Genomic DNA, 44,816 nt, shown 5'->3' with positions numbered 1-44,816 from the left:
CGATAGGAGCACCCATTTTCATTGCTAAACGTTGTACTTTAACGATTTTAGCAGCGTGCATTTCACCAAGAGAACCACCTTCTACAGTGAAGTCTTGTGCGAATGCATATACCAAACGACCATCGATAGTACCATAACCAGTTACTACACCTTCGCCTGGTAATTCTTTTTTGTCTTGACCAAAGTTAACACAACGATGTTTAACGAATTGATCAAGTTCAACAAAAGAGTTGTCATCGAATAATTTAGCCAAACGTTCACGAGCAGTCATTTTACCTTGAGAATGTTGTTTCTCAACGCGTTTTTCACCGCCACCAGCTTTAACTTTTGCTAGTTTTTCGTGCAACAACTCAATTTTTTCTTGCACTGTTTGCATGTCAGCACCTCCATAAAAACTTGTTACAATAATATTTTATTTCATTCGTTGGCAAAGTTCAAGTAATACGCCACCTGTAGCTTTAGGATGAACGAATGCAATAGAGGAACCGCCAGCACCATAACGAGGTTTTTCGTCAATCATACGAATACCTTTCGCCATAAGATCAGCAATAGCATTTTCAATATTATCTACACGCAAAGCAACGTGTTGGATACCATCACGACCGCCATTTTTTTCGATGAATTTACCGATAGGGCCGTCTGGAGTAGTAGTTTCCAAGAATTCTAATTCAGCATCGCCGCATGGGAAGAAGGATACTTTTACTTTTTGTTCTTCTACTACTTCATCTTCAGGAAGATGTTGAATTCCCAAAGCATTTTTGTAAAATTCTTTAGTTGCTGCTAAATCATTAACACCAATACCGATGTGATCCACTTGTAATACTTTAAAAGCCATTTCGATTATCTCCTTTATAAGGCTAAATCTCTAATGCTATGTAGTCGCCGTCTACTTTAGCACGTTTGTCATTACGCCGTTAACAACTGTGTATGGATCGCTTTCGCGTTCATTAACAGCTGCCACTTGGCTATTAAATTCGTCGCTTGTAATGATTTTATCAGCTACATAACGACCAATTTGTTCATTAATCATTGCGATGATTTCATCGCGAGTACGTTCTGCCCGACGAGATTCCAATTCACCGGAATCTTCAAGATACTCAAAATGTTCATCTAAGGCTTCGATAAGTTCATCTACGCCTTGGTCTTTACTAGCAATTGTGCGCTTAATTGGTGGGCGCCATTTTACTTCACGAGAATCTAGGTCAAGCATCATTTCAATTTCAACATTCAAACGATCGCAACCATCTCGGTCAGCTTTATTGATAGCAAATACATCGCCGATTTCAAGAATACCCGCTTTAATAGCTTGGATATCATCACCGAGACCAGGAACAAGAACAACCAATGTAGTATCTGCATTTTTTACGATATCTACTTCGGATTGACCTACGCCTACTGTTTCAATGATAATCAAATCCATGCCAAAGGCATCCATTAATTTTACAACGTCTGCAGTCTTTTTGGATAAACCACCTAGACTACCACGCGTCCCCATGCTTCGAATGAATACATTTTCATTTAATGTCAAATCATTCATTCTAATACGGTCCCCCAAGATAGCACCACCAGAGAATGGGCTTGTTGGGTCGATGGCAACGATGCCGATTTTTTTACCTTGATCTAGATAATGTTTAACAACCTTATCTGTCAAAGTACTTTTACCAGCACCAGGGGCACCAGTTATACCGAGAATACGTGCATTACCCGTTTTAGGGTAAATTGCCTTCATAATATCGATGGCATTTTCATACTCGTTTTCTACAGCAGTGATGGACCGTGCTAAGGCTAGTCTTGAGCCTTCAAAGAGGCCTTTAACTAAATCCATTCGCCTCACCACCTATCTTAGAATATGGGAATAGAGGGGAGCCAACCATTCTAGTTGAGCCCCTCTCTTGCCCAGTTAATTATTTTACGTTTTCCTTGATGAAGTCTACGATATCACCAGTTGGAGTACCAGGTGTGAATACAGCTGCTACGCCAGCTTTTTTCAAGCCAGGGATATCAGCATCAGGAATAACGCCACCGCCGATTACTAATACATCGCCCATGCCTTTTTCTTTCAAAAGTTCAACAATTTTAGGGAACAATGTGTTGTGAGCACCGGAAAGAAGGGATAATGCAACTACATTAACGTCTTCAGAAAGTGCTGCTTCTACGATTTGTTCTGGAGTTTGACGAAGACCTGTGTAGATTACTTCGAAACCAGCATCGCGAAGTGCGCGTGCTACAACTTTTGCACCACGGTCATGACCATCAAGACCTGGTTTTGCTACGATTACTCTAATACGTTTTTCTGCCATGATAATTACCTCCGAAATTAGCCGATATTATAATGTGGAATGAGCTTGGTATTCACCGAATACTTCGCGCAATACATTACAAATTTCACCCAAAGTAGCATATGTTTTAACTGCTGCAAGAATTAATGGCATCAAGTTAACGTTTTCGTCAGCTGCGCCAGCTTTCAAATCAGCTAAAGCTTTGTCAACTGCTGCTTGATCGCGGTTAGCGCGAACTGCTTGAGTTTTCTTAGATTGGTTTACACCTACGGAAGCGTCTACGCGAAGCAAGTCTTTTGGAGCTTCTTCTTCAACTTGGAATTTGTTTACGCCAACGATTGTGCGCAAGCCAGATTCAACTTCCATTTGCCATTTGTAAGCGGATTCTTGGATTTCTTTTTGGATGTAGCCTTTTTCGATTGCTACTACAGCGCCGCCCATTTCATCAATTTTCTTGATGTAAGCCATAGCTTCGTCATAGATAGCGTTAGTCATAGCTTCTACATAGTAGGAACCGCCCAATGGGTCAACTACGTCTGCTAAACCAGATTCGTAAGCCACGATTTGTTGTGTACGAAGAGCTACTTGTACAGATGCTTCTGTAGGAAGAGCCAATGCTTCGTCACGGGAGTTTGTATGTAAGGATTGAGTACCGCCCATTACAGCAGCTGCAGTTTGAAGAGCAACACGAACGATGTTGTTATCAACTTGTTGTGCAGTCAACATGGAACCAGCTGTTTGAGTATGTACACGAAGCATCATGGATTTTGGTTTTTTAGCACCAAAACGTTCTTTCATGATAGTTGCCCATAAACGACGGGATGCGCGGAATTTAGCAACTTCTTCAAGTACATTGTTATGAGCATTCCAGAAGAAGGAAAGACGACCAGCGAATGTATCAACATCAAGACCAGCTTTCAAAGCTGCTTCTACATATGCGATACCATCAGCAATTGTAAATGCGATTTCTTGTGCTGCTGTGGAACCTGCTTCACGGATATGGTAACCGGAAATGGAAATTGTATTCCATTTTGGAACGTATTGAGAGCAATATTCAAAGATATTAGTGATCAAACGCATGGATGGTTTTGGAGGGAAAATGTAAGTACCACGAGCTGCGTATTCTTTCAAAATATCATTTTGAATTGTACCTTTCAATTCTGTGGAAGGTACGCCTTGTTTTTCAGCTACTGCGATATACATTGCCAACAAAACGGATGCTGGAGCGTTGATTGTCATGGAAGTGGATACTTTGCCAAGGTCGATGCCGTTGAACAAGATTTCCATATCTGCCAAGGAGTCAATCGCTACACCTACTTTACCAACTTCGCCTTCAGCCATAACGTCATCAGAGTCATAACCGATTTGTGTAGGTAAGTCGAATGCACAGGAAAGACCAGTTGCACCGGATTCGATAAGGTAACGGTAACGTTTGTTAGATTCTTCAGCTGTCGCGAAACCAGCATACATACGCATAGTCCAGAAACGACCACGGTACATTGTAGGTTGTACGCCACGAGTATATGGATATTCACCAGGCATACCCAAATCACGTTCATAATCAAAGCCTTCAATATCAACTGGTGTATACACGCGGTTGTATTTCAAGTTTTGACGTTCTGGAGTTTTTACACACTTTTCGTCACAAAGTTTATTGTACTCAGCAATTTGGGCTTTAAGGTTTTCGTAAGCCATGTTTTCATCATCCTCCTAAAAAAACAGGTTATTTTTTCATGCTTCCAGTTTCTGTGAAGCGTTTATGCCAAGAAAGAGCTTCGTCGAGCAACATTGGTGTATGGGCATTCTTAGTTGCAGCGAGTGCTTTTTCGAGGTATTCAGTTAACATTGGTTTGTAGTCTGGGTGAGCACATTTTTCAATGATCAAACGAGCTCTTTCCACTGGGCTCAAACCACGGCAGTCAGCAACACCTTGTTCTGTACAGAAAATCATAGTGTCATGTTCTGGGTGATCCACATGAGATACATATGGAACGATAGAACTGATGTCGCCACCTTTTGCAACGGAATTAGTACAGAAAATAGTGAGATATGCACTACGTGCAAAGTCACCAGATCCGCCAATACCGTTCATCATTTTGCTACCCATAATATGAGTAGAGTTTACATTGCCAAAAATATCAAATTCGATAGCGGTATTCATGGCAATGACACCAATACGGCGAGCAATACCAGGGTTGTTAGAAATTTCTTGTGGACGAAGAATAATCTTTTTACGATATTCATCGATGTTATTATAGAAACGTTTCAACCCATCTGGAGAAGGACTTAATGCAGTACCGGAACATACAGTTACTTTACCTGCATCGATTAAGTCAAACATACCATCTTGGATTACTTCTGTATAAATGGACAAATCTTTGAATGGGCCTTGAGCCAATCCGCTGATTACTGCATTTGCTACAGAACCTACGCCAGATTGCAATGGAAGCAAGTTTTCAGGTAAACGACCTTCACCGATTTCTTGTTCAAAGAATTTGATAAGGTGTTGACTCATTGCTTTTGCATCATCATCGATAGGTGCCAAAGGTCTTGTAGTATCAGGAACATCACAAGGAACTACTGCAATTATTTTGTCTGGGTCACAAGGAATTGCATCAGTACCAATACGATCACCAGCATGTTCCAATGGAATTGGTTTGCGATATGGTGGATCAAGTGGTTCGTAGATATCATGCATACCAACCAAAGATAATGGTTGAGATACGTTTACTTCTACGATAACTTTTTTAGCTTGGCTAACAAATGTTGGAGAGTTACCAACAGATGTTGTAGGTACTAAAGAGCCATCTTCATTGATTTGACAAACTTCTACGATAGCTACATCTAAATCACCAAAGAAACCATAGCGTACATTTTGCGCCATTGTACTTAAGTGCATATCAATGTATTTGATGTCGCCGCTATTTAAAGCTTTGCGTGTATCCCCATTTGTTTGATAAGGGAAACGACGGTTAATACCATGTGCACGTGTTAATGCACCGTCGGCTTCATCACCTACGGAAGCACCTGTCCATAAATCAATTTTGAATGGTTCTTTTTCCATTCGTTCAGCCAAAGCCAATGGTACAGCTTTTGCATAACCAGATGGAGTAAAGCCGGAAATACCAACTTTATCATTGTGGTTAATCATTTGAGCTGCTTCATAAGCTGTGACAATTTTGCCTTGGAGGGCCGCATTTTTAACGCGATCTTTGATGTCTGTCATCGTACCATCTCCTTAAAATCACCTTGTTAAACGACAGTTGATCAATCTCTTGGTCTAATACCGTTCCTTAAACCAACTTCATCGTATGCTTTTACAATCGCATTGTCAACTTATATGCATAAAATGTATTTTTTGTCACATATTTATGGGGCATTATGACTAAAAGTCATGGATTTTCCATTTTTAGGATAAATTAAATTCACATCGTTATAACTCTCAGGAATTATAGATATATTTTTATAATTTCATATATATAGTTAAAAAAGAGTGAATCGAAGAATTTCTATACAATATATAGATTCTCTTCAATTCACTCTTATTCTAATTCTTATTATACATAAAACAACAATTTCGATTTTTTTCGATGCGTTTTAATTATGATTGATTTTAGTCTAATTTTGTTGAACTTTCACAAAAGCACCTACCCACCCTAGTAATAACCAGAATGTAATCGTTACTTGGTGACTATATAATTCAAAATCGGACAAACCGCTCACAAGAACACCAACTGCTAAAGCACCGACACCGATGGAGGCAGCCTTACGGAACACATCACCTTTTAGACGTATAGAGGTAACCACATGCCCTATTAATACAGTTATAAAGGAGATAAGTCCTGGTATGCCTATTTCAGCCAACATATTAAGGTATAAATTATGAGCGTGATACATCAATACATTAGGACCTTGAATATAATAATTATATTCTGGATATACTAAGTAAAATGTATTCCACCCAATCCCCCACACAGGATTTTCACGAACAATGTACATCGTGCTATCCCACAAGGCCCATCGTAAATCAGCCGATGTATCATGACCTTGGAATATAGACCAAAGACGAGTAGCAATTTCTCCATCATAAAAATATAGAATAATGGGGATGGCTAACAAGGATAATAATAAACGACGTTCTACAAAAATTCCCCAGTAAATAATCATGGCACCAAAACTGATCCATATGCCACGTGAATACGTTAATAGCATGGTAACAAAAAGTATTAATGCTATGGGAATCATCATGTAGATTTGTTTCTTATATTCTTCCGATAAGATTTTATCGGATAAGCCCTTCCAGTAAACCAATAAATAGCTAATACTAACGCTTAGAATCATCAACAAGTAAGCGCCCAACAGATTGGGATTTGTCAATGTTGACGACATGCGTCGCATTAATTTTGGAAATTGGATGGCATCAACCCATTCCTTTATATGATGATTAGGAATAAAAATATATTCATAAGCACCTATGCAACAAACGAGAATCGCCGTTCCCAATGTACATTGAAGAAAATAACGCCACTGTTTTGGCGTACTAATATAGGTACGTACTAAATAATAAATACCGCCACCGGCCACAATCTGATAAAACCAACTTGTCAAAGCCCATTGCGCATTATCGGAAAGGGCAGCTGATACGCCCGTCCAAAGGACGAAAAACATAACAGTCCAAGACAACCAGCCCGTAGGCAAGCTAAGACTACGACTTCGTATTAAATCGACAATGGCAAGCCCAACGGCCAACCACAAGAGCACATCTCCTACCATCGGTTGTAGTGGCATGGCAATAGCCACACCATAAATGAGTCGTTCAATATAAAACTTCAACTTTGTTTCCGTTGGAAATAATGAGTGTTCCATAACGATTACCTAGTGGCTCATACGGTTCTGTAACCAACCGCGAGCTTCGCCAAGAATATATAACGATCCACACACAACAATGATATCTCCATCTTGTGTCGATTGTAATGCTAAATCAAGAGCACTGCTCACAGAATCTTCTGTCTGTGCCACTACCCCTTTCACACATTGCCGAACGGTTTCTACCAATTTCTCTGGCACCTCTGTACGTGGTGTTGGTGCAGCCACTGCAATGACTATATCTTTTGGTTTTACAACTTCATGAATAATACCCATTTCATCCTTATCTGACAAAATAGCCATCACCATTGTTTTTGGCGTATCTCCAAATAATTCCTGGTAAGTCATACCGAAAGATTCTGCGCCGGCTGCATTGTGGGCACCATCAAATATAAATGTCCGATCCAACGTTTTTTTAATCTCAAAACGACCAGCCCAAGTGGCACGGGCAAAGCCTTCGCGCATTGTTTCTTCACTAATAGCATCATCATGTTCCATAACTAGGCGTACAGCTTGTAATGCACAAGCCAAATTGACAGATTGATGAATCCCAGCCATCGTTGTAAATAACATAGCAGGCGGTGCGCCAATAGCACTGACCGTAATCAATTGCCCACCAGGCACTACACTACGGCTATCGATACCAAACTTTTTGTTAAACACATATAATGGTGCATGTTTTTCTTCAGCTGTCTCTTCAATGACCTTTAATGGTCCTTCTTGAGCCGCCGTTACAACAGGAACACCTTCTTTTATAATGCCCGCCTTATGCTTGGCAATCTCTTCAACCGTATTGCCACAATACGCTTGATGATCAAGGGTAACATTAGTAATAACGGAAACCACTGGTGTCACAACATTCGTTGAATCCAGTAATCCACCCAAGCCAGCTTCTACAACAGCATAGTCTACACCTTGTTCTTTAAAGAATAGGAATGCTGCGGCCGTTAGAATTTCAAATTGCGTAGGTGGCTCTACCCCATCAACAATAATCTTATCTACGCCTTGTCGAACACAATCGATCAAATTGCCAAAAGCGTCTTTGCTAATTTGAACATCATTAATTTCTATACGCTCCGTATAAGATTCAAGGTGAGGCGATGTAAATCGCCCCACCCGTAATCCACTGGTAAATAGAGCATACGAAATATAGGTTGTTACAGAACCTTTACCATTTGTACCCGTAACATGAATGATTTTATAATCTCGTTCAGGATTCCCCAACGCTTGCAATAATGCACGAATACGATCTAATCCCGGTTTTATGCCAAAGGATGAGGTATCTTCTAAATACGTTAAGGCTTCTTCGTATGTCATATAAACCTCCTATAAGGTTTTTAAGAATTCTTCACGTTCTAACAACGCTTGTTGTTTTTGCTTATATTCTTCTAGTTTTTCTTTTTCTTTTGCTACAACTGCTTCTGGTGCTTTTGCAAGGAAACCTTGATTGCTCAATTTACCTTCTAAGCGTGCAATTTCTTTTTGCATTTGACCTTTTTCTTTTTCGATACGTTCTTTTTCTTTATCTGCATCGATAAGGTCCTTCAAAAGAAGATATACTTCCATACCATTTACAACAGTTACGGTTGCATTTTCAGGTTTTGGATCATCCCCACCTAAAATAGTTACCTTTTCAGCCCATGCAAGTGTTACGAAATAATCGCTATGATCTGCAACGGCTTCAGCAATAGACGCATCAGTCGGTGCTACGATAACTTCGGCTTTTTTGCCCAAAGGTACATTCATTTCGGCGCGCATGTTACGAATACCTTTAATAGCATCCATCATGACTTCCATTTGACGTGCGGCTTCTGTAAGATTTGTGAAAGCTAATGCTTCTGGCCATTTAGCAATCACAATGCTTTCACCTTCATGAGGCAAGTGTTGCCAAATATGTTCTGTAACGAATGGCATGAATGGATGCAACAATTCAAGCATATGACGCAAGATTGTTACAAGCAAATATTGTACAGTGCGACGATCGCGTTCATTAGCATCGCTATACAAACGAGGTTTTGCAAGTTCAATGTACCAGTCGCAATATGTATTCCAAATGAAATCATATACGGAGCTAGCCGCTTCACCAAGTTCAAATTTATCAAGATTTGCAGTAATACTTGCTACGGTTTCATTGTATTTTTCTACAATCCATTTGTCAGCTAATGTTAAATCAGCCTCAGTAGGAACGAAACTTTCATCATAATTCGTCAAATTCATGAGAACGAATTTAGAAGCATTCCAAATTTTATTGGCAAAGTTGCGGTTTGCTTCTACACGTTCCATGTAGAAACGCATATCATTGCCCGGTGTATTACCTGTTACAAGTGTAAAGCGCAATGCATCAGCACCATATTCGCCGATTACATCTAATGGATTAATACCATTACCTAAGGATTTACTCATCTTGCGGCCTTGGCTATCGCGTACAAGACCATGGATAAATACATGTTTAAATGGAATTTCATGTTCAAACTCAAGAGCCATGAAAATCATACGAGCAACCCAGAAGAAGATAATATCATAACCAGTTACGAGTACGCTCGTTGGATACCATTGTTTAAGTTCTGCTGTGTCTTTAGGCCAACCCATGGTAGCAAATGGCCATAAACCAGAACTAAACCATGTATCAAGCACGTCTGGATCTTGTGTTACATGACCATGACAATGAGGGCATTCTGTAATGTCTTCACGGCTAACAATAGTTTCACCACAGTCATCACAATACCATGCTGGAATACGGTGGCCCCACCATAATTGACGAGAAATCGTCCAGTCACGGATGTTTTCGAGCCAATTTACATAGGTTTTAGTGAAGCGTTCAGGAACGAATTGAACTTCACCATCTTTTACAACCTTCAATGCTGGCTCTGCAAGAGGTTTCATATCTACGAACCATTGTTTAGAAATCATTGGTTCAATAATCGTTTTACAACGGGAACAATGGCCAACCGCATGGTCATGATCTTCGATTTTTTCTAGCAAGCCTAATTCATCAAGCTCAGCTACCACTTGTTTACGCGCTTCTTCGCGTGTCATGCCGTTAAATTTACCAGCACCTTCATTCATTGTCGCATCGTTATTCATAACAACAATGGATTCTAAATTATGACGTTGACCCATTTCAAAGTCGTTAGGGTCATGAGCTGGTGTAATTTTTACACAACCTGTACCAAAGCTTGCATCTACATAGTCATCAGCGATAACAGGAATTTCACGATTAACAAATGGCAAGATTAATGTTTTACCAATTAAATCTTTATAACGGTCATCTTCAGGGTTAACTGCTACCGCAACGTCGCCGAACATAGTTTCTGGACGTGTTGTGGCAACGATAACAAAGCGACCTTCTTCACCTTTTACAGGGTATTTAATATGCCATAAATGACCGTGTTCATCTTCATGCTCTACCTCTACGTCAGACAACGCTGTTGCACAACGAGGGCACCAATTGATGATACGTTCACCGCGATAGATCAAACCTTTTTCATAAAGGCTTACAAATACTTCACGCACTGCATGATAGTAGCCTTCATCCAATGTAAAACGTTCACGGCTCCAGTCGCAGGATGCACCTAGGCTGCGAATTTGTTTAACAATAGTATCGCCGTATTCTTTCTTCCATTTCCAGACGCGTTCTACGAATTTTTCACGACCTAAATCATAGCGAGATTTGCCCTCTTCTTTGGCGAGCATTTCTTCTACCTTGATTTGTGTAGCAATACCAGCATGGTCTGTACCAGGCATCCATAACACATTGTAACCTTGCATACGTTTAAAACGAATCAAGATATCTTGTAATGTATTATCTAGTGCATGCCCCATATGCAACATACCTGTTACATTTGGAGGTGGCAATACAATGCTAAATGGTTCCTTGTCAGTGTCTACTTCTTCGTGAAAGTAACCTTGGTTTTCCCAATAGGAATACCATTTACTTTCGATTTCACCAGGATTGTAGGTGGTTAAATTTTCGTAGGTTTTCATCGTTCCTCCTGAAAGTAAGTACTTATCGTTTCATCACTTTAGCTAACACAAAGAGGCTAGTTTCATATAATAAGATCATCGGCAATGCAATCATGGTTTGTGAGAACATATCCGGTGTAGGTGAGATTACTGCACCTATAATAAAGGAAAGCAAAATGAATATTTTGCGTTTCTTCTTTAAAAATTGGGATGTAATTAGATTAAAATATCCCATAATGATAATGATCAATGGTAGTTCGAATATAAAGCCGAACGGCAATACAAAGGCCAATACAAAATCCATATATTGACCAATGGAAAACATCGGTTGCAATTCATCGGTGGCAAAGCCCATAAAGAACTTAACCGCAGCAGGCAACACTAGGATATAGGAAAACAAAATACCTGTTACAAACAACAAAAAGGCTACTGGTAAAATCCAGTTTGATAGATGTTTCTCGCGAACTGTCAATGCTGGTTTCACAAAGAGCCATATTTGGTGCAGTATGATAGGCGATGCCAAAATTATGCCGCCTACGATGGATACCTTCATATACGTAAAGAAGGCTTCTGTAGGACGCATGTAATATAACTTGCCTGCAGGGGCCAATAAAATATCTAATAATACGTCTACATAATAATAGGCAATGCCCGTTCCTATGATAATAGCAACAACCATAATTATAATACGTCTACGAAGTTCTGATAGATGGCCTACCAACGATAAATTGGCAGCTTCGTCCATCATCTTTTGTTCCATCTCCGTATATAACGGCTCTGGAGCATCCTCTTCTTGTTCAGTATTTACCACGGCATATTGCTCTTGTTCTGCTTTTTGTGCTTGTTCCCGACGCTTTTGTCGAACTACGCTATCAAATGAAGGTTTCTTTATGGGATATTCGAAATCTTTAGGTTCGAAGGCCTCCATATTATACCTTTCTATCTGCTAAGTTTTGAACAGCTAATACTAAAAACTCTTTGCCATCAAAATCACGTATAGATTGTAATGCAGATAATGCATCATCACAATATTGTTGTGCTACCCGTAATGTATTATCTATACCACCCTGAGCAATAACATAATCGATAATCTCTTGTTCATTACCGCCATGATTAAGGTTCTTAATATCTTGCAGCAACTGATTCTGATTGCTTTCATTAACAATACTAAGCAACGGATAGGTTAACAAGCCCTCTCGAAGGTCATTCCCTACAGGTTTGCCTGTCGTGTCTGAGGTTTCGCGATAATCCATAATATCATCGGTAATTTGGAACGCCATCCCCAACGCATGACCATATCGTTTTAGGTACATAATTTCATCACTAGACCAGCCACCTAGCAGGCCCCCTAGTTCCATGCAGCCTTCCATAAAGTCGGCTGTTTTCTTTTGCGTCTTTGTCATATATCGGTCTATACCTTGGTCAATGCGATACACATCTTCCATTTGCATAAATTCACCTTCCACAAGACAGGTGATGATATGAGAAAAGACCTTCAAATATTCCATATGTGGCATTTCGGATACGATACGGAACGCCTTAGCAAATAAATAGTCTCCACTTAAAATGGCAACCTTATTGCCTTTGTGCTTATGAATTGTCTCTTCACCGCGACGTATTTCCGCCTGATCTAGGACATCATCATGAATCAACGTCGCTAGATGTAACATTTCTACAGCTTCTGCAATTTTAATACGTTCCGCCTCTACCGATGTACCCGCATTGGCAATAAGCAAGCATAATTGTGCGCGCAAACGTTTACCGCCGGCCTCGGATAAAGGTCTAATCAGAGTATTAAAATCTTCAGACCCCGTATTAAAGGATGACGCAAGAGCACGTTCAACACCCTCTAAATCAAGAGCGATGCGTTCCATCATCTCTAACTGGTTTGAATTACTCATGCTTCCTCCCCTACTAGTACTTTATTAATTCGTTGCTGTAATAACTCACGGCCCGTATGTTTCAATGAGCTATACATAATCGGTGGAGAATCAGTTTGATACATCGCTTTAATTTTTGCTAAATTTACTGATTTTTCTTTAGCATTAAGCTTATCTACCTTCGTCACCACGATTTGAAGAGGCACACCGGCCTCAACGAGCCAATCAAATGCTACTTTGTCGATAGGCATCTCTGGATGACGCCCATCGATAAGCAAGCATAATAACATTAATCGTTCAGAATGCAATATATAATCTGATATAAATGATGACCACATATTGCGGTTATCTTTATTCGTTTTTGCAAAACCATATCCAGGCAAATCGACTAAGAACCAGTGGTACCGACGTTCTTCAGTTTCACTAATATCCTCTTTTGATTCAATATCAAAATAGTTTATCGTCTTTGTTTTCCCTGGCTGTCCACTCACAAGAGCAAGACCACGATAATTACACAAAGAATTAATCAACGAGGATTTGCCCACATTAGAGCGTCCTAAAAAGGCTACTTCTACCGTATCCCCTTCAGGATATTGATCTGCTTTTACACAGGATGTATTATATTTTGCTGCTATAATGCGAGGCCCCTTAATTTCTTTTCTTGTATATTGTGGTTTTGGCCCCATATGTTTTGTGGATTTTTTCTTCTTTTGCATTATACAAGTGCCTTTGCTAAAACTTCATCCATTGTCTTAACAGGTGTGATGATAAGCCCTTCTTTTACACTATCTGGTAATTCAGGAATATCTTTTTCATTTCCTTTTGGAATTAAAACCTCTTTCACACCATATAACAATGCTGCCAACAATTTCTCTTTAAGACCGCCAATTGGTAATACGCGGCCACGCAATGTGATTTCACCGGTCATAGCAAGATCAGCGCGCACCTTACGTCCCGTCAAGGCAGATACCATGGCTAATGTCATCGTAATCCCTGCAGAAGGACCATCCTTTGGTGTTGCCCCTTCTGGAAGATGAACGTGAATGTCTAACTTTTTATAGAATTCTTCATCGATTTTCAAGGATTTTGCATTATGGCGAATATAGCTCATAGCAGCATGACCGGATTCTTGCATTACTTTACCAAGGCTACCGGTTAGTGCTAATTTGCCAGTCCCCGCCATTGTTGTTGCTTCACAAGGTAATACTACACCACCTACAGAGGTCCAAGCAAGTCCGTTAACATAGCCCACTTGAGGTTTCTTTTCACGCTCTTGATCGATAAAGATAGGCGCGCCTAAGTATTCGTGTAAATTCTTGACGGAAACCTTCGGTGTTTCAATATCTTGTTCTACCACTTGGTAAGCCATTTTTCGGCATACTTTAGCGATAGTTTTTTCCAAGGTACGAACGCCAGCTTCACGAGTATATTCGGATACAATTTTCTTTAACACTGCATCAGATAATTTAATCTTATTATCTTTCAAACCGTTCTTTTCGATTTGTTTAGGTGCTAAATAGCGCTTAGCGATTTCTAATTTTTCATCTTCCATGTAGCTTGAAAGCTCAATGATTTCCATACGGTCTAATAATGGGCCTGGAATATTAGAAGCCACATTCGCCGTAGTAATCCAGAATACATCGGAGAAATCAAATGGAATTTCAATAAAATGATCGCTAAATGTACTATTTTGTTCTGGATCCAATACTTCTAATAATGCAGAAGATGGATCGCCTTTATAATCGGATGCCAATTTATCGATTTCATCAAGTAAGAATACAGGATTACGGGTCCCTGCATTTTTAATACCTTGAATCATACGACCTGGCAATGCGCCAATGTATGTACGACGATGGCCTCGAATTTCAGCTTCATCGCGAACGCCACCTAAGGATGCGCGTACGAATTTACGATTCATCGCTTTAGCAATGGATGAAGCTAATGATGTTTTACCAACACCAGGAGGTCCTACTAAGCAAAGGATAGAACCGCTATTCTTACCAGTCAATTTGCGAACTGCTAAGAATTCTAAGATACGTTTCTTAACCTTTTCTAACCCATAATGATCAGCCTCTAAAATATCTTTTGCTTCATTGATATCTAGACGATCATCGGTAACATCGTTCCATGGTAAGCTTAGCACCCAGTCAAGATAATTTCTAAGAATGGTCGCTTCTGGCATCATTTGTGGCATGCGGCTATAGCGAGAAATTTCTTTATCGATACGATTGTGAACCTCTTCGCTCAAATTAAGAGCTTTTAATTGCTCTCTTAATTCATCCGCTTCTTCCTCAGGATCGCCTTTATCGCCTAATTCATCATGAATAACGCGAATTTTTTCACGCAAGAAATACTCTTTTTGTGTTTTTTCCATAGCTTGACGAACTTGATTATTAATGGAATTTTCCAAATCAGAAATTTGTAATTCCATATTAAGAATGCCAACAATCATGTTCAATCGTCTTGCAACGGATAATTCTTCTAATAACTCTTGGCGTTTTGCATTATTAACAGGCAGCATAAATGCTACTTGATCGGCTAGTTCACAAGGGTCACGCAATTCCATAACGCGTGTAACGCCTTCTTCAGTAATCGTTTTAGCTTCATCAGCCCATTCATTGAATTTAGACTGTACTAAACGACGATACGCCTCAAGTTCTACATCATCTTCAAAAATGGATGCTACACGTTCATAGTCCCCTACATAATAAGGATCCATGCTCGTAATGTTCATAACACGAATACGAGTAATACCTTCAACGAGAACACGAACAATACCACCTGGTAAGCGCAACATTTGTTTAATTTTTACAAGTGTACCCATTTGGGCTAAATCATGAACGGTAGGTGCATCTACAGAGTCATCCTTTTGGGATACCACTGCCATAATGCGATCTTCGTTCATTGCGGCTTCTACCGCTTTGATGGATTTGTCTCGACCGATATCGAGGTGAATCACGATATTCGGATATACAACCATCCCTCTAAGGGGAACGGTAGGAATACCTACTTCGAGTAAATTCATATGTCCTCCAAGGATTTATATTATGAAAAGAAACTCATTCCTACACAGAAATGAGTTTCTTCGAATTACGATTTCAGCTGGATGTCTTTGTCTGCCTCATTTTTGAGTATAGGTTCACCTGTGCCCTTTACGGCTTCTCTGGTAACTATGCATTTTGCCACATCATCCATAGATGGAACTTCATACATAACATACTTCATTACCTTCTCAATAATGGCACGCAAACCACGAGCACCAGTTTTACGCTGTAATGCTTCATCAGCGATTTCTTCTAATGCATCATCTTCAAATGTCAATTCTACACCATCAAGGGATAGAATTTTCTCATATTGCTTAGTCAATGCATTTTTCGGTTTTGTAAGAATTTGGACCAATGCATCCCTGTCTAATAGGTCTAATGTTACCATAACAGGCAAACGACCAATAAATTCAGGAATCAAACCAAATTTCAATAAATCTTCAGGTACAACCTCTTTAAGAATCGCAGATACATCGCGTTCTTCAGCACGTTGTACATCAGCACCAAAACCTAATGTTTTCTTAGCGGTACGTTTTGTAATAACCTTATCCATGCCATCAAATGCGCCACCACAAATAAAGAGAATATTAGTAGTATCGATTTGTAACATTTCTTGATTAGGATGCTTACGACCACCTTGAGGTGGCACCGAAGCAACGGTACCTTCTAAGATTTTTAAAAGTGCTTGTTGCACACCTTCCCCTGACACGTCACGTGTAATGGAAGGATTTTCAGACTTACGGGCAATCTTATCGATTTCATCGATGTAAATAATACCGCGTTCAGCCCGTTCAATATCATAATCGGCGGCTTGAATGAGTTTTAATAGAATATTTTCTACATCTTCCCCTACATAGCCAGCCTCGGTTAAGCTTGTTGCATCTGCAATTGCAAATGGAACCTCTAACATTTTTGCTAATGTTTGAGCCAATAATGTTTTACCACTACCTGTAGGTCCAATAAATAGAACATTGGACTTTTGTAGTTCTACATCATCTACCACATTATCTGTTTGTAGACGTTTGTAGTGATTATATACTGCCACCGCAAGGGAAACTTTAGCATCATCTTGACCAATGACATATTGATCAAGATGAGCTTTAATTTCTTTTGGCGTTGGCAATTCTTTTAATTTAAAGTCTTCTGTACCGATGTCACCAAGTTCATCTTCAATAATGCGTTCACAAACTTCTACGCATTCATCACAGATGTACACATTAGGACCGGCCACTAGTTTTCTTACTTCATCACTTGTGCGTCCGCAAAAGCTACAACGCATAGTATCTTTATCTTTTGCCAATGAGCGCCTCCATTACTTGCTTTCTAGAGTATCGCGAGTTAACACCTCGTCAATCAAACCGTATTCAACGGCATCTTGGGCACTCATGAAGTTATCACGATCCGTATCACGTGCTACCACTTCAATATCTTGGCCACTGCGAGCTGCTAGGATACCATTTAACTCTTCACGCATACGAAGAATTTCACGGGCATGGATTTCGATTTCAGATGCTTGACCTTGTACACCACCCAATGGTTGGTGAATCATAACGCGCGCATGAGGCAATGCAAAGCGTTTTCCCTTTGCACCAGCTGTCAATAATACAGCCCCCATACTTGCAGCGGAGCCTACGCAAATGGTAGACACATCTGGTTTAATATATTGCATCGTGTCATAGATAGCCATACCAGCAGTTACAACACCACCTGGGCTATTAATATATAGATGAATATCTTTATCTGGATCCTCTGCTTCTAGGAAAAGCATTTGGGCAATCACCGCATTTGCAACATTATCATCAATAGGTCCACCTAAAAAGATAATGCGATCCTTTAATAAGCGAGAGTAAATATCATACGAACGTTCACCACGTTCGCCTTGTTCAACTACGATTGGTACATACATATAATCACCTTTTCATGTACCTAGTGAGCAAGCATTATTCTGCTGCTTCTGCACCTTTTGCATTATCGATGATGAATCGAGCTGCTTTTTTGCGAGCTACAGAGCCTGCCAACATAGCTACACGACCTTCTTTTGCAATAATATCCCAAACTTCTTTAGGATCTGCCCCAAAGTTTTGAGCCATAATGAAGATTTCGCGATTCATGTCATCTGGAGTTACTTCGATACCTTCAGCAGTGGCAATAGCGTCCAATACTAAATCAGCGCGTACATTTTCAGCTGCGGAATCTTTGTACTCAGTGCGTAAATCTTCGATAGTTTTATTGGAGAATTTCAAGTAGTCATCAAGTTTCAAGCCACGGCCTTCCATGTTCATAGCCAATTCTTGAATCATTTGTTCTACGCGATCGTTGATCATCACTTCTGGAATGTCTACAGTTGCATTTTTAACAGCTGCTTGAATCAAATCAGCATTGTAAGTGTCGATAGCACGACGGGATGCTTCTTCTTCCATTTTAGCACGAAGATCGTTTTTCAATTCTTCAATAGTTTCGTAAGAGCTTGCTTCTTTTGCGAATTCATCATTCAATTCAGGCAATTCTTTACGTTTAATATCATGGATATGAGTTTTGAATTCTGCTTCTTTACCAGCTAATTCAGCTACGAAGTAGTCTTCTGGGAATGTTACTTTTACAGTTACATCATCACCAGCTTTTGCGCCGATCAATTGATCTTCGAAACCTGGGATGAAGCTACCGGAACCAATTTGTAATGGGTAGGATTTACCTTCGCCACCATCAAATGGTTTACCGTCAACAGAACCAGCGAAGTCGATTACTGCGAAGTCGTCTTTTTGAATTGTAGCGCCTTCTTCAGCAACAACCATTTTAGCTTGTTGTTCACGGATGTTGTTCAATTGTTCTTCGATTTGTTCATCAGTTACAGTAGCGTCTTGTTTTTTAGCTTCTAAGCCTTTGTAATCGCCAAGTTTAACTTCTGGGCGTTTTGTTACAGTTACTTTGAAGATTAAATCTTTACCTTCTTCGAATTGTACGCGTTCTGTTTCTGGATCAGATACAGGAACGATATCGTTTTCACGAAGAGCAGCACTATAGTTTTGGCTAGCCAATACGTCAAATGCTTCTTCCAAGATAGCTTCTTTACCAAAGTTCATTTCCAATACACGACGAGGTGCATGGCCTTTACGGAAGCCAGGAATGTTTACTTGATTTGCAATGCGTTTTACCGCTTGTTTGATACCTTTGTCTACTTCTGCTGCAGGTACTTCGATAGTTAAAGTTACTACGTGTTGATCAACAGGATTTACAGTTGCTTTCATTAAAATATGTCCTCCTTGAAGGGCAAACGCCCAAATTTCTGTAGTATATTATGCACTCCTTATAATATCATAAATGAAAATTCAATGCAATTCTTAGCATTATAAGGAAACAGCCACTCATGTAGAGTGGCTGTTTAGTATTACATATATGTAAATAATTAGTTATCTTTTGCAATCAATTTGATGATATCACGACGAGATAAAATACCTACCAAACGGTACTCTTTATCTACAACAGGAATGTTTTTCAAATGTTGGTCAAGCATAACGGATACGATTTCTTCTACATCTTTATCCGGTGTTGTAGTAATAACTTCGCTTGTCATTAATTCATATACATGGGATGCCAACAATTTTTTGAATTGTGCATTGTATTCGCCAATACCATTGTAATAAATACTAGCACCCAAAACATTTACATAATGAGGTACATGAGGACGAACCTTTTTATATAGTAAGTCACCTTCTGAAATAATACCTAACAATTTATTTTCTTCGTCCACTACAGAAACAGCTGTTAAATTATATTTTACCAATAAGTCCGCTACATCAGAAATTGGAGCATCTTTACCAACTGTAACAGGATATTTATTCATTACGTCTTGGATTTTCATAGGGAATTCCTCCTTCATATAACTTTACTCTTTATTATACTATTCGACCTTAGAGTTGAAAACTCCTTTTTTCAAAATTTGTATATAAATAATATTTACTAAGTATATCACCAGTGGTATGGTTCATTGCGATTTATCTTGGCACTGCGGTAAATCTGTTCTACCAACAACAATCGAACCATTTGATGAGTAAAGGTCATAGGGCTAAAGGATAACTTAAATTTTACAGAACGGCGCAGTTCGTCGCTAACGCCAAAGGCACCGCCTATGATAAAGGCCATATCACTGATGCCGTCCACCTCTAATTTAGACACCATAGAGGCCAAGTTTTCAGAAGACATCGTTTTACCATATACATCTAGCAATACAGTGTATGCCGATTTAGGAACGGCCTTTAACAAGCGTTGCCCCTCTTCTACGACTACTTGTTTACGGTCCGCATCACTGGGCTTATCCCCTATTTTACTTTCATTCAATTCAGTAATTGTAACGCCTCCATAGGGGCGCATACGTTTTACAAATTCGGCCACACCTTCACGAAGGTAAGACTCTTTTAATTTACCAATACAGATTACATGAAACTTCATACAAGATGTACCTCTAATTTTTATGAATGGACTGCATGGATACTATTTCATTAGGTTGTCCATGCTGTAATTTCATTTCTGGGCCAATTTTTACACCCCCATCGACGAGCATTTGTCCAATCGTCTGCGTCACGAGGACAGGGTTATTATTATTTTCAGAGCGATGTGCTAAAATGACCTGCATAAAATTAGGTCGTTTCATCATGAGTAAGGCCTGTGCGGCCATTTCATTACTCAAATGACCTTCATCACTGGCCACGCGTTGCTTTAAAAATGGTTGATACGGTCCGAAGCGCAACATCTGAGGATCATAATTAGCCTCCAAAACAAGCAATGTGCTGTCATCTAATCGATGTAATATAGTATCTGTAATCACACCTGTATCGGTGACAACTGTCGCCTTATCTTTACCGGAAAACACATTGATGCCTATCGGATCTGCCGCATCATGACTAACACTGAATGGTTCCACCGTAAGATTGCCAAGCTCCAAACTGCCCTTGGTCAATTCCACCAGTTGATGTTTTGGAACGATTAACTTATCTTGGATTTCACGCCACGTGCCCTGCTTAGTATATACAGGAATATCAAAACGCTTTAATAGTTGTTGTAGCCCCGCAATATGGTCGGTATGCTCGTGGCTAATAAATATTCCCTCAACCTGGCTCATATCGATATGTAATTCTTTCAGTCCATTAACGATGCGCCGGCAACTAATGCCCACATCATGTAATATAACAGAATTTCCTTTTTTTATAACTGTACAATTACCCTTGCTGCCACTGGCAAGAACATGGACCTCTAAAGGTGAGGTTTCACTCATTAAACTACTCCATATAATTAATTATTTCTATTGGTGAAAGTCTTTCTATCACCGTGCGATTGCGTTAGTGAAAGTCCAACTTTCACAACTATTATTGTTTCAATTGTGATAGTTCTTCTAATCGATTAACAAAATATGCCATATTTGACTCAAGATCTGGCCCACGACGGAACATATCGCCCCCAACGAGGAACATCGTATCATTTCCGTACAACTCGACTAATTCTGTAAGGCGCGCATCAGTCACACCGCCACCAGGGGCAGGACAACCTGCTTTCACCAATCCTACAGGATGTTTAATATACGCAGAAATTTTCTTGCATTGCTCTTGGGTAAATGTAAAACGCCCTCCATAGGACACAAAAACCATCATATCAGCGCCAAATAATCGAGGCAAGAATCCCAATTGTAAATAATCGGCAATGCCGGATACACCAGGACTTACGAAGCCTCCAGAATACGCAGGATGGTGAATAATTGGCAAGCGCAATTTTTCATCGGTAGCCAATTTATGTAACCAACCAGAGCCCACTAAGCCTGTGGCTACCATAAGCGCCGTAGCACCCGCCTCTTTAGCAAAATAAGCACGTTCTAATACGTCTGTACCGTCACCAGACACATTAGCTGCATATAATGCGTGTTTTCCATGCGCTTCATTCATCTCACGCACCGCAGCAGCACATCGTCTTACGCGATCTTTAAACTGCGAAAAGGATTGGTTCGTAATGCCATGATCGTCCTTGATTACATCGACGCCACCGCGCGTATAGGCTGCACACATGCGAGCTAGTTCTTCATTAGGCGTTCCCATAGGTTTAATAACAGCCTGAATCATCGGTCTTGTAGGCGTTTCAACCAATCTACGAATACCGTGCAATCCAAATCGTGGACCTTTGAATACGTCAAATAATGTAGGACATAGTTCTATGTCTACCACCCAAATATGAGGTTGTAACGATGAGTTACCAAATACAACATTTAAAAATTGTGTTGCTTCTAATGCGGTAGTATCTACATGATATGAAATGCGAGCTAGATAATAGCGAGAAGCATCAATCACTACATTAGGCATCACTCCCACAGTTGCATATGCGGAATCTGGTGCCATCGGTTCGAGAGATTCCAATCGACCTGTAATGGTATTTTTAATATATGGATCAGTTACAAATTCATAAGGGAATTCAATCGTTTGTTCTACTTGAACAGCCCAAGCAATAGACTTTGCTTCTTCATATGTGTTGGCTTCAATTCGATAGGTAACTATAAATCGCTCGTCCTTCATAATGCGTCTCCTTTGCAATAACATTATTTAATTATATACCAAAGCAGTACACCTTTCCATAAATAGATACAAAAAAGACTATAGCGATGTCACATCCATCGCTATAGCCTTTATATAATATGAAGTTGTTATGCGTTAGCTAATGTTTTACCCAATTCTTGGCATTGTGCATTGCCGTCATCATCTGGTTCACCCAAGATTGCAACACCGTCAGCTACCAATTCGCCGCCAGCATCTTTAATGCGAGTGCCCCAGTCTTCTAACCAAGTGCCACCCCAACCATAGGAGCCAAAGATTGCTACTTTTTTACCACTCAATTTACCTTCTAATTCAGTGTAGAATGGTTCGAACTCGCCTTCTTCTAATTGTTCAGCACCCATGTCAGCGCAACCAAGAGCTAATTTATCATAAGCTGCTGCTTCATCAACAGATACTTCAGAAACAGATTTTACTTCTACTTCTTGACCTGCAGCTTTGATACCTTCAGCTACTTCATAAGCCATTTTTTCTGTATTGCCTGTACCGGACCAAAAAATTACACCAATCATCTTGTACCTCCTAGGCCGTTCTTGCGACCAATGAACTAAATGTTTTTCCCAACATCAATTGAGTTTGACAAAATTCACGACATGCTTTGTAACATAGGAAAGAGCGTTGTGCATCTACTACATCGTGGTAAACCTTCCATTCACCACACATAGAGTATCCATTACCGCGACGAGAAATAAAATACTTCACATCCATTAACGGATATCCAAGGAACACACCAATTTCATGAGGGAAATCAACGCTTGATTCCATACGATATCGCAAATGTTCAAGCATCTCCATAATGCTCATACTATCTTGATAACCGTAGGCTTTCAAAAATGTCATCACCGCAGGTTGCCGTACATAGTCTCGTAATTGTGTTTCACGGAACACCAATAGTAGTCTACGCGCTTTACAGCGACATAATTCAAAGAAGAATAAACCCTTTTCATTAAACTCTTTATTATATTCAGTCAAAACGAATTGGATTTGTTCATTCATGTCCCGTGGAATAGAAACCAAATTCGAGACCTTAATGCCTCGAATTGCCGGTGCACAATGAAATCCAATGATATTGTCAATTGAATTCATCATAGTCGTACCTGCCTGTTGCATATCTATATAGAATCCGTCTCATTTCTTGAGATTGATTACTATATACACATAGTACTCTTGATGAGAAATATTGTCAAGATAATTGATAATTTATTTCAATAATTATTTATTATTTACCAGTTAGCAAGTTGCTCACGCGAGGAAATACCTTAGCATCACTCTCTTCATCTATAGCGATAAACCGCACACTAGGGCCCTCGTATTTACTTTCAGAAACAGCAACATGAAGAATCTCATTATAAGAATTATTATTATCTTTACTTGTATATTTTAGTGCACCTACATATGCTTTATTATGCTTCGCCAAAGGTGTCACTACTTGGTATTGACCCAGTTCAGCAGCTTTACCTCCATTGATAGATGCCACTAAATTACCGACATCACTAGCATCAGTGCTCACATGCTTGGTGTTAACAAGATTATGTTTACCACCTACGACCACATTTGCAAAGACAGCATAATTCATCTCATTTTCTCGTTTTACGTTAAGCGTATATACCTCTGCACGGCTAGCACCAGCTTTCATTAAAGCTGTTCTTACATCCGTCTTACCACCACCAGCGAATAAAGCTTTGGGTGCATTTGCGTAAATAGTAACCCCTTCATTGAGTTTCATTCCATTATACGTTCCATATGCAGCGGCATATTTACTGGCATTAATATTAGCTGCATCAACAAGTACAGGTGTGCTCATCGCTACAACACCAGCGAGAGCTAAAGCTATCATCGATTTCATAGTTTTCTCCTAAACAAAACCGCCCCTAAAAGGGGCGGTATAATCACAACTATTTCTTTTGTTGTTTTGCCCATGTATCACGTAAACCTACGATGCGATTTACCACAATATGATCGGCAGTGCTATCTTTATCAGTTACGAAATAACCTTGGCGCAAGAATTGGAATCTATCACCAGGAACGGTATTGGCAAGGCTGGCCTCACCTTTACTATGCATAACTTGTAACGATTCATGATTAAAATCAGCTAAGAAGTCCTTGCCATCAGATTCTTCCTTAAGCAAGTAGTCATACAAACGAGTTTCAATATCTACAGCCGTAGAAGCCTCAACCCAATGCAATGTGCCCTTTACCTTACGGGTGCAACCACTGCCGCTCTTCGTTTCAGGGTCATAGGTACAATGGATTTCGGTAATAGTACCATTTTCATCCTTCACAACGGATTGACATGTAATGAAATAAGCACCTTTTAAGCGTACTTCTTTACCAGGAGCCAAGCGGAAGAATTTCTTAACCGGTTCTTCCATAAAATCGGCGCGCTCAATATAAATTTCGCGGCCAAACATAACTTCACGGCTACCGAGTTCTTCATTTTCTGGATTATTTTCTACTACGCAAGGTTCTGTTTGTCCTTCTGGATAATTATCGATAATAACCTTAACAGGATCGATGACAACCATTGGACGTGGTGCTTTTAATTTCAAATCTTCACGAATACAGAATTCGAGTAATGCAATATCTACAGTACTATCCGCCTTAGCAACCCCAATGCGGTCACAGAAATCACGGATGGCCTCTGGCGTATAGCCACGACGGCGCAAGCCAGAAATGGTAGGCATCCGAGGATCATCCCAACCGGATACAAGACCTGCCTCTACAAGAGCGCGCAATTTGCGTTTAGACATAACCATTTTCGTTACGTTTAAACGAGCGAACTCGATTTGGCGAGGTTTTTCAGTGTCTTCCCAGTCTTCTAGAACCCAATTATACAATGGACGATGCACTTCAAACTCCAATGTACATACGGAATGGGTAATGCGTTCAATAGCATCCTCGATAGGATGTGCAAAGTCGTACATTGGATAAATGCTCCATTCAGAGCCTGTACGATGATGAGCCGCATTTACAATACGATACAATACAGGATCGCGCATGACGATATTAGGGTCTGCCATATCAATTTTAGCGCGTAACACCTTTTCGCCATCCTTGTATTTACCCTCTTTCATTTCTTCAAAGAGTTTTAAATTTTCTTCCACAGAACGATCGCGATATGGGCTGTTTGTACCTGGCGTAGAGAAATCGCCACGCGTTTGACGGATTTCTTCTGCTGTTTGATCATCTACATAAGCCTTACCTAATGTAATAAGCTTTTTAGCATAGTCATACATTTTACCAAAGTAATCAGATGCATATCGTACGTCGCCATCCCAATGGAATCCAAGCCATTCCACATCTTCTTTAATGGAATTTACATATTCCACATCTTCCTTTTCAGGGTTTGTGTCATCAAAACGTAAATTTGTTAAGCCCTTATATTCTTCGCCTAAGCCAAAATTAAGGCAAATGGACTTAGCGTGACCAATGTGTAAATAACCATTTGGTTCTGGTGGGAATCGCGTATGTACACGGCCACCGTATACGCCTTCTTCATTATCTTTATTTATTTCAGCTTCGATAAAGTTAATGGATACAACTTCTTCAGGAGCTACAGTTTGTTCAGTATCTTTATGTTCCAACGTTACAACCTCCATACGATAAATATTCTTTTATTTTACCATATTTTATATAGGACCGCACATTTTTTAGATTCTTGTGAAAGTTTAATCAAAATCTGTTACATCAACACCGGCATTTTTAAGTTCTTCCAAAGCAGATTCTACATCTAATTCTGGCTTTTTATAATTTACTTCTTCATTAACGCAAGTCTTTAGAGGTTTCTTATGAACACCAGCAATAATATTATCTGCAGTCAAAATAGACATATCATAACGTGTGCGATCTGTATAAGAACCGATATGAGGAACAATTAAACAATTATCAATGCCCAACAACGGATGATCTGCCGGTAGTGGTTCTGGATCTGTAACATCTAGGGCCGCGTAATCGATTTCACCATTTTTTAGAGCATCGATGAGTGCATCTGTATCGACGATAGCACCACGACCTACATTGACGAACAATGCAGTCTTTTTCATTTTCTTAAAAAACTCGGCATCGCACATATGATACGTCTCATCTGTAAGTGGCGCCATAATACATACCACATCACTCGTAGCGAGTAGCTCATCTAATTCCATGTATGTCGTTCTATATAATTTGTCGTCATTGCGTTGATGTCGATTATGATATACAACGGTCATACCAAAGGCACGAGCGCGTCGAGAAATGGAAACGCCAATAGCACCCATACCAATAATGCCCAATGTACGACGACTCAAATCAAACCCCTTAATATTAGAAGGTCTTTGAGCCCAACGTCCCTCTTTTACAAAGGCTGCATTTTCAATAATGCGCCGACTAGCCGTAGCAATCAATGTAAAGGCCAATTCTGCCACCGTTTCATTGAGAACGCCTGGCGTATTTCCGTAGGGAATTCCAGTAGCTGTAAGTTCATCAATTTTCACATTATCATAGCCTACCGATGCCTGTGCAATGACCTTTAAATTAGGAGCGTCTTTCACAAGGTCCGCATCAACCGATATAGAGTTGATAGACCATAAGCCATCGGCATCGCGCAACCATTCTTTTAAAACCTCTCTAGGCATTTTAGTTTTTTCTTTCCACTGACGTACGTCAACATGTTCTTGTAAATAGGCAATAGCATCACGTCGCACTAAGCCAGGTACCACTACTAATGGTTTACGTTCCATAATCATTTCATCACTTCTCTATATATTCTTAAATGCTGTAACAACATATCATTTACAACGAAAACTATATGTATCTATATTGTATCCTATAATTGGAAATTTACCAAAACTCAGGGCTAAGTTACAACAAAAAAGAGTTCTAAAAGCATTATGCTTCTAGAACTCTTTTTTGTTGTGTTAATTATTTTAAATCAGATGTACAGTTAGGACATTTAACCGCATCAATATTGATTTCTGTTTTACAGAATGGACATTCTTTTGTAGTCGCTGGTGCTTCTTCAGCTTCTTTCTTAGCACTTTGCATTAGCTTCGTCAACGCGCGAATCATTAAGAATACAACGAATGCTAAGATTAAGAATTGAATAAGGTCAGTAATGAATGTACCGTAAGGCAATACAGCACCAGCAGAGCGAGCTGTTGCAATATCAGCACCATTTACAAATGCCTCTTTAGATGCTTCACTTAATGGCAAATATAGATTGCTAAAATCAATACCACCAGTGAACAAACTGATCAATGGCATGAATAAATTGCTAACTACAGAATTCACTAATGCTGTGAAAGCTGCACCAATAATCATACCTACAGCAAGGTCCATCATGTTCCCTTTGAATGCGAACTCTTTAAACTCTTTGATAAATTCCTTCATGTTTAACTCCTACTCACACTTAAAACCGTTCGGAAAAATTAACCTCATTAATCATAAAAGAAAACTGCATCTATGTCAATATTTTTCGATATAGTTTATTGAAAGTTTTTAATATACTTATCATCCTATTTTCATAATAGATGATTCTAGAGATAAGACTTTAGCCCGTTCAATAACCGCAATAAAGGCTGGCGGAATCATATGATCCGGTATATAATAGGCAATTCTGCGCCCTACAATCACACCTTTATTGCTATAAAACCAAGAAAAATAGTACGCCAATAATGTATCTATATCCTTTGCCTTGATATTTTTCAAACATCGTTGTACCACTTGATGATCATCAAGCCCTAACTTAGCAAAACCGCGGCGCGCCATATCCTTTGTTACCATACCACGCCCAGTATCAATAAGATCTTGAATAATGGCATCCAATATATCCCGATGATGATGTTGAATTAAATGGGACACTACATCCATTTCAAAACAGATTTCATTTGTGTAAAAGACATTAACATGAGACTTGCTATGCTTATCCATTACATCTCGGTCATAGAGTGCTACCGTCGGGATGGCAAAGCTTTTAAATAATTTATGAAGTTTACTAATAGAAGATTCCCCACGTGCATTGATAAGACATATACCAAAATAATCAAAATCTACATTTAATTTTTTTGCGATACCTGCAAAACTACCATACTCAGTTTCCCCTTCCACCAAGATGATACAACGTGCATAGAGGGCTTCCTTCGCTTCAGGGAAATGCATGATCAAATGCTTTTCTACTTCTCGAGCAAATTTAAATGTCACCCCGCATGCTGCGCGAACGAGCCCCATCTCATCACGATACATGCGTATAATATGACGATAATCATCTACCAATGCATCTGTACTATGAGTTACCACAAATAATTGCCCCAATAGGCCATCAATTTGAAATAACTGTTTAATTAATGCTAAAAATTCAGCATTTTCATTGGTCGCAATTTGACGATAATAGTTTAATACGGCTCGTTGCAAATAAGGACTCAAATGTAGTTCTGGTTCATCGACGCTGATAAATACCGGTAAATATCGACGGCCCTCATTATCATACACGAGCAATGATTCTAAATTAGTAGATGCACTCTGTACCTTCATATATATTTGTGCCAGAATCTTTAGTGCTACCGCCATGATGAGCCGTACATTATCTATAGAGTACTTACGAATTAAATTTGCCTCTGTAGAGGATGTTAACAATTCCACAAGGCGCTGTATATTAAGAACACATTCGGGATCAAGCCCCATTCTTACATTGACAAAACTATCTAATGCGATGGCATCAGCTGATGTTAATCCAGTCTTAGGTAAATAGGTAACAAGTTTTTTCCCCAGTTCCATATATACCGATGTAGGAATGGAATAGAGTTCCGCTTCCGATGTATCGCGATGACACATATAGATTGTATGGCGCAACATAGACAATGGTACAGGTGTCAATTGCTCCCCATCCACCTTATAGAGTCGTGGATATACCTCTTGTACCACTTGTTCAAGGCGTAGATATATGCCGTCTTCTGAACCAAGTATATCCTGAAATGAGGTAGTCAGTTCAGAAAAAGATAGTTTACACTCAATGCGTATCGGTTTATGTACATCAGCAAAATCACTTTCTTGAAAGCCTCGTACATTCATCATTTGCTCTAAGAGGTCAAGAAAATTGGATTTCCCTACTGCATTTTCGCCTACAAAGTAATTGATATCATTGTGAAAGTGTAGTTCAATATCTACGAGATTACGATAATTCTCAATTTTAATCCACTCCATAAACATAGTCATCACACTCCTACAATATACAAAAAGATGCAACCATCCAATAATATTCCTAATTGATGGTCGCATCTTAATTATGCACCAATACTACTTATATAGTATTCGACATTTATTTTGTTTTTTCCTCTATAATTTTGCCTGCCCGAATCGGTCCATCTTGCTCTTTTAATCGTGCCAACATGACGGATGCCACAAACATGGCAATACCAGCCCCCACAGTTTCAATGGATAGACTTTCACCAAAGAATAAAAATCCGTAGAAGGAGCTAATGAATACGCCTACATATTGCAAAAACTGCGCTACTACAGCATTCGTTGTAACAAAAGCGCCCGTTAAGAAGAACTGAGCCACTACGGTTATACCACCAATAGCAGTAATAATTAACCATTCTTGACCTTGAGGCATGACAAATCCATCTGTCGTCACAAGGCCCGCAATCATTCCTGTAATTAAGAAATAAGCCATGATTTCAAAATTACTATGTTGGCCATGCTTACTAATGGAGCGAATTGTTGTATACGCAGCGGCAGATAACGCTGCACCTAAGATGGCAACTAAGGCATACCAAGTAAATCCGCCATAACTAAATGGATTAACCATAACCATTACGGCTATGAAGATTAAGATAAGCCATTTACCAGCGCCCTTTGGAACGCGTTCCTTAAGGAAAAAGGCGCTAAAGATAAACACGAAAATTCCCGATGTTTGAAACAATATGGTAGCATCAGACATCTTCATATGTACCAAAGCAATAAAGTTACACACCATGCCAAAACCGCCATAGAGGCCTCGCATAACAAGCAATCCCCGGTCCTCCGTTGAAAACCGGATACCCTTCATATACATAACGACAAGGACCGCAACGGTGCCAAATAAGCCACGAAAGAAGGCAATCTCTCCAGATGGAATATTGGATCCTAGCATCTTAACAAACAAATTCATGGTACTCAGCAATAGTGCCGAAAGGAGTGCATAAATCAAACCTTTTTTTGCCATATATCCCCCTATCTCATCAATACAATATATCGATAACCAATACAATAAGAAACCGCCCCTCCAAGGAGAGGCGGCATAGTATTATTTAGAGAATGTATCGACAAAATCTAGAATTTCTTGTTTCATATTTTCTTTGTCGATGGCTTTTGTAAAGCGTAATGATTTAGCCTTTAACGCAGCCAATTGTTTAGGGAATGCTACACCGGTTACAGCAGAGATGTTATCTAAGCTTTCATAAGGCGTAGAACCAACCTTAATATCAAGGGCCTCACAAATAGGTGTTGGGAATTTAAATGGATGTGCAGTAGATGCGATGATTGTATGACGAGCACCATCTTCTGGATGCGCTTCTAATTCTTTCATATACGCGCCCATCGCAACAGCTGTATGAGGATCCATTAAATAGCCATAGGAATTATACACTTGCTCAATAATGGCCTTTGTTTCTTCGTCATTGACATAGGCACCGCTGAAATTAGCTTGTACACGTTTAAATTCTTCTTCATTAACAGATAATTTACCTGAGGATTTCAAATCTTTCATCCATTGAGCTGTTCTTTCACTATCCTCACCGGAGATATAGTACAAGAAACGTTCAAAGTTAGAGGACTCAAGGATATCCATGGATGGAGAAATCGTCGTATAGAATGGACGATTCATATCATATGTACCAGTGTTAAAGAAATCAGTAAGCACATTATTTTGATTAGATGCACAGATCAATTTACCGATAGGAATCCCCATCTTTTTAGCATAGTAAGCAGCCAAGATATTACCAAAATTACCTGTTGGAACCACTACATTAAACGCCTCATCTTCATGGATAGCACCTTGTGCAACAAGCTCAGCATAAGCATTCACATAGTATACTACTTGCGGTGCTAAACGACCGATATTAATGGAGTTCGCACTGGAGAACATAACGCCTTTTGCGGCTACTTCTTTTGCTGTATCTGCATCAACAAATAAACGCTTTAAGAATTGTTGCGCGTCATCAAAGTTACCATGAATAGCAGTTACATTAACATTAGCGCCTTCTTGTTTTTGCATTTGTTCTGCTTGCATAGGGCTAACGCCATCAGTTGGATAGAATACTTGAATATGCGTACCAGGTACATCTTTAAATCCTTCAAGAGCTGCCTTACCTGTATCACCAGATGTAGCCGTCAAGATAAGAACCTCTTTATCTTCACCTTCTGCTTCTTTCGCTGCTACCAATAAATATGGAAATAGTGAAAGCGCCATATCTTTAAATGCTTGTGTACGGCCGTGGAACAATTCCAATACGGATACTTTTTCAAGTAAGGAATGTAAAGGCGCAATATCGCGAGTGCTAAAATTGGCATCGCTGTAAGCGGAGTTAATCATTTCCTTGAGATGTGCTTCGGAGAAACAAGGGAATAATTTAGCTAATACAACAGCGGCTACCTCTTGGTAAGATTTATCTTTAATGTCGTTATATCTTAAGCAATTCGTTGGAAATAAAGCCGGTACGTATAAACCGCCATCTTCCGCCAAACCATGTAATAATGCATATGTTTCATTTACGGCAACAGTGCCACGTGTACTTGTATAATTCATGGGCAACCTCTACAAACTAAAATTCTACAGAATCAATAATATTCTTTAATTATAGCATAAAAGCGCCCCCAAAGGGGCGCTTTCTATAGATTTTATTGCATATTATTTTATCATTACATATATCGTAAAATTATAACGATTATAATTCGCCTTCTGCAATAGCATCCAATGTATCAAGGGATGGAATGAAGAATAGCATACCGGTAATAGGTTTAGAATAATCTAGCAATTTATCGTTTTGAGTAAACATGTTTGTAAGCATTGTTTTCGTTACATCCCAATAACGAGCATAGCCGATGAAATATGTGCCACGCACACCTTGACCAGGTTGTGCAAATGGTACATTCATACGAACGATTTTATGTTCTTCATCGTCACGATTATCTTGAGCTACTACATTGTGAGCTGCTGGATCTTTTTCATCGTCTTCCAATTCAATATCGCTGAATTTACGACGGCCAATGAATTTTTCTTGCATTTCTGTAGGAAGTGCACGCCACGCATCAAGATCGTGTTCATATTTTTGTGCAAAAGCATAAGAACCATTCGTGAATTCAGGGTCTTCATCACCGATAACGCCCCATTCTACCGCTTCTTGGCCTACAGGATTTTCCGTACCATCAACGAAATCGATGATAGCACGGCCTTGTTCATAATGGAATCCATGAGTTTCATCAACTACGGATGTAACAGGACGTAAGAATTCCATGATTTGGTCCACTACTGTATATGTAACAGATTCATCATTGGAACGTACATGCAAGAACAAGTCAGCCGCTACAGCTGGCACATCTTGTTTGTCCCCTTTAATACCTTGAAAGTCTTCTAACTCTTTTGGTACAGGTGCATTAGGGAATAAATAGTCCCATGCTTTACGGCTAAAGCCAAACGCAATACCCAAGCCTTCACCATTAGCACGAATACTAACAGAACGTTTAATGGCTTGAATACGATCTGCCATGTCTTGAATTACTTCTAATTCTGCATCGCGATCTTTACGATTTAATAATAATGTTGTGAAATTGACACTTTGGCCAGCATCTTTATATACATCTTGTGTTCTAGATACATCTACTGCCATTTGGGACCTCCTAATGAGAAATACTACTATATTCCAATCATAAGTGATTAATAACTTATTGTCTATAATATATGTGCCAAGATAAATTTATATATGAGTTATTTTCTCTAGTCTCTATATTAATCAGCCATTCTGTATATTGCATATTTCACCTTGTTGATTTACAATGATGTCGAGAAGGTGGCGGGGCTTTCGCCCACCGGCTTTTTAGTCTTTGCTAACAAGTTTTAAAATTGCTAGTGCTAGTACCAGTAGCGTCAACGAATTTGCTAAACTTGTTAGCTATTTTATTATGTCCACACTTACACTGCTTGACAATACCGTTACACGCTCTAATATGTTTAACAGCAAGATTCTTTTAATAAAAAACTATCGACTTAGGTAAATAGTATATATCTAGAGAAATGGATGCATATCATAATAGGAGGTGAAACTTATATGTTTTTCTTTTTTCTTGAAGAAGATACTAGTACAGGTTCGTATACATCGCCTTTTGATTCGATAAAACAACTTGATGACAAAGGTAATGAATATTGGTATGCTAGGGATTTACAAGGGATACTTGAATACTCCGAATGGCGAAATTTTTATAAAATTATTGAAAAGGCAAAAAACGCTTGTGAAGCCAGTGGTCATGCGGTTCAACCCGAATTTGTTGATGTCAACAAATTGGTAGATGTTGGGGCTAACTTACAACGCAGTATACAAGATATAGTACTCTCTAGATATGCTTGTTACTTAATCGCTATGAATGGCAATCCTCGCAAAGAGGTAATTGCATTAGCTCAAACCTATTTTGCGGTAAAAACTCACGAACAAGAGCAATTAGAATTACAAAAAGAAGATAGCTTGCGTCTACAAATCCGACAAGATATTAAAGAGCATAATATTTCTTTGGCTGAAGCGGCTAACCAAGCTGGCATTAAAGAGCCCAAAGATTATGCTATTTTTCAAAATGAAGGATACAAAGGTTTATATGGTGGTTTGGGAGTAAAACAAATTCATGCCAGAAAAGGTCTTAAAAAATCACAGAAAATCTTAGACCATATGGGCAGTACTGAACTTGCTGCTAATCTCTTCCGTGCTACACAGACTGATGAAAAATTACGCCGCGAAGGAATAAAAGGAAAACCACAAGCTAATAAGGTTCACCATGACGTTGGGGCAAAAGTGCGGCAAACCATCAAGGAATTAGGCGGTACTATGCCAGAAGATTTAGATACACCGACTAAAAGTATCCAACAAATAAAAAAAGAAAGACAAAAGAAGCTTTCAAAATAATACACAAGGGAGAGTGTTGTCTTTGGTCGTAAATATAATTTACTGCGACTTGCCACATGTCAATGCTGTATTAGAAAAATGTGAAGATATAGATACTTATAACCTCTACATAAACAAAAACCTCTCTCATGATCGCATGAGAGAGGAAATTAAACATGAATTAATACATATTATTAATGATGATTTTAATGTAGATTATCACGTTAACATAGTAGAACATAGAGTTAGAATGTCTCAAGTTGAAGATGAGGCGCTTAATGAAATTGACTTTTATCACTACATTATTTAAAACAGGGAGATAAAAATGAAAAAGGGATTAGTATTAGCAACAATATTTGCATTATGTTCAACAATGATGGTTAGTGCCAAGGAATTTAACGATGCACGTTGGCAATGGTTCTATTCAAACTCTGACTACACAGGGAAAGTCGATTTGAATACATTATCTTATGATCCATCAACAGACACTGCCAAAGCGTGGGCTGTATGGGTACAAACTAGAGGATTGCAAGAATTAAGAGAATACGATATTCACTTTGCCAATTCTTCTGTTACCATCAAACATTATTATATTTATAAAAATGGGTCTGATACTGCTATTAATGAAGGTAATGCAAATAATACGCGCACACCTGCACCAGGTAGCGGTGGCGAAGCCCTTATTGCTTCTGTAAAAGGATTAGTTGGCCGTGATACTAAACTAGCAGATTACAAAAAACAACAAGCAGACGAAGCACAGGTTCAGGAACAAAAGCGCATTGAAGAACAGCAAGCAGCCGAAAAGAAAGCTAAGCATGAACGCAATCGAGATATTTTAAGAGGGATATTCGGGATATAAAAGGGTTTAATACAGGGAGGTTAGTATTATGGGATTTTTTAGCAGTGAACCAAAAGTTATCGAAAGCCCTACAAAGGACTTTATGGGACAACATTTATACCACTTAGATGGTATTGGTGCTAATTTATTTGTGTATGATACATGTGTTGTTATCGATCGCACTCAAGGTGGTCTATTCAACTTGGGGAATCGTACCTATAAGATTATTCCAATAAAGAACATCTTAGCCATTCAAGTAAAATCAACAGGTGTTACTTCCGGATTTTTAGAATTTGCCACATATGGCCACGAAAACACATCGATGAAAGGTTTTGACAGAACCAACGATGAAAATAATATCAACTTTAACAGTGAAAATTCAGTTAATACTGCAAGGGAAATTGTTAAATACCTGGTCCCTAAGATTTGTTAGTAACTAAATAAGCCTCCTACCCTACTACTGGGTAAGAGGCTTTATAATAAAGGAGAGAATATGGATACACGTACAATAGATATCCCAGTAATACCTTCTACTAGAAGATATTGGTTAATCAGAACAGAACGAGGTAAATTTTATCGAGATTTTAAAGAAAACGGCTATGTAGCATTAGGGTGGGATCATTTCACTAATCTTGGCGATTTAAAAAGTGCTGCTTTAGCTTCTCAGGTAAAAGAAAAACTAACCGGCATATTCAAAAAAGTCTATCCTAACGAGAAAAGACCCGGCCTTGCTATAAATCAAATGATTAAATTTGTTACTGATATATCTATTGACGATGTTATTATCATCCCTAGCGCTAACAGTAATGAAATCTCTATAGGCGTTGTAACTTCTACGCCATATACTGAATCTCCAAATGTAAATAATACATCCTGCTTTGCTATTGAAAAGCCAGAATACGAAGAGTGCCATTTTATTAAGCGCATCCGAGTCAAATGGTTAACACAAATAAAAAAAGAAAATGTAGACCTACGCTTATCTAAGTTACTTAATGCAAGAAACACTATTACACACGCAGACGACTACTCGCATTTTATTGATAGATCCATATATGCCCTATACTACAAAAATGGTAATGTTCATCTTACGCTTCACGTTGAGAAAAAAGAAGACGTTACAGTTGATGAATTCGCAGAGCTTTTATCAAGTATTAAGGGGCTTGTTAACGCCTATGAGATTCCAGATGAGCACAAAACTTTAGCAATTAAATCACGCGTTGAATCTCCTGGGCCTGTCGAATTCATTGGAGATCCTGTTTCAATAACTTTGATTGCTGCGGGGGTCGTCGGGTATTTTGGATTTGGTGGAGAACTATCTTTTAAAGTTCCTTTTCTCCATATACACTTTTCTTTGAAAACTGACGGAGCACTAGGAATGAAATTAAAAAAGGTTAAGGAAGAGAATCGCCATCAGGAAGCAATGATAGCAGAATCCAATCGACATCAAGAAGAAATGGCTAAACTCGAGATTGAAAAATTAAAAAGGTCTTCAAAGCGACTTAAGATAAAGCCGCCTAAAGACCTAGACAAATAATATCACTTTTTAATAGTAACCGTTAAACAAGTAAATGAAATTATGGATGCAATTACTACGATTATATATTTTGTAATCTCAACACCACCTACGGTGTAATTCCAAACGGAGGGCATCCATATGAATGGTAAGGTAAATAAAGCCGTTAGCAGTGCAATAAACGCAGTGTGCCAAACAAGTTTACCAATTAATTGGTGTAACATTGGATTACCTCCTTCCCTACCTTCATTATAATTCTTCCCCGCTAATCCGTGCAATACCCTGCATAGTAAAAAAATAAGCCCTCACCGCAGTGAGGGCCATTAAAAACTACATACCTTAGAGGTACTTCATTTTTACTCCAATAACATTATACCATAAACCCTCTAAGGCTTATTAACTATGCCAAGGAGGTTATTTTAATGGCTAAAAAACGAACCGATGGACGTTACCAAGTATCCAAGATGATAAATGGTAAGCGTAAATACTTTTATGGTACCACCAAGAAAGCAGCTATTGCCGAACGTGATGCTTACGTTGAATCGTTGGCACAATGTGCTAACTATGATAATACCATTACCATAGAGAAATGGAGTGAGTATTGGATCCGACTTAAGAAAGATACAGTTTCACAGAATACCCTATCTTCTTACCAATATATTATTAAGACCTACATTGTACCTTTCATAGGCTCAATACGATTGGTTGAGCTATCAGCATTAAACGTAAGGGCTTTAATGGATAGCATAAGCCACTTATCCGCCAGGACTACTAGTTACACGTTAACCGTTCTAAGAGCTATTCTGAAGCAAGCAGTCATGGATGAGATTATTTCAAAGAACGTGGCCACATTAGTTAAGAAGCCTAAACAAGAACGTAAACGTGAAATGGTAACACTTTCCAAGGAGGAAGTAGAAACATTTCTTGAGCAAATCGATGATGTCGAATGGCATGCATTGTTTAAGCTAGCATTTACTACAGGTTTACGCCGTAGTGAGATACTCGGATTGACATGGGATGATGTCAATCTTAAACAAAAGACGTTAACGGTCAATCAGACAGTTTTACGTATTAATGAAGTCACGACTATCTCTAAAACAACTAAAAACAGCTCCTCTAGGCGTTCTATTTCTCTTGACGATAAAACTATCGCGGAGCTTCTAAAACTTCGCGTATGCGTCGATAAGCGAAGATTTAAGACATCTAATTGGAGAAATAATAACTTAGTATTCCCTGGTAAATATGGTAATCCACGTGATCCGGCCAAGGTATCACTAAAATGCAAAAAATTCGCCACCGCAATCGGTAGACCTGACTTTACGATGCACGATACTCGTCATACACATGCTACCCTATTATTAGAAGCCGGTGTAAATTTTAAAGTCGTACAAATGAGACTCGGCCATTCTTCATGTCAACAAACGATGGATACCTACTCCCACGTTACTCCAATCATGGAAGCTGACGTGGTAGAAAAGATTTCAAATATATTCTAATTGATGTCAAAATGATGTCAAAGGATACCCTGATAAATATGATGTCAAAAGAAAAACCCGCACAACCGTGCGGGTTTATTTTGGTGGACCACCAGGGGTTCGAACCCTGGACACCCTGATTAAGAGTCAGGTGCTCTGCCAGCTGAGCTAGTGGTCCATGACATGAATTATTATATGCTTATTTTATAGGAATGTAAAGAATATTTATTACATTCCTATAAAATATATCAATTTGATTTATACCATATCTATAGGTATAGGATATTAGAATTCTAACATCCAATTCTTTATCGTTTCACAAGCCTCGGTAGGAATGATATCCGTAGTCCCCACACATGCCTCGCCATGGTAAATTTGAATAACGCTATGGGTACGACTTACTTCTTTCACAATGATGTCTGTTACATCAGCCTTAGGCACGCTAAATTGTAATCCATAACGTCCTATATAGGTAAATATAAGCTTTTGTGTATCGTATTCCATGTGGACTTGCAGCATTTTGCCACCAGGCCAACAGGATTGGACAAACTCTTTATTTCTCGGTTTTAGAAAATCAAAGAATCCCATACTACCCTCCGATGCGCCACATAGGGCGTTCTGGTTGATCCATCGTAACACCATCATGACGTTCTTGCTTACGTTGCAGTGCCCATTCAATATGACTGGCGAGTTCAGTTTCACTTAGACTTCGACGTACAAGAGATACTAAATCGGCCTCATCATCACGTAGAAGGCAGAGTCGCATTTGACCATCCGAAGTAAGGCGAACGCGATTGCATGTATCACAATAACTATGAGACATGGAGAAGATAAAACCAATCTCCTTACCACTCGGTAAATTGTAATACGTAGCAGGTCCAAAACCATACACACCGTAATTTTCGGTGAGGATACCACCGCTGACGCGTTCTAATTGAGCCTTCCATTCATCGAAGGTCGGCCCATGAAACGCATCGCCCTGAAATGGCATATATTCAATAAAGCGCCAAATCACCGGCCAAGTTTCCACATATGTTAGTAAAGCACGAACTTCATCATCAGTCCAATGTCGGGATAATACAGTATTAATTTTAACAGAAGTAAAGCCCGCATCAATAGCACTTTGAATACCACTTAGAACGGAGTCGAGTTGGTTAGCTTTGCCTACACATAGAGCAAAGGCATCACTATCAAGAGAATCAAGACTAATATTGACTCTGTTCAAACCGAGTTCTTTCAATTTCTCGGCCCGCGGCGCCAATAGACTGCCATTGGTTGTCATAGAAATATCTTCAAACCATCCGGTCTGCTTGATACGTGCCAATAACGCTTCTATATGAGGATATAGTAACGGCTCACCACCGGTGAGGCGTACAGCTTTCACCCCTACTTGGTGAAACGCACCTAAAATAGTCATCCATTCATCCACAGATAGTAGTTGATGTTGGCTTTGTGGTGTAATCTCTGCTGGTCTGCAATACGGGCAGCAAAAATTGCACGCATCTGTCAACGACAAACGTACATATTCAATTGTTCGGCCCCATGCATCCTTCATAGCACACCTCTTTACATCCTTATTTAATAATGGATACGTCATCACCTACGTTAATTGTACCATTTTTTAGAACTTTACCAAAAATTCCTTGCGTAGGCATAATACAAGATCCAACTTGTTTCATAATTTCGCAACCATGATGGCATTCTTTACCAATTTGTGTGACCTCTAATAACACCTCAGAACCGAGTTGTAATTTCGTACCAACTGGTAAATCATACAAAACAATGCCTTCGACGGTGATATTTTCAGCAAAATCACCAGGTTTTACATCGGCCCCTTTTTCACGCATATGCTCAATGCTCTTAATGCCGAGTAAACTAATTTGGCGATGCCAATTACCTGCGTGTGCATCGCCTTCCATGCCGTGATCTACGATGAGATTGGCAGATTCAATATTATGTTTCTTTTGCCCTTTTTTCTCGCTAATCGAGATGGCAATAATCTTACCTTCAGCCATAAACTCCTTCCCTTCTTATGGGAACAAATTATCTAAATTTATCAATTTATTATACCATAGTATATAGGTGTAACCCCTGTGAGTTTAGTCACTATTTGGAGATTATTACTTTCAAAAAAAGAACCCTACCCACTACGAGTAGAGTTCTTAGTATTAATAATGGTGAAAGCCGATTAACGACGACCCATTTCTTTGAATTCATCGCCCTTGTTCACGCCATTGAGCAATAGGTTAAGGAGGATAGCCATGATACTACCGAATGTAATACCAGATTTTAATAAAATTTGAGCCCATGCTGGGAAATGTGCATAGAATGTTGGTGCAGCGATAGGAATCATGGAAACACCGATACTAATCGCCACAAGCATCAAGTTTTGATTGCCATCAAAATTAACTTTACCAAGAGAACGGATACCGCTAGCAATAATCATACCAAACATGGCAATACCAGCACCACCGAGCACTGCATTTGGAATGCTTGCTACAACAGCCGCCAATTTAGGGAATAAGCCTAATAGAATTAAGATTACACCAGATGCAGCTACTACAAAACGACTTTTAACGCGTGTTACAGCGATAAGACCAACGTTTTGAGCAAATGCTGTATATGGGAAACTGTTAAGAATACCGCCAATAACAGTGGAAAGACCATCGGCACGGATAATGGATGCCAATTCCTTACGATCGATTTTTTTATCTACGATTTCACCGATTGCAATACTATCACCAGTTGTTTCAACCATAACAACGAGCATAACAACTACCATGGAAAGTACAGATGCCCAATCAAATGTTGGTAATCCAAAGTATAATGGTTCAATAACAGCCAGCCAATGAGCTTTGCCAACTTCAGCAAAATTAGCTACGCCCATTGCAAAAGCAATAGCTGTACCACCAATAAGACCAATTAAAACGGAAAGATTACCAAGAAAACCTTTGGCAAATTTATAAGTAAAGATAACGATTAAGAATGTAAGGAATCCGAGACCGATGTTGGTAAGACTACCAAACTGCGGATTGCCTACACCGCCCCCCATCCAGTTTACAGCTACAGGCATGAGATTAATACCAATGATTGTAATAATGGTGCCTGTTACAACAGGTGGGAAGAGTCGAATTAAACGACTAAAAAATGGTGCTACTAAGAAAGTAAAAATACCGGCTATGATGATGGCACCGTAAATGGCGGTCATACCATGTTGGGCCCCAATCATGGCCATAGGTCCAACAGAGGCAAAGGTTACACCTTGAATCATCGGGATACGACCACCAATATTGCCAAACCCTAATGTTTGGATAAGTGTGGCAATACCGCAAGTAAACAAGTCCGCTGTAATAAGTCGAATTAAATCCTCTACAGGCAAATGCATAGCTTGCGCAATAATGATTGGTACCGCTACAGCACCGGCATACATTGCTAATACGTGTTGTAAACCATAGGCAAACAGCTTAGGTATTGGCAACATAGAGTCAACAGTATTGTTTTGTTCTGACATAATGGTCTCCTGTTTTCTAAACTACAAACATTACACTTATATTTTACGTTATTATTCGGATTTTAACAATAGAAAAAGAGAAACCTTAGAAATTTTATTTTCTAAGGCCCTCTATTTTTATATTTTCCGAACATTAGCCATGCAAAAGTATGTTATCGTCCATTTATTTGTACAAGGCTAAAATGGATGCTTCCTTTTCGTCTAGTTCAGATTCAATTTGATTCATTTGTGCTTTTAAATCAGCCACATAGGATTCATCTTTAATGCCAGATATATTGATACGCACGTTTAAAAACGCCGCCTTTACTGCTGCCCGCGCATTGATGGCCGCAATAATGCCATCAGTAATAAGATTTTGGTTTCCTTTCGTAGCCGCAACATAAGCAAGATCAAAGATTTCATAACTAATCATGCCGATTTCTAATGGTACATTAGCCGCATCTTTATAAGCCTGTTGAATCGCAGCAGTACGCGCCAATTTTTCTTCATCCGTATTTTTAGGCAATGCCAAAGCATCCATAAATAAATTAAATACATTAGCATCTGCTTGTGCTAGTGAAAGTGCTTTCTCACGAATCACCTCTGCTTTTTGTTGTAAAAGATGCATCTCGTCTTGCACATCTTCGTATCCTTTTTTATCAAATGTTAAATTCGCTACCATTTCAGCCAATGCTGCACCTGTAGCTGCCGTCAATGCCGCAATCGCCCCACCACCTGGAGTAGGCTCCTTTGATGCAGTTGCCGCTACAAAATCTTTTACAGAACTCGTCAATAAATCCATATATACTCCTCAATAACAAAGGGGGCTATTGCCCCCTCTGTATACTATGTCAATAAAAATACTATGTCGATTACAATACTATAGTATTAGAACAATCCTTTAATGGTACCGTCCGCATCAATGTCCATGTTAAGCGCAGCAGGACGTTTAGGCAAGCCTGGCATAACCATAACATCACCGGTACGGCATACTAGGAATCCTGCACCATTAGCAACGCGAATATCCGTTACATTGATTGTAAAGCCTGTTGGTGCACCTAATAACGCTGGGTTATCGGATAAAGAATATTGCGTCTTTGCCATACATACTGGCAAATTATCAAGGCCCCATTCTTTTAATTGAGCGATTTGTTTTTTTGCCTTTGCCCCAAATGTAACGCCATCACCACCGTAAATAGTGCGAACGATTTTACCAATTTTATCTTCAATACTATCTGTTAATTCATATACGAATTTAGGTGTTGGTTCGCTGCCTTCCACGAGTTCCACAACGCGTTTAGCCATATCGACACCGCCTTCGCCACCTTTTTCCCAACATTCATTGAGCTCTACAGGCACGCCATAGTCATTGCACAAACGAGTTAACTCCGCAATTTCCGCATCCGTATCGGTAACGAATTTATTGATGGCAACCATAACAGGTACACCGAAGAAGCGCATATTTTCAATAGCTTTACGCAAATTGCTGAAGCCCTTTGTTACAGCCTCTACGTTTTCTGTATTTAATTCTTGTTTTGACACGCCACCATGCATCTTAAGAGCGCGCAATGTAGCGACGATGACTACAGCATTTGGGAAGATATTGCCATAACGGCATTTAATGTCGAGGAACTTTTCTGCCCCTAGATCAGCGCCGAATCCAGCTTCTGTCACCACGATATCACCAAGTTTCATGCCGAGTTTTGTAGCCACCACGGAGTTACAACCATGTGCAATATTGGCAAATGGACCGCCATGAACAATGGCAGGTGTATGTTCCAATGTTTGTACAAGATTTGGTTTAATAGCATCCTTCATAAGAAGTGCCATCGCACCTTCACATCCGAGTTGATGTACATATACCGGTTCACCTTTAAGATTTGGGCCGATGACGATGCGACCAAAACGCGCTTTTAAATCTTCTAAATCCTTAGCTAAACATAAAATAGCCATGATTTCAGAGGCAACGGTAATCATAAAATGATCTTCCCGAGGGAAACCACATACCTTGCCCCCCATTGCGACAGTTACATTGCGCAATGCACGATCATTCATATCGAGAACACGTGTCCAAGAAATTTGACGCAAATCGATTTGGAGCTCATTACTTTGGTGGATGTGATTATCAATCATAGCGGACAACAAATTATTTGCCGCTGTAATGGCATGCATATCACCTGTGAAATGAAGGTTAATATCATCCATTGGTACAACTTGTGCATAACCGCCACCTGCAGCACCGCCCTTGATACCGAACACAGGTCCTAAGGATGGCTCGCGAAGTGCAGCGATAGCCTTCTTACCGATTTTATTTAATGCTTGTACCAAACCAATGGAGGTTGTAGATTTACCTTCCCCTGCTGGCGTTGGGGTAATAGCCGTAACAAGAACTAATTTTCCGTCTTTTTTATTTTCTAAACGCTTAATGGCATCAAAGGAAATTTTTGCCTTATAATGACCATATTGCTCTATATCATCAGGTGTAAGACCACATTTATCAGCAATAACCTGAATTTTTTCCATCTTATTTTGTTGAGCTATTTCAATATCGGTAAGCATAATTCCTCCTCATATCCACCTGTTTTGTCTACTGTGAATGTATATTTGTACACTCGTTACTTTTCTATTATATGTGAAAGTATGGATTATGTCTAATCATTTCTTACTTATATGTATATTCGTTTCTCTAATTAATACATAAATGTAAAAAAGTCAGTATATAGTATGTAGTGACCCCAAAAAGTTAGACTTTTATTTCCGAGTAACCTAAACTGGTTGCT

At 39.3% G+C, this 44,816-nt stretch carries 43 protein-coding genes and 1 tRNA gene; 6 read left to right on the top strand and 38 right to left on the bottom strand.

Going from position 1 to position 44,816, the window contains the following annotated elements; all coding sequences use genetic code 11:
• The 30 genes from RYP29_RS03260 to RYP29_RS03115 all read right to left on the bottom strand — a co-directional run.
• A partial coding sequence (locus RYP29_RS03260) for a carboxyl transferase domain-containing protein (RefSeq protein WP_311532231.1) occupies positions 1-376 on the bottom strand: 376 nt, incomplete at its 3' end.
• A 36-nt stretch (positions 377-412) separates the two neighbouring features.
• A complete protein-coding gene (mce, locus tag RYP29_RS03255; RefSeq protein ID WP_005377395.1) occupies positions 413-835 on the bottom strand; it encodes a methylmalonyl-CoA epimerase in 423 nt (140 codons plus the stop codon).
• Positions 836-886: 51 nt separating this feature from the next.
• Positions 887-1,825: a methylmalonyl Co-A mutase-associated GTPase MeaB gene (gene meaB / locus RYP29_RS03250; RefSeq protein ID WP_005377389.1), complete on the bottom strand. Its 939-nt coding sequence runs from the start codon at positions 1,823-1,825 to the stop codon at positions 887-889.
• Positions 1,826-1,904: 79 nt separating this feature from the next.
• Positions 1,905-2,300 (bottom strand): cobalamin B12-binding domain-containing protein, encoded by a 396-nt coding sequence (locus RYP29_RS03245; RefSeq protein ID WP_005380683.1) that lies wholly within the window; start codon positions 2,298-2,300, stop codon positions 1,905-1,907.
• 27 nt (positions 2,301-2,327) lie between these two features.
• Entirely contained in the window at positions 2,328-3,974 is a 1,647-nt protein-coding gene (locus RYP29_RS03240; protein ID WP_005380642.1) for a methylmalonyl-CoA mutase, read from the bottom strand.
• 28 nt (positions 3,975-4,002) lie between these two features.
• A complete protein-coding gene (locus tag RYP29_RS03235; protein ID WP_311532230.1) occupies positions 4,003-5,505 on the bottom strand; it encodes an acetyl-CoA hydrolase/transferase family protein in 1,503 nt (500 codons plus the stop codon).
• Positions 5,506-5,897: 392 nt separating this feature from the next.
• On the bottom strand, positions 5,898-7,145 hold the full coding sequence (locus tag RYP29_RS03230) for an O-antigen ligase family protein (RefSeq protein WP_311532228.1): 1,248 nt from the start codon (positions 7,143-7,145) through the stop codon (positions 5,898-5,900).
• 9 nt (positions 7,146-7,154) lie between these two features.
• Complete coding sequence (locus RYP29_RS03225; RefSeq protein WP_311532227.1) at positions 7,155-8,462, bottom strand: folylpolyglutamate synthase/dihydrofolate synthase family protein; 1,308 nt, start codon at positions 8,460-8,462, stop codon at positions 7,155-7,157.
• A gap of 9 nt (positions 8,463-8,471) precedes the next feature.
• Positions 8,472-11,129 carry a valine--tRNA ligase gene (locus tag RYP29_RS03220; RefSeq protein WP_311532226.1) on the bottom strand — a complete coding sequence of 886 codons (2,658 nt, stop codon included), beginning with the start codon at positions 11,127-11,129 and terminating at the stop codon, positions 8,472-8,474.
• A 22-nt stretch (positions 11,130-11,151) separates the two neighbouring features.
• Positions 11,152-12,036 (bottom strand): twin-arginine translocase subunit TatC, encoded by an 885-nt coding sequence (gene tatC / locus RYP29_RS03215; RefSeq protein ID WP_311532225.1) that lies wholly within the window; start codon positions 12,034-12,036, stop codon positions 11,152-11,154.
• A gap of 1 nt (position 12,037) precedes the next feature.
• Positions 12,038-13,009 carry a polyprenyl synthetase family protein gene (locus RYP29_RS03210; RefSeq protein WP_016475819.1) on the bottom strand — a complete coding sequence of 324 codons (972 nt, stop codon included), beginning with the start codon at positions 13,007-13,009 and terminating at the stop codon, positions 12,038-12,040.
• Positions 13,006-13,704 carry a ribosome biogenesis GTP-binding protein YihA/YsxC gene (yihA, locus tag RYP29_RS03205; protein ID WP_311532224.1) on the bottom strand — a complete coding sequence of 233 codons (699 nt, stop codon included), beginning with the start codon at positions 13,702-13,704 and terminating at the stop codon, positions 13,006-13,008. Before yihA ends, RYP29_RS03210 begins: the two co-directional genes overlap by 4 nt.
• Entirely contained in the window at positions 13,704-16,013 is a 2,310-nt protein-coding gene (lon, locus tag RYP29_RS03200; protein ID WP_005380575.1) for an endopeptidase La, read from the bottom strand. Before lon ends, yihA begins: the two co-directional genes overlap by 1 nt.
• Before the next feature lie 65 nt (positions 16,014-16,078).
• Entirely contained in the window at positions 16,079-17,332 is a 1,254-nt protein-coding gene (clpX, locus tag RYP29_RS03195; protein WP_005377314.1) for an ATP-dependent protease ATP-binding subunit ClpX, read from the bottom strand.
• A gap of 12 nt (positions 17,333-17,344) precedes the next feature.
• Positions 17,345-17,938, bottom strand: coding sequence for an ATP-dependent Clp endopeptidase proteolytic subunit ClpP (gene clpP, locus RYP29_RS03190; protein ID WP_005377316.1), 594 nt, complete (start codon positions 17,936-17,938; stop codon positions 17,345-17,347).
• 34 nt (positions 17,939-17,972) lie between these two features.
• On the bottom strand, positions 17,973-19,277 hold the full coding sequence (gene tig, locus RYP29_RS03185) for a trigger factor (protein ID WP_311532221.1): 1,305 nt from the start codon (positions 19,275-19,277) through the stop codon (positions 17,973-17,975).
• A gap of 158 nt (positions 19,278-19,435) precedes the next feature.
• Complete coding sequence (locus RYP29_RS03180) at positions 19,436-19,891, bottom strand: CBS domain-containing protein (protein ID WP_105084359.1); 456 nt, start codon at positions 19,889-19,891, stop codon at positions 19,436-19,438.
• Between the two features lie 107 nt (positions 19,892-19,998).
• Positions 19,999-20,478, bottom strand: coding sequence for a 23S rRNA (pseudouridine(1915)-N(3))-methyltransferase RlmH (gene rlmH, locus RYP29_RS03175; protein WP_311532220.1), 480 nt, complete (start codon positions 20,476-20,478; stop codon positions 19,999-20,001).
• A 13-nt stretch (positions 20,479-20,491) separates the two neighbouring features.
• Positions 20,492-21,301, bottom strand: coding sequence for an MBL fold metallo-hydrolase (locus RYP29_RS03170; RefSeq protein ID WP_311532219.1), 810 nt, complete (start codon positions 21,299-21,301; stop codon positions 20,492-20,494).
• 91 nt (positions 21,302-21,392) lie between these two features.
• Complete coding sequence (locus RYP29_RS03165) at positions 21,393-22,583, bottom strand: RuBisCO large subunit C-terminal-like domain-containing protein (RefSeq protein WP_311532217.1); 1,191 nt, start codon at positions 22,581-22,583, stop codon at positions 21,393-21,395.
• Between the two features lie 128 nt (positions 22,584-22,711).
• Positions 22,712-23,131: a flavodoxin gene (locus tag RYP29_RS03160; protein ID WP_016475827.1), complete on the bottom strand. Its 420-nt coding sequence runs from the start codon at positions 23,129-23,131 to the stop codon at positions 22,712-22,714.
• A 10-nt stretch (positions 23,132-23,141) separates the two neighbouring features.
• Positions 23,142-23,729, bottom strand: a complete 588-nt coding sequence (locus tag RYP29_RS03155; RefSeq protein WP_005377411.1) for a DUF3793 family protein — start codon at positions 23,727-23,729, stop codon at positions 23,142-23,144.
• Between the two features lie 109 nt (positions 23,730-23,838).
• Complete coding sequence (locus RYP29_RS03150; RefSeq protein ID WP_311532214.1) at positions 23,839-24,465, bottom strand: hypothetical protein; 627 nt, start codon at positions 24,463-24,465, stop codon at positions 23,839-23,841.
• A 49-nt stretch (positions 24,466-24,514) separates the two neighbouring features.
• On the bottom strand, positions 24,515-26,203 hold the full coding sequence (locus tag RYP29_RS03145; RefSeq protein WP_311532212.1) for a glutamine--tRNA ligase/YqeY domain fusion protein: 1,689 nt from the start codon (positions 26,201-26,203) through the stop codon (positions 24,515-24,517).
• 84 nt (positions 26,204-26,287) lie between these two features.
• Positions 26,288-27,337 (bottom strand): D-glycerate dehydrogenase, encoded by a 1,050-nt coding sequence (locus RYP29_RS03140; protein ID WP_311532233.1) that lies wholly within the window; start codon positions 27,335-27,337, stop codon positions 26,288-26,290.
• 181 nt (positions 27,338-27,518) lie between these two features.
• Positions 27,519-27,986 (bottom strand): large conductance mechanosensitive channel protein MscL, encoded by a 468-nt coding sequence (gene mscL / locus RYP29_RS03135; RefSeq protein ID WP_060807888.1) that lies wholly within the window; start codon positions 27,984-27,986, stop codon positions 27,519-27,521.
• A gap of 120 nt (positions 27,987-28,106) precedes the next feature.
• On the bottom strand, positions 28,107-29,801 hold the full coding sequence (locus RYP29_RS03130) for an AAA family ATPase (protein WP_311532210.1): 1,695 nt from the start codon (positions 29,799-29,801) through the stop codon (positions 28,107-28,109).
• A gap of 109 nt (positions 29,802-29,910) precedes the next feature.
• A complete protein-coding gene (locus RYP29_RS03125) occupies positions 29,911-30,798 on the bottom strand; it encodes a DMT family transporter (RefSeq protein WP_311532208.1) in 888 nt (295 codons plus the stop codon).
• An 81-nt stretch (positions 30,799-30,879) separates the two neighbouring features.
• Positions 30,880-32,379 (bottom strand): threonine synthase, encoded by a 1,500-nt coding sequence (thrC, locus tag RYP29_RS03120; protein WP_311532206.1) that lies wholly within the window; start codon positions 32,377-32,379, stop codon positions 30,880-30,882.
• Positions 32,380-32,518: 139 nt separating this feature from the next.
• On the bottom strand, positions 32,519-33,460 hold the full coding sequence (locus RYP29_RS03115; protein ID WP_009661599.1) for a Dyp-type peroxidase: 942 nt from the start codon (positions 33,458-33,460) through the stop codon (positions 32,519-32,521).
• Between the two features lie 438 nt (positions 33,461-33,898).
• On the opposite strand from RYP29_RS03115, the gene dinD reads away from it, so the two are divergent.
• From dinD to RYP29_RS03090, 5 genes are read left to right on the top strand one after another with little or no spacing between them, the layout of a single operon-like run.
• Positions 33,899-34,741, top strand: a complete 843-nt coding sequence (gene dinD / locus RYP29_RS03110) for a DNA damage-inducible protein D (RefSeq protein WP_311532204.1) — start codon at positions 33,899-33,901, stop codon at positions 34,739-34,741.
• Positions 34,742-34,763: 22 nt separating this feature from the next.
• Positions 34,764-35,030 (top strand): ImmA/IrrE family metallo-endopeptidase, encoded by a 267-nt coding sequence (locus RYP29_RS03105; protein WP_399554592.1) that lies wholly within the window; start codon positions 34,764-34,766, stop codon positions 35,028-35,030.
• A gap of 15 nt (positions 35,031-35,045) precedes the next feature.
• Positions 35,046-35,579 (top strand): hypothetical protein, encoded by a 534-nt coding sequence (locus tag RYP29_RS03100; protein ID WP_311532202.1) that lies wholly within the window; start codon positions 35,046-35,048, stop codon positions 35,577-35,579.
• A gap of 28 nt (positions 35,580-35,607) precedes the next feature.
• A complete protein-coding gene (locus RYP29_RS03095; protein WP_016475964.1) occupies positions 35,608-35,991 on the top strand; it encodes a hypothetical protein in 384 nt (127 codons plus the stop codon).
• 60 nt (positions 35,992-36,051) lie between these two features.
• The gene (locus tag RYP29_RS03090; protein WP_311532201.1) at positions 36,052-37,092 is read left to right on the top strand and encodes a hypothetical protein; all 1,041 of its coding nucleotides are present in this window, start codon (positions 36,052-36,054) and stop codon (positions 37,090-37,092) included.
• A gap of 2 nt (positions 37,093-37,094) precedes the next feature.
• Here RYP29_RS03090 and RYP29_RS03085 read toward each other — a convergent pair whose 3' ends face one another.
• Positions 37,095-37,295 carry a hypothetical protein gene (locus RYP29_RS03085; RefSeq protein WP_311532200.1) on the bottom strand — a complete coding sequence of 67 codons (201 nt, stop codon included), beginning with the start codon at positions 37,293-37,295 and terminating at the stop codon, positions 37,095-37,097.
• Between the two features lie 198 nt (positions 37,296-37,493).
• Here RYP29_RS03085 and RYP29_RS03080 point away from each other — a divergent pair, with 198 nt between their 5' ends.
• Complete coding sequence (locus RYP29_RS03080; protein ID WP_311532198.1) at positions 37,494-38,567, top strand: tyrosine-type recombinase/integrase; 1,074 nt, start codon at positions 37,494-37,496, stop codon at positions 38,565-38,567.
• An 81-nt stretch (positions 38,568-38,648) separates the two neighbouring features.
• Here the strand turns inward: RYP29_RS03080 and RYP29_RS03075 are convergent.
• The 7 genes from RYP29_RS03075 to RYP29_RS03045 all read right to left on the bottom strand — a co-directional run bounded on the left by RYP29_RS03075 (position 38,649) and on the right by RYP29_RS03045 (position 44,595).
• Positions 38,649-38,724: transfer RNA gene (locus RYP29_RS03075), tRNA-Lys, on the bottom strand.
• A 107-nt stretch (positions 38,725-38,831) separates the two neighbouring features.
• Positions 38,832-39,134 carry a hypothetical protein gene (locus RYP29_RS03070; protein WP_311532197.1) on the bottom strand — a complete coding sequence of 101 codons (303 nt, stop codon included), beginning with the start codon at positions 39,132-39,134 and terminating at the stop codon, positions 38,832-38,834.
• Position 39,135: 1 nt separating this feature from the next.
• Positions 39,136-40,101: a GTP 3',8-cyclase MoaA gene (gene moaA / locus RYP29_RS03065; protein ID WP_311532196.1), complete on the bottom strand. Its 966-nt coding sequence runs from the start codon at positions 40,099-40,101 to the stop codon at positions 39,136-39,138.
• A gap of 19 nt (positions 40,102-40,120) precedes the next feature.
• Positions 40,121-40,561, bottom strand: coding sequence for an MOSC domain-containing protein (locus RYP29_RS03060; protein ID WP_311532194.1), 441 nt, complete (start codon positions 40,559-40,561; stop codon positions 40,121-40,123).
• 173 nt (positions 40,562-40,734) lie between these two features.
• Positions 40,735-42,057 (bottom strand): nucleobase:cation symporter-2 family protein, encoded by a 1,323-nt coding sequence (locus RYP29_RS03055; protein ID WP_311532192.1) that lies wholly within the window; start codon positions 42,055-42,057, stop codon positions 40,735-40,737.
• Positions 42,058-42,220: 163 nt separating this feature from the next.
• The gene (locus RYP29_RS03050) at positions 42,221-42,838 is read right to left on the bottom strand and encodes a cyclodeaminase/cyclohydrolase family protein (protein WP_311532191.1); all 618 of its coding nucleotides are present in this window, start codon (positions 42,836-42,838) and stop codon (positions 42,221-42,223) included.
• A gap of 86 nt (positions 42,839-42,924) precedes the next feature.
• Positions 42,925-44,595, bottom strand: a complete 1,671-nt coding sequence (locus RYP29_RS03045; protein WP_311532190.1) for a formate--tetrahydrofolate ligase — start codon at positions 44,593-44,595, stop codon at positions 42,925-42,927.
• Positions 44,596-44,816 lie beyond the last annotated feature (221 nt).

The organism is uncultured Veillonella sp. (assembly GCF_963534045.1).
GTDB lineage: Bacteria > Bacillota > Negativicutes > Veillonellales > Veillonellaceae > Veillonella.
Note: the sequence above shows the minus strand (reverse complement) of the source record. Positions and strands in the feature narration are given on the sequence as shown.

What these genes read in the sequence shown, in the direction of transcription:
- thrC (WP_311532206.1), bottom strand. Translation starts at nt 32,379, where the DNA reads ATGAATTATACAAGTACACGTGGCACTGTTGCCGTAAATGAAACATAT.
- RYP29_RS03160 (WP_016475827.1), bottom strand. Translation starts at nt 23,131, where the DNA reads ATGATTGGTGTAATTTTTTGGTCCGGTACAGGCAATACAGAAAAAATG.
- RYP29_RS03235 (WP_311532230.1), bottom strand. Translation starts at nt 5,505, where the DNA reads ATGACAGACATCAAAGATCGCGTTAAAAATGCGGCCCTCCAAGGCAAA.
- tig (WP_311532221.1), bottom strand. Translation starts at nt 19,277, where the DNA reads ATGAAAGCAACTGTAAATCCTGTTGATCAACACGTAGTAACTTTAACT.
- tatC (WP_311532225.1), bottom strand. Translation starts at nt 12,036, where the DNA reads ATGGAGGCCTTCGAACCTAAAGATTTCGAATATCCCATAAAGAAACCT.
- RYP29_RS03140 (WP_311532233.1), bottom strand. Translation starts at nt 27,337, where the DNA reads ATGGAACGTAAACCATTAGTAGTGGTACCTGGCTTAGTGCGACGTGAT.
- mscL (WP_060807888.1), bottom strand. Translation starts at nt 27,986, where the DNA reads ATGAAGGAATTTATCAAAGAGTTTAAAGAGTTCGCATTCAAAGGGAAC.
- RYP29_RS03090 (WP_311532201.1), top strand. Translation starts at nt 36,052, where the DNA reads ATGGATACACGTACAATAGATATCCCAGTAATACCTTCTACTAGAAGA.
- RYP29_RS03245 (WP_005380683.1), bottom strand. Translation starts at nt 2,300, where the DNA reads ATGGCAGAAAAACGTATTAGAGTAATCGTAGCAAAACCAGGTCTTGAT.
- RYP29_RS03180 (WP_105084359.1), bottom strand. Translation starts at nt 19,891, where the DNA reads ATGAAAATCCAAGACGTAATGAATAAATATCCTGTTACAGTTGGTAAA.
- meaB (WP_005377389.1), bottom strand. Translation starts at nt 1,825, where the DNA reads ATGGATTTAGTTAAAGGCCTCTTTGAAGGCTCAAGACTAGCCTTAGCA.
- mce (WP_005377395.1), bottom strand. Translation starts at nt 835, where the DNA reads ATGGCTTTTAAAGTATTACAAGTGGATCACATCGGTATTGGTGTTAAT.
- RYP29_RS03070 (WP_311532197.1), bottom strand. Translation starts at nt 39,134, where the DNA reads ATGGGATTCTTTGATTTTCTAAAACCGAGAAATAAAGAGTTTGTCCAA.
- RYP29_RS03115 (WP_009661599.1), bottom strand. Translation starts at nt 33,460, where the DNA reads ATGGCAGTAGATGTATCTAGAACACAAGATGTATATAAAGATGCTGGC.
- RYP29_RS03165 (WP_311532217.1), bottom strand. Translation starts at nt 22,583, where the DNA reads ATGAAGGACGAGCGATTTATAGTTACCTATCGAATTGAAGCCAACACA.
- RYP29_RS03155 (WP_005377411.1), bottom strand. Translation starts at nt 23,729, where the DNA reads ATGCAACAGGCAGGTACGACTATGATGAATTCAATTGACAATATCATT.
- clpP (WP_005377316.1), bottom strand. Translation starts at nt 17,938, where the DNA reads ATGTATGTACCAATCGTAGTTGAACAAGGCGAACGTGGTGAACGTTCG.
- moaA (WP_311532196.1), bottom strand. Translation starts at nt 40,101, where the DNA reads ATGAAGGATGCATGGGGCCGAACAATTGAATATGTACGTTTGTCGTTG.
- RYP29_RS03100 (WP_311532202.1), top strand. Translation starts at nt 35,046, where the DNA reads ATGAAAAAGGGATTAGTATTAGCAACAATATTTGCATTATGTTCAACA.
- rlmH (WP_311532220.1), bottom strand. Translation starts at nt 20,478, where the DNA reads ATGAAGTTTCATGTAATCTGTATTGGTAAATTAAAAGAGTCTTACCTT.
- RYP29_RS03060 (WP_311532194.1), bottom strand. Translation starts at nt 40,561, where the DNA reads ATGGCTGAAGGTAAGATTATTGCCATCTCGATTAGCGAGAAAAAAGGG.
- RYP29_RS03170 (WP_311532219.1), bottom strand. Translation starts at nt 21,301, where the DNA reads ATGAGTGAAACCTCACCTTTAGAGGTCCATGTTCTTGCCAGTGGCAGC.
- dinD (WP_311532204.1), top strand. Translation starts at nt 33,899, where the DNA reads ATGTTTTTCTTTTTTCTTGAAGAAGATACTAGTACAGGTTCGTATACA.
- lon (WP_005380575.1), bottom strand. Translation starts at nt 16,013, where the DNA reads ATGAATTTACTCGAAGTAGGTATTCCTACCGTTCCCCTTAGAGGGATG.
- RYP29_RS03055 (WP_311532192.1), bottom strand. Translation starts at nt 42,057, where the DNA reads ATGTCAGAACAAAACAATACTGTTGACTCTATGTTGCCAATACCTAAG.
- RYP29_RS03080 (WP_311532198.1), top strand. Translation starts at nt 37,494, where the DNA reads ATGGCTAAAAAACGAACCGATGGACGTTACCAAGTATCCAAGATGATA.
- RYP29_RS03050 (WP_311532191.1), bottom strand. Translation starts at nt 42,838, where the DNA reads ATGGATTTATTGACGAGTTCTGTAAAAGATTTTGTAGCGGCAACTGCA.
- RYP29_RS03230 (WP_311532228.1), bottom strand. Translation starts at nt 7,145, where the DNA reads ATGGAACACTCATTATTTCCAACGGAAACAAAGTTGAAGTTTTATATT.
- yihA (WP_311532224.1), bottom strand. Translation starts at nt 13,704, where the DNA reads ATGCAAAAGAAGAAAAAATCCACAAAACATATGGGGCCAAAACCACAA.
- RYP29_RS03225 (WP_311532227.1), bottom strand. Translation starts at nt 8,462, where the DNA reads ATGACATACGAAGAAGCCTTAACGTATTTAGAAGATACCTCATCCTTT.
- RYP29_RS03095 (WP_016475964.1), top strand. Translation starts at nt 35,608, where the DNA reads ATGGGATTTTTTAGCAGTGAACCAAAAGTTATCGAAAGCCCTACAAAG.
- RYP29_RS03210 (WP_016475819.1), bottom strand. Translation starts at nt 13,009, where the DNA reads ATGAGTAATTCAAACCAGTTAGAGATGATGGAACGCATCGCTCTTGAT.
- RYP29_RS03085 (WP_311532200.1), bottom strand. Translation starts at nt 37,295, where the DNA reads ATGTTACACCAATTAATTGGTAAACTTGTTTGGCACACTGCGTTTATT.
- RYP29_RS03220 (WP_311532226.1), bottom strand. Translation starts at nt 11,129, where the DNA reads ATGAAAACCTACGAAAATTTAACCACCTACAATCCTGGTGAAATCGAA.
- RYP29_RS03150 (WP_311532214.1), bottom strand. Translation starts at nt 24,465, where the DNA reads ATGAAATCGATGATAGCTTTAGCTCTCGCTGGTGTTGTAGCGATGAGC.
- RYP29_RS03130 (WP_311532210.1), bottom strand. Translation starts at nt 29,801, where the DNA reads ATGTTTATGGAGTGGATTAAAATTGAGAATTATCGTAATCTCGTAGAT.
- RYP29_RS03240 (WP_005380642.1), bottom strand. Translation starts at nt 3,974, where the DNA reads ATGGCTTACGAAAACCTTAAAGCCCAAATTGCTGAGTACAATAAACTT.
- RYP29_RS03125 (WP_311532208.1), bottom strand. Translation starts at nt 30,798, where the DNA reads ATGGCAAAAAAAGGTTTGATTTATGCACTCCTTTCGGCACTATTGCTG.
- RYP29_RS03045 (WP_311532190.1), bottom strand. Translation starts at nt 44,595, where the DNA reads ATGCTTACCGATATTGAAATAGCTCAACAAAATAAGATGGAAAAAATT.